The 54697-nt window shown below is 68.0% G+C and carries 65 protein-coding genes and 1 tRNA gene (1 of these 66 cut by a window edge); 39 read left to right on the top strand and 27 right to left on the bottom strand.

The annotated features are described in order from the left end of the window. The 6 genes in view from sufD to IXW21_RS05530 are tightly spaced (at most 10 nt apart) and all read left to right on the top strand, a layout consistent with a single transcriptional unit that may run on beyond the window. A protein-coding gene (gene sufD, locus IXW21_RS05555; protein WP_194763277.1) for a Fe-S cluster assembly protein SufD crosses the window boundary here: on the top strand, positions 1-932 show its 3' portion. Its footprint begins 274 nt before the window's first position; only the last 932 of its 1206 coding nucleotides appear in the window; the start codon falls outside the window, past its left edge; it ends in the stop codon at positions 930-932. Beyond that, positions 929-1255, top strand: coding sequence for a non-heme iron oxygenase ferredoxin subunit (locus IXW21_RS05550; RefSeq protein WP_194763276.1), 327 nt, complete (start codon positions 929-931; stop codon positions 1253-1255). Before sufD ends, IXW21_RS05550 begins: the two co-directional genes overlap by 4 nt. Next, complete coding sequence (gene sufC, locus IXW21_RS05545) at positions 1256-2026, top strand: Fe-S cluster assembly ATPase SufC (protein ID WP_194763275.1); 771 nt, start codon at positions 1256-1258, stop codon at positions 2024-2026. Positions 2027-2036: 10 nt separating this feature from the next. Beyond that, positions 2037-2366 (top strand): metal-sulfur cluster assembly factor, encoded by a 330-nt coding sequence (locus IXW21_RS05540; RefSeq protein ID WP_042537580.1) that lies wholly within the window; start codon positions 2037-2039, stop codon positions 2364-2366. A 2-nt stretch (positions 2367-2368) separates the two neighbouring features. Then, entirely contained in the window at positions 2369-3523 is a 1155-nt protein-coding gene (locus IXW21_RS05535) for a MalY/PatB family protein (RefSeq protein ID WP_194763274.1), read from the top strand. After that, positions 3520-4890 carry an MFS transporter gene (locus tag IXW21_RS05530; RefSeq protein ID WP_194763273.1) on the top strand — a complete coding sequence of 457 codons (1371 nt, stop codon included), beginning with the start codon at positions 3520-3522 and terminating at the stop codon, positions 4888-4890. The genes IXW21_RS05535 and IXW21_RS05530 overlap by 4 nt, the downstream gene beginning before the upstream one ends. Here IXW21_RS05530 and IXW21_RS05525 read toward each other — a convergent pair. Next, positions 4853-5452: a TetR family transcriptional regulator gene (locus IXW21_RS05525; protein ID WP_194763272.1), complete on the bottom strand. Its 600-nt coding sequence runs from the start codon at positions 5450-5452 to the stop codon at positions 4853-4855. The genes IXW21_RS05530 and IXW21_RS05525 overlap by 38 nt on opposite strands. Before the next feature lie 55 nt (positions 5453-5507). Between IXW21_RS05525 and IXW21_RS05520 the strand changes: the two genes are divergently transcribed. From IXW21_RS05520 to IXW21_RS05510, 3 genes are read left to right on the top strand one after another with little or no spacing between them, the layout of a single operon-like run. Next, positions 5508-6110: a biotin transporter BioY gene (locus IXW21_RS05520; protein ID WP_194763271.1), complete on the top strand. Its 603-nt coding sequence runs from the start codon at positions 5508-5510 to the stop codon at positions 6108-6110. Next, complete coding sequence (locus tag IXW21_RS05515) at positions 6100-6792, top strand: energy-coupling factor ABC transporter ATP-binding protein (RefSeq protein WP_194763270.1); 693 nt, start codon at positions 6100-6102, stop codon at positions 6790-6792. The genes IXW21_RS05520 and IXW21_RS05515 overlap by 11 nt, the downstream gene beginning before the upstream one ends. Next, the gene (locus IXW21_RS05510; RefSeq protein WP_194763269.1) at positions 6789-7382 is read left to right on the top strand and encodes an energy-coupling factor transporter transmembrane component T family protein; all 594 of its coding nucleotides are present in this window, start codon (positions 6789-6791) and stop codon (positions 7380-7382) included. Before IXW21_RS05515 ends, IXW21_RS05510 begins: the two co-directional genes overlap by 4 nt. On the opposite strand, the gene IXW21_RS05505 is transcribed toward IXW21_RS05510, so the two are convergent. The 4 genes from IXW21_RS05505 to IXW21_RS05490 all read right to left on the bottom strand — a co-directional run bounded on the left by IXW21_RS05505 (position 7329) and on the right by IXW21_RS05490 (position 11320). Further along, positions 7329-8645 (bottom strand): acyltransferase family protein, encoded by a 1317-nt coding sequence (locus IXW21_RS05505; protein ID WP_194763268.1) that lies wholly within the window; start codon positions 8643-8645, stop codon positions 7329-7331. The two genes, IXW21_RS05510 and IXW21_RS05505, sit on opposite strands and share 54 nt — an antisense overlap. Before the next feature lie 106 nt (positions 8646-8751). Next, entirely contained in the window at positions 8752-9423 is a 672-nt protein-coding gene (locus IXW21_RS05500) for a response regulator (protein WP_194763267.1), read from the bottom strand. Then, positions 9420-10694 carry a sensor histidine kinase gene (locus IXW21_RS05495; RefSeq protein ID WP_194763266.1) on the bottom strand — a complete coding sequence of 425 codons (1275 nt, stop codon included), beginning with the start codon at positions 10692-10694 and terminating at the stop codon, positions 9420-9422. The genes IXW21_RS05500 and IXW21_RS05495 overlap by 4 nt, the downstream gene beginning before the upstream one ends. A 5-nt stretch (positions 10695-10699) precedes the next feature. Then, positions 10700-11320 carry a DedA family protein gene (locus IXW21_RS05490; protein ID WP_194763265.1) on the bottom strand — a complete coding sequence of 207 codons (621 nt, stop codon included), beginning with the start codon at positions 11318-11320 and terminating at the stop codon, positions 10700-10702. Positions 11321-11431: 111 nt separating this feature from the next. Between IXW21_RS05490 and IXW21_RS05485 the strand changes: the two genes are divergently transcribed. The 6 genes from IXW21_RS05485 (at position 11432) to IXW21_RS05460 (ending at position 15807) form a co-directional block, all read left to right on the top strand. Further along, positions 11432-11749, top strand: a complete 318-nt coding sequence (locus tag IXW21_RS05485; protein ID WP_194763264.1) for a CHY zinc finger protein — start codon at positions 11432-11434, stop codon at positions 11747-11749. 74 nt (positions 11750-11823) lie between these two features. Continuing rightward, positions 11824-13422 carry an ABC-F family ATP-binding cassette domain-containing protein gene (locus IXW21_RS05480; RefSeq protein ID WP_194763263.1) on the top strand — a complete coding sequence of 533 codons (1599 nt, stop codon included), beginning with the start codon at positions 11824-11826 and terminating at the stop codon, positions 13420-13422. A 32-nt stretch (positions 13423-13454) separates the two neighbouring features. Next, positions 13455-14063 carry a pyridoxamine 5'-phosphate oxidase family protein gene (locus tag IXW21_RS05475; RefSeq protein ID WP_194763262.1) on the top strand — a complete coding sequence of 203 codons (609 nt, stop codon included), beginning with the start codon at positions 13455-13457 and terminating at the stop codon, positions 14061-14063. 153 nt (positions 14064-14216) lie between these two features. Beyond that, the gene (locus tag IXW21_RS05470; protein WP_416361087.1) at positions 14217-14732 is read left to right on the top strand and encodes a pyridoxamine 5'-phosphate oxidase family protein; all 516 of its coding nucleotides are present in this window, start codon (positions 14217-14219) and stop codon (positions 14730-14732) included. Next, a complete protein-coding gene (locus IXW21_RS05465; RefSeq protein WP_194763260.1) occupies positions 14729-15163 on the top strand; it encodes a cupin domain-containing protein in 435 nt (144 codons plus the stop codon). The genes IXW21_RS05470 and IXW21_RS05465 overlap by 4 nt, the downstream gene beginning before the upstream one ends. Continuing rightward, positions 15151-15807, top strand: coding sequence for an HAD family hydrolase (locus IXW21_RS05460; RefSeq protein WP_194763259.1), 657 nt, complete (start codon positions 15151-15153; stop codon positions 15805-15807). Before IXW21_RS05465 ends, IXW21_RS05460 begins: the two co-directional genes overlap by 13 nt. 22 nt (positions 15808-15829) lie before the next feature. Here the strand turns inward: IXW21_RS05460 and IXW21_RS05455 are convergent, their stop codons facing one another. The 4 genes from IXW21_RS05455 to IXW21_RS18405 are packed head-to-tail and all read right to left on the bottom strand — an operon-like array spanning position 15830 to position 17810. Beyond that, positions 15830-16642 (bottom strand): SURF1 family protein, encoded by an 813-nt coding sequence (locus IXW21_RS05455; protein ID WP_194763258.1) that lies wholly within the window; start codon positions 16640-16642, stop codon positions 15830-15832. Then, entirely contained in the window at positions 16639-16833 is a 195-nt protein-coding gene (locus IXW21_RS05450; RefSeq protein ID WP_194763257.1) for a hypothetical protein, read from the bottom strand. Before IXW21_RS05450 ends, IXW21_RS05455 begins: the two co-directional genes overlap by 4 nt. Then, positions 16830-17183 (bottom strand): DUF3099 domain-containing protein, encoded by a 354-nt coding sequence (locus IXW21_RS05445; protein ID WP_194763256.1) that lies wholly within the window; start codon positions 17181-17183, stop codon positions 16830-16832. Before IXW21_RS05445 ends, IXW21_RS05450 begins: the two co-directional genes overlap by 4 nt. A 51-nt stretch (positions 17184-17234) precedes the next feature. Next, a complete protein-coding gene (locus tag IXW21_RS18405) occupies positions 17235-17810 on the bottom strand; it encodes a DUF4190 domain-containing protein (RefSeq protein ID WP_194763255.1) in 576 nt (191 codons plus the stop codon). Positions 17811-17903: 93 nt separating this feature from the next. Here IXW21_RS18405 and IXW21_RS05435 point away from each other — a divergent pair, with 93 nt between their 5' ends. Then, on the top strand, positions 17904-18614 hold the full coding sequence (locus IXW21_RS05435; protein WP_067119158.1) for a beta-ketoacyl-ACP reductase: 711 nt from the start codon (positions 17904-17906) through the stop codon (positions 18612-18614). A gap of 34 nt (positions 18615-18648) precedes the next feature. Here the strand turns inward: IXW21_RS05435 and IXW21_RS05430 are convergent, their stop codons facing one another. The 3 genes from IXW21_RS05430 to glgC all read right to left on the bottom strand — a co-directional run bounded on the left by IXW21_RS05430 (position 18649) and on the right by glgC (position 21343). Continuing rightward, positions 18649-19353: an alpha/beta fold hydrolase gene (locus IXW21_RS05430; RefSeq protein WP_194763254.1), complete on the bottom strand. Its 705-nt coding sequence runs from the start codon at positions 19351-19353 to the stop codon at positions 18649-18651. 33 nt (positions 19354-19386) lie between these two features. Next, positions 19387-20022 (bottom strand): phosphoserine phosphatase SerB, encoded by a 636-nt coding sequence (serB, locus tag IXW21_RS05425; RefSeq protein WP_194763253.1) that lies wholly within the window; start codon positions 20020-20022, stop codon positions 19387-19389. Positions 20023-20101: 79 nt separating this feature from the next. Beyond that, complete coding sequence (gene glgC, locus IXW21_RS05420; RefSeq protein WP_194763252.1) at positions 20102-21343, bottom strand: glucose-1-phosphate adenylyltransferase; 1242 nt, start codon at positions 21341-21343, stop codon at positions 20102-20104. A 69-nt stretch (positions 21344-21412) separates the two neighbouring features. Here glgC and glgA point away from each other — a divergent pair, with 69 nt between their 5' ends. The 3 genes from glgA to IXW21_RS05405 all read left to right on the top strand — a co-directional run bounded on the left by glgA (position 21413) and on the right by IXW21_RS05405 (position 23748). Beyond that, positions 21413-22597 carry a glycogen synthase gene (gene glgA / locus IXW21_RS05415; protein WP_194763251.1) on the top strand — a complete coding sequence of 395 codons (1185 nt, stop codon included), beginning with the start codon at positions 21413-21415 and terminating at the stop codon, positions 22595-22597. A 17-nt stretch (positions 22598-22614) separates the two neighbouring features. Further along, entirely contained in the window at positions 22615-23400 is a 786-nt protein-coding gene (locus tag IXW21_RS05410) for an ABC transporter ATP-binding protein (protein ID WP_194763250.1), read from the top strand. 90 nt (positions 23401-23490) lie between these two features. After that, a complete protein-coding gene (locus IXW21_RS05405; protein WP_025103626.1) occupies positions 23491-23748 on the top strand; it encodes a type B 50S ribosomal protein L31 in 258 nt (85 codons plus the stop codon). A gap of 75 nt (positions 23749-23823) precedes the next feature. Here the strand turns inward: IXW21_RS05405 and IXW21_RS05400 are convergent, their stop codons facing one another. The 3 genes from IXW21_RS05400 to IXW21_RS05390 are packed head-to-tail and all read right to left on the bottom strand — an operon-like array spanning position 23824 to position 27412. Beyond that, entirely contained in the window at positions 23824-24105 is a 282-nt protein-coding gene (locus tag IXW21_RS05400; protein ID WP_194763249.1) for a hypothetical protein, read from the bottom strand. A 54-nt stretch (positions 24106-24159) separates the two neighbouring features. Continuing rightward, on the bottom strand, positions 24160-25407 hold the full coding sequence (locus IXW21_RS05395; protein ID WP_194763248.1) for an alpha/beta fold hydrolase: 1248 nt from the start codon (positions 25405-25407) through the stop codon (positions 24160-24162). Between the two features lies 1 nt (position 25408). Further along, positions 25409-27412 carry a DUF262 domain-containing protein gene (locus tag IXW21_RS05390; RefSeq protein WP_194763247.1) on the bottom strand — a complete coding sequence of 668 codons (2004 nt, stop codon included), beginning with the start codon at positions 27410-27412 and terminating at the stop codon, positions 25409-25411. Between the two features lie 176 nt (positions 27413-27588). Here IXW21_RS05390 and IXW21_RS05385 point away from each other — a divergent pair, with 176 nt between their 5' ends. Next, positions 27589-28362, top strand: a complete 774-nt coding sequence (locus IXW21_RS05385; protein WP_194763246.1) for a hypothetical protein — start codon at positions 27589-27591, stop codon at positions 28360-28362. 186 nt (positions 28363-28548) lie between these two features. Continuing rightward, positions 28549-29052, top strand: coding sequence for a DUF3145 domain-containing protein (locus IXW21_RS05380; RefSeq protein ID WP_194763245.1), 504 nt, complete (start codon positions 28549-28551; stop codon positions 29050-29052). A 141-nt stretch (positions 29053-29193) separates the two neighbouring features. On the opposite strand, the gene IXW21_RS05375 is transcribed toward IXW21_RS05380, so the two are convergent. Beyond that, the gene (locus IXW21_RS05375; protein ID WP_194763244.1) at positions 29194-30597 is read right to left on the bottom strand and encodes a PLP-dependent aminotransferase family protein; all 1404 of its coding nucleotides are present in this window, start codon (positions 30595-30597) and stop codon (positions 29194-29196) included. Positions 30598-30692: 95 nt separating this feature from the next. On the opposite strand from IXW21_RS05375, the gene IXW21_RS05370 reads away from it, so the two are divergent. Next, a complete protein-coding gene (locus IXW21_RS05370; protein ID WP_194763243.1) occupies positions 30693-31349 on the top strand; it encodes a YczE/YyaS/YitT family protein in 657 nt (218 codons plus the stop codon). Positions 31350-31418: 69 nt separating this feature from the next. Here the strand turns inward: IXW21_RS05370 and IXW21_RS05365 are convergent, their stop codons facing one another. The 6 genes from IXW21_RS05365 to aceE form a co-directional block, all read right to left on the bottom strand. Beyond that, positions 31419-32657, bottom strand: coding sequence for a beta-ketoacyl-[acyl-carrier-protein] synthase family protein (locus IXW21_RS05365; RefSeq protein WP_194763242.1), 1239 nt, complete (start codon positions 32655-32657; stop codon positions 31419-31421). 90 nt (positions 32658-32747) lie between these two features. Further along, positions 32748-32996: an acyl carrier protein gene (locus IXW21_RS05360; RefSeq protein ID WP_017830435.1), complete on the bottom strand. Its 249-nt coding sequence runs from the start codon at positions 32994-32996 to the stop codon at positions 32748-32750. Between the two features lie 68 nt (positions 32997-33064). Beyond that, entirely contained in the window at positions 33065-34066 is a 1002-nt protein-coding gene (locus IXW21_RS05355) for a beta-ketoacyl-ACP synthase III (RefSeq protein WP_194763241.1), read from the bottom strand. Continuing rightward, the gene (locus IXW21_RS05350; RefSeq protein ID WP_194763240.1) at positions 34063-34983 is read right to left on the bottom strand and encodes an ACP S-malonyltransferase; all 921 of its coding nucleotides are present in this window, start codon (positions 34981-34983) and stop codon (positions 34063-34065) included. Before IXW21_RS05350 ends, IXW21_RS05355 begins: the two co-directional genes overlap by 4 nt. Before the next feature lie 97 nt (positions 34984-35080). Then, positions 35081-36283: a PucR family transcriptional regulator gene (locus IXW21_RS05345; RefSeq protein WP_194763495.1), complete on the bottom strand. Its 1203-nt coding sequence runs from the start codon at positions 36281-36283 to the stop codon at positions 35081-35083. 31 nt (positions 36284-36314) lie between these two features. Beyond that, positions 36315-39041 (bottom strand): pyruvate dehydrogenase (acetyl-transferring), homodimeric type, encoded by a 2727-nt coding sequence (aceE, locus tag IXW21_RS05340; RefSeq protein ID WP_194763239.1) that lies wholly within the window; start codon positions 39039-39041, stop codon positions 36315-36317. Positions 39042-39194: 153 nt separating this feature from the next. Here aceE and IXW21_RS05335 point away from each other — a divergent pair. After that, positions 39195-39267: transfer RNA gene (locus IXW21_RS05335), tRNA-Val, on the top strand. A gap of 30 nt (positions 39268-39297) precedes the next feature. Here the strand turns inward: IXW21_RS05335 and IXW21_RS05330 are convergent. From IXW21_RS05330 to IXW21_RS05310, 5 genes are all read right to left on the bottom strand, one after another. Beyond that, positions 39298-39468, bottom strand: a complete 171-nt coding sequence (locus IXW21_RS05330) for a hypothetical protein (RefSeq protein WP_194763238.1) — start codon at positions 39466-39468, stop codon at positions 39298-39300. A 69-nt stretch (positions 39469-39537) separates the two neighbouring features. Then, positions 39538-40023: a hypothetical protein gene (locus tag IXW21_RS05325; RefSeq protein ID WP_194763237.1), complete on the bottom strand. Its 486-nt coding sequence runs from the start codon at positions 40021-40023 to the stop codon at positions 39538-39540. A 56-nt stretch (positions 40024-40079) separates the two neighbouring features. Continuing rightward, complete coding sequence (locus tag IXW21_RS05320) at positions 40080-40358, bottom strand: DUF6510 family protein (RefSeq protein ID WP_194763236.1); 279 nt, start codon at positions 40356-40358, stop codon at positions 40080-40082. Then, on the bottom strand, positions 40358-41083 hold the full coding sequence (locus tag IXW21_RS05315; protein WP_194763235.1) for a ferredoxin reductase: 726 nt from the start codon (positions 41081-41083) through the stop codon (positions 40358-40360). Before IXW21_RS05315 ends, IXW21_RS05320 begins: the two co-directional genes overlap by 1 nt. Then, positions 41080-41670, bottom strand: a complete 591-nt coding sequence (locus tag IXW21_RS05310) for a sulfite oxidase-like oxidoreductase (protein WP_194763234.1) — start codon at positions 41668-41670, stop codon at positions 41080-41082. Before IXW21_RS05310 ends, IXW21_RS05315 begins: the two co-directional genes overlap by 4 nt. Before the next feature lie 255 nt (positions 41671-41925). Between IXW21_RS05310 and IXW21_RS05305 the strand changes: the two genes are divergently transcribed. From IXW21_RS05305 to IXW21_RS05230, 16 genes are all read left to right on the top strand, one after another. Beyond that, positions 41926-42783 carry a sigma-70 family RNA polymerase sigma factor gene (locus IXW21_RS05305; protein ID WP_228528206.1) on the top strand — a complete coding sequence of 286 codons (858 nt, stop codon included), beginning with the start codon at positions 41926-41928 and terminating at the stop codon, positions 42781-42783. Positions 42784-42888: 105 nt separating this feature from the next. Further along, positions 42889-43761 (top strand): flagellin, encoded by an 873-nt coding sequence (locus IXW21_RS05300; protein ID WP_194763232.1) that lies wholly within the window; start codon positions 42889-42891, stop codon positions 43759-43761. 101 nt (positions 43762-43862) lie between these two features. Further along, the gene (gene fliD / locus IXW21_RS05295) at positions 43863-45230 is read left to right on the top strand and encodes a flagellar filament capping protein FliD (protein WP_194763231.1); all 1368 of its coding nucleotides are present in this window, start codon (positions 43863-43865) and stop codon (positions 45228-45230) included. Between the two features lie 41 nt (positions 45231-45271). Continuing rightward, a complete protein-coding gene (gene fliS / locus IXW21_RS05290) occupies positions 45272-45685 on the top strand; it encodes a flagellar export chaperone FliS (protein WP_228528205.1) in 414 nt (137 codons plus the stop codon). 6 nt (positions 45686-45691) lie between these two features. After that, the gene (locus IXW21_RS05285) at positions 45692-45973 is read left to right on the top strand and encodes a hypothetical protein (protein ID WP_194763230.1); all 282 of its coding nucleotides are present in this window, start codon (positions 45692-45694) and stop codon (positions 45971-45973) included. Between the two features lie 108 nt (positions 45974-46081). Further along, positions 46082-46429: a flagellar basal body rod protein FlgB gene (locus IXW21_RS05280; RefSeq protein WP_194763229.1), complete on the top strand. Its 348-nt coding sequence runs from the start codon at positions 46082-46084 to the stop codon at positions 46427-46429. Next, a complete protein-coding gene (flgC, locus tag IXW21_RS05275) occupies positions 46426-46818 on the top strand; it encodes a flagellar basal body rod protein FlgC (RefSeq protein WP_194763228.1) in 393 nt (130 codons plus the stop codon). Before IXW21_RS05280 ends, flgC begins: the two co-directional genes overlap by 4 nt. Continuing rightward, positions 46818-47135, top strand: a complete 318-nt coding sequence (gene fliE, locus IXW21_RS05270; protein ID WP_194763227.1) for a flagellar hook-basal body complex protein FliE — start codon at positions 46818-46820, stop codon at positions 47133-47135. Before flgC ends, fliE begins: the two co-directional genes overlap by 1 nt. A gap of 3 nt (positions 47136-47138) precedes the next feature. After that, positions 47139-48779, top strand: a complete 1641-nt coding sequence (gene fliF, locus IXW21_RS05265) for a flagellar basal-body MS-ring/collar protein FliF (protein WP_194763226.1) — start codon at positions 47139-47141, stop codon at positions 48777-48779. Then, positions 48776-49864, top strand: a complete 1089-nt coding sequence (gene fliG / locus IXW21_RS05260) for a flagellar motor switch protein FliG (protein ID WP_228528204.1) — start codon at positions 48776-48778, stop codon at positions 49862-49864. The genes fliF and fliG overlap by 4 nt, the downstream gene beginning before the upstream one ends. Positions 49865-49986: 122 nt before the next feature. Next, positions 49987-50637 carry a FliH/SctL family protein gene (locus tag IXW21_RS05255; protein WP_194763225.1) on the top strand — a complete coding sequence of 217 codons (651 nt, stop codon included), beginning with the start codon at positions 49987-49989 and terminating at the stop codon, positions 50635-50637. Next, entirely contained in the window at positions 50634-51956 is a 1323-nt protein-coding gene (locus IXW21_RS05250; protein WP_194763224.1) for a FliI/YscN family ATPase, read from the top strand. Before IXW21_RS05255 ends, IXW21_RS05250 begins: the two co-directional genes overlap by 4 nt. Next, complete coding sequence (locus IXW21_RS05245; protein WP_194763223.1) at positions 51953-52378, top strand: flagellar FliJ family protein; 426 nt, start codon at positions 51953-51955, stop codon at positions 52376-52378. Before IXW21_RS05250 ends, IXW21_RS05245 begins: the two co-directional genes overlap by 4 nt. Beyond that, positions 52375-52731: a hypothetical protein gene (locus IXW21_RS05240; protein ID WP_194763222.1), complete on the top strand. Its 357-nt coding sequence runs from the start codon at positions 52375-52377 to the stop codon at positions 52729-52731. The genes IXW21_RS05245 and IXW21_RS05240 overlap by 4 nt, the downstream gene beginning before the upstream one ends. 5 nt (positions 52732-52736) lie before the next feature. After that, on the top strand, positions 52737-54215 hold the full coding sequence (locus tag IXW21_RS05235) for a flagellar hook-length control protein FliK (RefSeq protein WP_194763221.1): 1479 nt from the start codon (positions 52737-52739) through the stop codon (positions 54213-54215). Positions 54216-54228: 13 nt separating this feature from the next. After that, a partial coding sequence (locus tag IXW21_RS05230; RefSeq protein WP_194763220.1) for a flagellar hook capping FlgD N-terminal domain-containing protein occupies positions 54229-54697 on the top strand: 469 nt, incomplete at its 3' end.

Here is a 54697-nt window from a genome sequence, read left to right as displayed (position 1 = left end):
CCCTGGCCCCCGGTGACGCACCCCGCGGTGAGGTCTTCCTCGCGGAGGACATCACCGCCGCCGTCGCATGGCAGGGGTCTGCCGAGGCACTGCACATCCGCATTCCGCGCGAAGAAGAGGTCGCCGAGCCGATCCTCGTCTCGATCGACGGTCTCGGTGCCGACCTGCGCTCCGACGCCCACATCGTGATCGAGGCGCTCGAGCACAGCTCGGCCACCGTCGTGCTGCAGCACACCGGTGCCGCGCAGTACTCGCAGAACGTCGAGATCATCGTCCGTGACGGAGCGAAGCTCACCGTCATCAGCCTGCAGCAGTGGCAGGACCAGGCCGTGCACACCTCGGCTCACCAGGCTCGGGTCGACGCGGATGCCACTCTCAAGCATTTCGTCATCAGCTTCGGCGGCGGCGTCGTGCGCGTGAACCCGAGCGTCGAACTCGCGGGCGCCGGATCCGAGGGCTACCTCTACGGTCTGTCGTACGCCGACGCCGGGCAGCACCTCGAGAGCCAGGTCTACCTGCACCACAAGGGTCCGCACACCAAGGGCGACGTGCTCTACAAGGGTGCGCTCCAGGGCGAGGGCGCGCACAGCGTCTGGATCGGCGACGTGCTGATCGGCGCCGACGCGACCGGCACCGACTCGTACGAGGCGAACCGCAACCTGGTGCTCACCGAGGGCGCGCGCGCCGACTCGATCCCGAACCTCGAGATCGAGACCGGAGACATCCTCGGTGCCGGCCACGCGAGCGCGACCGGTCGTTTCGACGACGAGCAGCTGTTCTACCTGCAGGCTCGTGGCATCTCCGAAGAGGAAGCGCGCCGACTCGTCGTGCTCGGGTTCCTCACCGACATCGTCCAGCGCCTGGGTATCCCGGCGCTGGAGCAGGAGCTTCTCGCCGCGATCGAGACCGAGCTCGCCGAGGTGGATGCATGACCGCCGAGCGCGTCTGCGGTGTCGCCGAGCTCGAGCTCGACACCCCGATCCGGGTGGAGCCGAACGGCGTGCCGATCACCGTGATCAAGGACTCCGAGGGCGTCATCCACGCCATCGGAGACACCTGCACGCACGGCGACATCTCTCTCGCCGAGGGCTTCGTCGAGGGTGACACGGTGGAGTGCTGGGCCCACGGCTCCGCGTTCTCGCTGCTCACCGGCAAGCCCCAGAATCTCCCCGCTTATGAGCCCGTTCCGGTCTACGTCGTCGAGATCGACGGCGACGACGTGCTCATCGACCCGACTGTGACGAAGGAAGTCTGAATGTCTGTTCTCGAAATCCGCGACCTGCACGTGACGGTCGAGACCGAGGCGGGGACCACCCCGATCCTCAACGGAATCACCCTCACCATGAACACCGGTGAGACCCACGCCATCATGGGCCCCAACGGCTCGGGCAAGTCGACCCTCGCGTACACGATCGCCGGTCACCCGAAGTACACGGTGACGTCCGGTTCGATCACGTTCGACGGCCAGGACGTGCTCGAGATGAGCGTCGACGAGCGCGCTCGTGCGGGTCTGTTCCTCGCGATGCAGTACCCCGTCGAGATCCCCGGCGTGACGGTGACGAACTTCCTCCGCACCGCCAAGACGGCGCTCGACGGCGAAGCCCCCGCGATCCGCGGCTGGACCAAGGACGTCAAGGCGGCCATGGCCAACCTGCGCATGGACCCGAAGTTCGCGCAGCGCAACGTCAACGAGGGCTTCTCCGGTGGTGAGAAGAAGCGTCACGAGATCCTCCAGCTCGAGGTGCTCAAGCCGCAGTTCGCCATCCTCGACGAGACCGACTCCGGCCTCGACGTCGACGCGCTGAAGATCGTCTCCGAGGGCGTCAACCGCGCCAAGGAGTCCACGGGCCTCGGTGTGCTGCTGATCACGCACTACACCCGCATCCTCCGCTACATCCGTCCCGACTTCGTGCACGTCGTCGTCGCGGGCAAGATCGTCGAAGAGGGTGGCCCCGAGCTCGCCGACCGGCTCGAGGACGAGGGATACGACCGTTTCCTCGACCCCGCAGCCCCCGTCGAGGCGTAGGCTGATTCGCATGACAGCCACCCTCACCGACGAGAAGTATGACGAGGTCACCGAGGCTCTCAAGGACGTCATGGACCCGGAGCTCGGGATCAACGTCGTCGACCTCGGCCTCATCTACGACCTCGCATGGGATGACGAGAACGATGCTCTCGTCATCCATATGACGCTCACCAGCGCAGGCTGCCCTCTGACGGACGTGCTCGAAGACCAGACCGCGCAGGCTCTGGACAGCGTCGTCGACCGGTTCCGCATCAACTGGGTGTGGATGCCGCCGTGGGGTCCCGAGAAGATCACCGACGACGGTCGCGACATGATGCGCGCGCTCGGCTTCGCGATCTGAGGATGCTCGAGGTCACGGCTCTGCCCCTGGCCGAGCTCCGCGAGCGGAGCAGCGAGAAGTGGCGGGAGTACCCCGCCGATGTGCTTCCGCTCTTCGTCGCGGAGACCGACTTCCCCCTCGCGCCCGCGATCTCGGACGCTCTGCACCGCGCTGTCGAGGCCGGGGACACCGGGTACATCGCATCGCGAACGCCGCTGCCTTCCGCGTATGCGGAGTTCGCCGAGCGGCGGTTCGGCTGGCACGTCGATCCGGCGCGCATGCGCAGCACCGCTGACGTCAGCATGGGGATCGTCGAGATCCTTCGCCGCGTGACGCAGCCGGGGGAGCGGGTCGTCGTCACGCCTCCGGTCTATCCGCCGTTCTACGACCTCGTCGCCGAGGCCGGTGCCGAGGCCGAGCGGGTGCCCCTGCGGGACACGGGATCCGCCTGGGAGCTCGATCTCGACGGCATCCGCGCAGCGTTCGTGGACGGTGCCACTGCGATGCTGCTCTGCAATCCGCACAACCCGACGGGCACGGTGCACGGTCGCGACTCGCTCGCGGCGCTGGCCGAGATCGCCGATGAGTTCGGAGCCACGGTCATCTCCGACGAGATCCACGCTCCACTGGCGCAGCCCGGGGCAGGCTTCACCCCGTTCCTCGACGCGGGCGAGGCCGCCGAACGAGTGGGCTACGCGGTGGTGAGCGCGAGCAAGGCCTTCAACCTCGCCGGGCTGAAGTGCGCGCTCATGGTCACGGCATCCGACGCCACGACGGCGGTCGTCCGAGGATTGCCGATCGAGGTCGAGTGGCGCACCGGTCAGTTCGGGCTCATCGCTTCCGTCGCCGCCTTCTCGGAAGAGAGCGACGCGTGGCTCGATGGGCTGCTGCGCACCCTCGACGCGAATCGTGTTCTGCTCGAAGACCTCCTCGCGGCGAGACTGCCGTCAGCGCGCTACCGCATCCCCGACGCGGGCTACCTGGCCTGGATCGATCTGTCCGGCCTCGGATGGGGCGACAATCCCGCGCGACGGATCCTGAAGGATGCGAAGGTCGCGCTGCACTACGGGCCGGCATTCGGTGCGGAGGGCGCCGGGTATGTGCGCCTGAACTTCGGCACGAGTCCGGAGATCATCACAGAAGCCGTCGAGCGCATCGCTTCGCTCGTGCATCGATGACCACGCCGCAGACGGTCCCATCGATCTGGGACCGGGAACGGCTCTGGGTCACCGCGGGTGCTGTCGCACTGATCTTCCTCGCGGCGATCGAGGCACTCGCCGTCACGACGGTGATGCCCATCGTGAGCGACGCGCTCGACGGACGGGCGCTCTATGCCGTCGCGTTCGCAGGCACTCTGGCGACCAGCGTGATCGGCATGGTGGCGGCCGGGGCCTGGTCTGACGCCCGTGGTCCGCGTGGGGCGCTGTACCTCGCGGTATCGCTGTTCATCGCCGGCCTGCTGCTGTCGGGTCTCGCGTTCTCGATGGATCAGTTCCTGATCGGTCGTCTCGTGCAGGGGCTCGGCGCGGGCGGGCAGACCGTCGCTCTCTACGTCGTCGTCGCCCGGCTCTACCCGCCGCACCTGCACGGACGGGTGTTCGCCGCGTTCGCAGCCGCCTGGGTCGTGCCCTCGATGATCGGACCCTTCCTCGCGGGCGCGGTGGCCGAGTATCTCGATTGGCGCTGGGCGTTCCTCGGTGTCGCCGTACTGACGGCGGTGGCCTTCCTGATGATCACCGTGCGTCTGCGCGGCGTCGATCTGGGGCATGGTGAGCCGCAGGATCGTCGTGCGCTCGTCGTCCGTCTGGTCCTCGCTGTCGTGGTCGCCGTCTTCGCCGTGCTGATCGGCTTCACCGCCGAGCTGGATGTGCGACTCGCCTGGCCGATGGCGCTCGGGGCGGTGGTGGTGATCGCGGTCGCCGTGCTGCCTCTTCTGCCCCGCCGCACGCTCCGCGCCGGTCGCGGCCTGCCCAGCGTCGTGCTGATGCGAGGGATCGCTGCCGGCGCGTTCTTCGCCTCCGAGGCGTACATCCCGTACCTGCTGATGGAGCGATTCGGCTTCACCGCGACCTGGGCGGGCATCGCGCTCATGCTGGCAGCCTTCGCCTGGGCAGGTGCCTCTCAGTTGCAGGGACGATTCGGAGAGCGTCTCGGCAACACCCGCATCACCCTCATCAGCCTGTCGCTGCTGCTGATCGCCGTGGTCTGCGTGCTCGTGGCTGCGGTGTGGGGAGTGTCACCGCTTCTCGTCGTGGTCGGATGGGCATTTGCAGGGGGTGGGATGGGACTGCTCTACCCGCGGCTCACGGTGCTCACCCTCGCGTACTCGAATGACGGGAATCAGGGCTTCAACTCGTCCGCTCTGTCGATCTCGGACTCCACCGGATCCGCCGTGGTGATCGCGCTCGCGGGGCTGGCTGTCGCGAGTCTCGGGGGCGAGGCGGATGCCTTCGGCGTGGTCTTCGCGTTCTGCCTCGGGCTGGTCCTCCTCGCGTTCGTGCCCGGCCTCAGGCTGGGTCACGCGGCGGAGTCGACGCCGCGCTGACCGCGTCGTCGATCGGAGCCCCTGCGAGCGCCGAAACGCCGAGATCGAAGACACGGTCGAGCCCGGCGGTGATGTCGTGTGCTCCGTCGGCGCGGGCTGCACCATAGCTGTCGGCGTGCATGCGCTGCTGCACGAGTGTCGCGTGACCGAGAACGAAGTGCAGGAGTGCGACCGCGCGCTCTTCGACGTCTGTGGCGCCCTGGCGACGCAGCGCTGACTCGAGCGCGGACTGAGCGTGCGACGAGCCGAGGCGGAGAGCATAGGTGCTCAGAACCAGCTCGGCCCCATCCCGGTAGGTGAACAGCGCATCGCGGATGCCGCGCGCGGTGGTCAGGAGATCGGCGTCATCGCGGGGGATCGTCGCGGTGACGCGGTCGGCGAGTTCTGCGAGCAGCTCCTGCTTGCTGGCGAAGTGCCAATAGAGAGCGCTCGGCTGTACCGCGAGCTTCCCGGCGATCCGCCGCATCGACAGGTCGGCGAGGCCCACTTCGTCGAGGAGCAGCAGCGCCACGCGAGCGACGCCGTCGCGGTCGTGTCTCGTCGAGTTGGGATCCGGAACCATGTTCTCAGTATAGTGAACACCGTTCACGAGAACACTGTTCAGGAAGGAAGTCCGGATGGCTCTGCAGGACACCAGGAGGCAGCGGGGGGACCTCGGCCGAGACCTCGCGAGAGTCGCGCTCTTCGCGGCACTCATCACCGTGCTCGGCACGGTCACCGTCCCGATTCCGGGCGGTGTGCCGATCACGGCGCAGACGCTCGGCGTGATGCTCGCTGGGGTGATTCTCGGTCCGCGGCTCGCACCGCTGTCGGTGCTGCTCGTGCTTGCACTCGCTGCGGTCGGATTGCCCGTGCTCGCAGGTGGGCGGGGAGGCCTCGGGGTGTTCGTGGGGCCGACAGCCGGTTACCTCGTCGGGTGGATCGCCGGCGTCGTGGTCGTCGGACTGATCGTCCGCACCGGTCGCCTGACCTGGTGGCGGATCCTGCTCGCCACGGTGGCCGGAGGCATCCTCGTGGTGTACCTCTTCGGGATCCCGGTGCAGTCTCTCGTGCTGGGAGTCGACCTGCTGCCGACAGCTCTGTCGAGTCTCGTCTTCCTGCCGGGGGACCTGCTCAAGGCGGCCGCGGCGACCGCGCTGGCCCTCGCGCTGAATCGCGCCTACCCGCGTGCGTTCGGAGATCGGATCACCGCCGCCGCCGCCTCGGCACGTGCGGCCTGAGACGCAGACCCGCGACGTCGCGCTCGACCGAGTGTCGGTGGAGCGGGACGGCCGCGTGATCCTCCGCGACGTCAGTGTCGATCTCACGGCGTCGAGGATCGCGGTGATCGGGGCAAACGGATCAGGAAAGTCGACGTTCGCGCGTCTCCTCAACGGACTCGTCCTTCCGACCGCAGGACAGGTGCGCGTACACGGACTCGACACGCGGCGGGAGACCTCCGCTCTGCGCCGTCGTGTCGGCTTCGTGTTCACCGACCCGCAGTCGCAGATTCTCATGCCGACGCCCGCCGAGGACCTTGCTCTCTCGCTGCGCGGGTCGCCTCGCGCCGACCTGGAGCGGCGAGTGGCGGCAGTGCTGGCCGAGCACGGCCTCGCCGAGCATGCGGATGTTCCGGCATCCGACCTCTCGGGCGGACAGAAGCAGATGCTGGCTCTGGCCTCGGTGCTCATCACGGAGCCGATGCTGATCGTCGCCGACGAGCCGACGACTCTGCTCGATCTGCGCAACGCGCGTCGCATCGCCGATCTGCTTCTCGCGGCACCCGCGCAGGTGATCCTCGTGACGCACGACCTCGATCTCGCCGCGCGATGCGATCACGCCCTGCTGTTCGAGGGTGGTGCGTTGGCGGCATCCGGTCGTCCGCAGGACGTCATCGCGCGATACCTGGCTCTGTGCGCATGATCCAGCAGTACCGAGGCGGCACGAGCATCGTGCATCGGATGGGGGCAGGCGTGAAGCTCGCGCTGCTCGCCGCACTGGCGATCGTGCTGTCGGTCTATCCGCATGACGCGGGGAGCATCGCCGTGGCCCTGCTCGGCGTCGGTGGTCTGTATCTGCTCGCGCGCATTCCGGTGCGCGCCTTCAGCGCCGAGGTGTGGCGGTTGCGTTGGCTCGTGCTGATCCTCGGTGTCGCGCTGTGGTTCTTCGCGTCACCGCTCATCGCCTGGATCAGCGTCGCACGCATCGTCGCCCTCGTGCTGCTCGCCTCGCTGCTAACGATGACGACGCGCATGGGAGACCTCCTCGCGGTGCTGTATCGGGGGCTCGGTCCGCTGAGCCGCGTGGGCGTCGATGTCGATGCCGTGGCGATGACGCTCTCGCTCGCACTGACGATGATCCCCGTCGTCGCGTCCTTCGCCGGCGCGGTGCGAGACGCCGAGCGGGCGCGGGGTGTTCGTCTCGGGGTGCGCGGCGTCGTGCCGCTCATGGTGCGGACGTTACGCCACGCGGACGACGTCGGCGACGCCCTCGCGGCCCGCGGACTGGTGTGAGCCACGGGCGAGGCGTCGTGCGCAGAGGAGTCCGAGCATAGCGACACCGGCGGTCAGCACGCTCGTACCGGCGACGAGCAGAAGCACGACCGCGAGCAGGCCGATCGTGACGGCCGCGGCGATGCGGCGAGTCGATCGCGAGAGCGCGGGCGCCGGGTGCGTCTCGATCGATGTGGGTGCGATCACGACTACGGCCGTGAGTGCGAGCGCGGCCACGAGCCACAGCGGGCGGCTCAGCCACCACTCGAGGCTGCTCGGTTCGGGCAGAGGAAGCCCCGCGATCATCGCGGTGGCGGCTGAGACGCCCGCCATCGCCAGCAGCACGGGCATGTGCCACAGGTAGACGGTCATCGTGCGCCGGTTCACGAACCTGCTGAAAGCCGCTGCCGCCGGGCTTCGGCTGACGTCCGAGAGTCGGTCGCGCAGCAGCGACACAGCGCACAGGTGCACGATGCCGACGAGGATCAGCGCGCACGTCGGCGGGTTGATGTTCGCGATGAGGTCAGGGGAGTAGACCCCGCTGAGGAATGTGGCGACGAGCGCCGTCAGGGAGGCGCCCCCCACGATGCCGCGGACCCTGCGGCTGAGCCGATCGACGGCGCCGTCGGCGAGGAAGAATCCGATCTGCTGGAGTGCGAGCCAGACGAACGCGAGGTTCATGAAACCCAGGCCCTCGATGCCCGTCAGTGCGCGGAGCGCGTCGATCCCCAGCGCGGCCAGCACGAGTGCGGCCAGCACGGTCTTTGGAATGTGGCTGTGCGCGTGGGCGAGCGTCGGAAGCAGGGCCTGGCAGAGCAGGAACACTCCCAGGAACCAGAGGAGCTGGCCATAGCGGAAGCCCGCCGTCGCGACGATGTCGGCAGGGAGACCGGCGAGGCTGAGGGCCGCCAGCGCTGCTCCCATGATGCCGATCACGACGGTCGCGGGGCGCAGCAGACGGTGCACGCGGGAGGCGACGAAGGCGGATGCCGTGCCGCCACGCTCGGACTGGCGCCGGTACGAGATCAGCCCGGCGAAGCCGCCGATGATGAAGAAGAGCGGCATGACCTGCAGCATCCAGCTCACCGGAATGATCCACCGGGTGCCCTCGCTCGCGTTCGCGAACACCGGGCTGCCGTCGACGACTGTGACGCCCACCATGATCGCGTGCAGGAGCACGACACCGACCACGCAGAGGGCGCGGAGCAGGTCGATCCCGGTGTCACGGTCGCTCGACATCGAGGGTCGGTGAGCGGCAAGCGGGGGCACGTCGACGACGGTCATTGGAGTCCTCCTCGGAAGTGGTGTCCAAGGAGCGTATGAACGCGGTGGCCCGCGAGGGATCACCCTGCGGGCTGGTTCGACCCCCTACCCAGGTGTGATCCCCGGGTCAGGAGGCGGGTTCGACCAGGCCGGCGTCGTACGCGAGGATCACGGCGTGCACGCGGTCGCGTACCCCGAGCTTGGCGAGCACCTTGCCCACGTGCGTCTTGACCGTCTGCTCGGCGATGAAGAGGTCGCCGGCGATCTCGCTGTTCGACCTGCCCCTGCCGATGAGCACCAGTACCTCGCGCTCGCGATCCGTCAGCTCGGCCAGCGCGGTCGCTGAGCGCGGCGCGCGTGGGCGGCGCCCGGCGAACTGCTCGATCATCCGTCTCGTCACGCTGGGGGCGAGCAGCGCGTCGCCGCCCGCGACGACGCGCACGGCGTGCACCAGTTCTTCGGGAAGCGCATCCTTCAGCAGGAATCCGCTCGCGCCCGCCTCGAGCGCGTCGTAGACATAGTCGTCGATGTCGAAGGTGGTGAGCATGAGGATGCGAGGGACGTGCGAGGCACGGTAGTTCGGGCCGAGGATGCGTCGCGTGGCTTCGATGCCGTCGACCCCGGGCATCCTGACGTCCATCAGGATCACATCGGGATCGAGTCGAGCGGCGAGAGTCACCGCTTCGGCGCCGTCCGCCGCCTGCCCGGCGACGCGGATGCCTTCGTGCGCGTTCAGCAGGGCCGCGAAGCCGGCGCGGACCATCGCCTGATCGTCGGCGATGAGTACGGTGATCGTCACGGGGTCTCCTCGATGGGGTGGGGATTCGCGGCGGAGTCGGTGGCAGCCGGTCGGCTAGTCGCGTCGATGAGCGGAAGGACGGCTACGACCTCCCACCCGCCGTCTGAGGTCGGTCCGGCAGTGAAGGTTCCGCCGAGCAGTTCGACGCGCTCGCGCATGCCGCGGAGCCCGTAGCCTCCACCGCCCGCCACGGGAGGGGCGGCGGCGCGTTCGTTGCGGATCCGGAGGTCGATCGCATCGGCATCCGCTCGCACCCGCAGGGTGACCGCGGCACCTGAGGCGTGTCTCACGGAATTGCTCAGCGCTTCCTGCGCGATGCGGAATGCCGCGATCTGCGCGGTCTGCGGCGCATCCGTCACGGAGCCCGTGATCTCGAGGCCCACCGTGACGCCCGCCCGCCTGATGCTGTCGACGAGCGCGGGGATGTCGGAGAGCCCCTGCTGAGGAGCGAGCTCGGCCGTCTGATCCTCTGTGCGCAGGACGCCGAGCATCCGGCGCATCTCGGTGAGCGAGGAGCGTGCGGTGGCCGCGATGCTCTCGAACTCGGATGCCTCCGCCTCCCCGATGTCGGGTAGCCGGTACCGCGCCGTCGAGGCCTGCACCTGGATCACCGACATGCTGTGGGCGATCACGTCATGAAGCTCGCGGGCGATGCGCGTGCGCTCCTCGACGAGAGCGCGGCGCGACTCCTCGAGTGCCGAATGCTCGCGCTCGCGGGTGAGCTCAGCCGAGACACGCACCCGTCCGGCGACGAGGATCGCCACAAGATAGATGGCGGTGGCGACGGAACTCGTCACGATGAGGTCGGCTGTGGCGCTGCCGGCTGTCGGAACGGTCGCCACGGTCTCAGGTCGCAGCAGCGGCGCCGTGAGTGAGAGAAGAACGCCGATGACGAGGAGGAAGGCGCCCAGTCGCGCGCCGTGCACGAAGGTCGTCACCCCGACGACGAGCACGAAGGTGAGGAGCGCGGGCACTGACCAGGGCCAGGGGGCCGTGGTCGCGAGCGTCGGAGTCGCCAGCAGGGGGAGGGAGAACGCGGCGACGCAGAACATGGCGATGGCCCACCGCGGACGCGAGATCGCCAGCAATGGTGCCGCGCACAATGTCGCTCCGAGGATGAACGCGAGAGGCAGCGGCGTGCCGTACAGGACGGCCTGGAGCGGCACCAGGATGGAGAAGACTATGAGGCTGACAGCGCCGAGCGCCGCGAGCGCGAGAGTTCGGCGGCTGAAGCGGAGAGCGCGCTCGGGGCGCGGCCGACGACGTGCCATGACAGTCATCCTGCCAGTTGTGGAACGGGCACGCGTCGACGGCGAAGCGCGGTGACCCGGTCGATGACGAGGCCGATGACGAGCGCGACCGCGATGCCGATCGCCGCGCTGACGAGCGGCTGGTCTCGGACCCACGAGCCGGCCAGGAGGCCGATCGCGAGGCTGAGCGCGCTCCAGCTGATCCCGGCCACGATGCTGAGGGGCACGAACCTGCGCCAGGGGAATCGCAGTGCGCCGGCAGACATGTTGACGGCCACGCGGCCGACCGGGATGTAGCGGGCGCCCAGGATGAGGGCTGCGCTGCGATGTGCGAGTGCGCGCTCTGCCTGAGCGAAGGCCCGCGCGATCCCTGGCCGACGCATCCACGCCCAGCGGGTGGTGCCCAGTCTGCGCCCGAGGGCGAACGCGAGGTTGTCTCCGATCGTCGCGCCGAGGGCAGCGACGAGCCCCAGGGGCAGCAGCGCCCAGACGTCGCCGGTCGACGCCAGCACCGCGGCGGCGGCGACCAGCACCGTCTCGCTCGGAACCGGCGGGAAGAACCCATCGACGATCGTCACCGCCAGCAGCACGACGAACAGCCAAGGAGACGCGACGGTCTGCAGAATGAGCTCGTTGATAACATCCACCCGAGAAGGCTAGGAAGCAGGTGGCGGGTGGAGCATCACTCTGAGGTATCGACCGCATCCCTCTGGAGAGGGAGATCCGCCGGCGCGACATCTGCGGGCGGTGGTGTCATTGTGAGTGGAACGGTCGTTCACGGACTGCTCGTCGACGGCGAGACGCGCTGCGAGCACTACGGCGGGCCGCTCGATGTCATCGCCCTGCGATTCGCCTGCTGTCGTGAGTGGTATCCGTGTCACCTGTGTCACCAGGCGGTCGCCGACCATGATGCGCGCCAGTGGTCGACGGATGCGCGCTCGACCGAAGCAGTGCTCTGCGGTGTGTGCGGTGCGCTGCTGACCATAGCCGACTATCTCGAGGTGTCCGCGTGCCCGAGCTGCACCGCGGGCTTCAACCCCGGGTGTCGGCTGCACCACCGCCTCTACTTCGACTGAACACTCAGCCGAGCGATCTATACTGGGAGTTTGGCCGCTCGGCCGATTCCCCCTGAACGAACGGACATCCCGCTGTGCTTGCCGTGCACGAACTCGAGATCCGCGTGGGCGCACGCCTCCTGATGGAGAACGTGTCGTTCCGCGTGAGCGACGGAGACAAGATCGGTCTCGTCGGCCGCAACGGTGCAGGCAAGACCACGCTCACCAAGGTGCTCGCCGGCGATGTCCTCCCGTCGGGTGGCAGTGTGACGCGTTCCGGTGAACTCGGTTATCTGCCGCAGGACCCCCGTTCGGGCAATCCCGAGGACCTGGCGCGCACGCGCATCCTCGACGCGCGCGGGCTCGGCCAGCTCAACCTCGGTATGTCCGAGGCGGCCCTGGCGATGGGGTCCGACGATCCCGCGGTCGCCGACAAGGCGATGAAGCGCTACGCGCGCCTCACCGAGCAGTTCGAGGCGCAGGGCGGCTACGCGGCCGAGGCCGAGGCCGCATCCATCGCCAACAACCTCTCGCTGCCTGACCGCATCCTCGACCAGCCACTGTCGACCCTGTCGGGTGGTCAGCGTCGTCGCATCGAGCTCGCGCGCATCCTCTTCTCCGACGCTGAGACGATGATTCTCGACGAGCCGACCAACCACCTCGACGCGGACAGCGTCGTGTGGCTGCGTGAGTTCCTCAAGAACTACAAGGGCGGGCTGATCGTGATCAGCCACGACGTCGAGCTCGTCGGCGAGACCGTGAACCGCGTGTTCTACCTCGACGCGAACCGCCAGATCATCGACACGTACAACATGAACTGGAAGAACTACCTGCGCCAGCGGGTGGCCGACGAGGAGCGCCGCAAGAAGGAGCGCGCCAACGCCGAGAAGAAGGCCACCACGCTGCAGCTGCAGGCGGCCCGCTTCGGTGCGAAGGCATCGAAGGCCGCGGCCGCTCACCAGATGATCGCTCGGGCCGAGAAGCTGCTCGCCGGACTCGATGACGTCCGCCAGGAAGACCGGGTCGCGAAGCTGCGCTTCCCGAAGCCCGCCCCGTGCGGCAAGACCCCGATGATGGCGACCGGACTCTCGAAGTCGTACGGTTCTCTCGAGATCTTCACCGATGTCGATCTCGCCATCGACCGCGGATCCAAGGTCGTCGTGCTCGGACTCAACGGTGCGGGAAAGACGACCCTGCTGCGGATGCTCGCTGGGGTCGACAAGCCGGACACCGGCCAGCTGGAGCCCGGCCACGGACTCAAGGTCGGGTACTACGCGCAGGAGCACGAGAACCTCGACGTCAATCGCTCGGTGCTCGAGAACATGGTGTCGGCCGCACCGCACATCACCGAGATGGAAGCACGCAAGGTGCTGGGGTCGTTCCTGTTCACGGGCGATGACGTGCTGAAGCCCGCCGGTGTGCTCTCGGGAGGCGAGAAGACACGTCTGTCGCTCGCGACTCTGGTGGTGTCGTCCGCGAACCTGCTGCTGCTCGACGAGCCGACCAACAACCTCGATCCTGCCTCGCGCGAAGAGATCCTGGGCGCGCTCGCGCACTACGAGGGCGCCGTCGTGCTCGTCTCGCACGACCCCGGCGCGGTGCAGTCACTCAACCCCGAGCGCGTGCTGATCCTGCCCGACGGTGTCGAGGACATCTGGAGCCAGGAGTATCAGGACCTCATCGAACTCGCCTGATCGGGGCCGACTGTCGTGGCATAGTCGATCACGTGACGCACGACGACCAGGACCACGACTCCGTCCCCCTCAACGACTGGCTGAGGGGGCGGCATGCTCTCACCGGCAGTGCCCCGGAGTGGAACCTCAACGAGTTGCCCCGTGACCCGAACGAGCTCTTCGCGTCGTGGCTGCGAGCTGCAGACGCGGCCGGCGTGCCGGAGCCGCATACCGTGACCCTCGCGACGGTCGATGCGGATGGAGTGCCTGACGCTCGCACGCTCATCCTGAAGCGGATCGACGAACGCGGATGGGCGTTCGCCAGCACACGGTCGTCCCGCAAGGGCGCACAGCTCGCCGCCGCGCCGGCGGCGGCACTGAACTTCTGGTGGCAGCCGCAGGTACGCGCGGTGCGGGTGCGTGGACGTGTGCAGGAGGCGACCGCCGAGGAGAGTGCCGCGGATCTCGCTGCGCGCTCCGCTGCCGCGCGGGCGGACATCGCTGATGGGGATTGGGTGCTGTGGCGCATCGTGCCCACGCGGATCGAGTTCTGGCAGGGATCGAGGGATCGGCATCACACGCGAGTGGTCTACGAGGCGGTCGAGGCGGGCTGGAGCGTGTCATCGGTCATGGAGGGCAGCGTGGGCCGAGAGACGCGCTGAGCGGCATACTGGCTGTTCCTGCTGTCCCCGCGCTCGCAATGGCATAGTCGTGGGGTGAGATCCTCTCTTCCTTCTGACCACGGTTCGACCGCCGCTTGGCTGCGCGCCCAGCCTTCGCTCACAGGTGATGCACCACCTCTCGACGCGAGAGCGTTGCCGGATGATCCGGACGAGCTCTTCCTGTCGTGGCTCTCGGAGGCGATCGCGCTCGAGGTTGTCGAGCCTCTGGCGGCCACCCTCGCGACGGTCGATGCCGCTGGTGTTCCCGACGCGAGCACTTTGATACTCAAAGACGTCGATGAGCGCGGGTGGGCGTTCGCCGGACCGCGCTCGTCGCGCAAGGCCGCGCAACTGGCAGCGCATCCGGTCGCGGCGATGAACTTCTGGTGGCAGCCAATCGTCCGTGCGGTTCGAGTGCGCGGGCGCGTCGTCGAGGCATCCGCCGATGAGAGCGCCGCAGACCTCGCCGCGAGATCGGCGGCGGCACGCGAAGGAATCGCCTCGGGCGAGTGGGTGCTCTGGCGGATCATCCCCTCGCGTGTCGAGTTCTGGCAGGGTGAGACCGATCGACGCCACTCGCGCATCGTCTACGAGCCCGGTCCGACGGGGTGGACCCGCACGGTCAGCGGTCGAGCAGCCGATGAACTCACCGAGAGCGGCCGACTGTGAGCGATTACGAGGTGGTCGTAATCGGCGCGCTGGACGAGTGGCGCTCGCATCACGGCGGCTTCGACGAGGCACGATCGCGAGACGGTCGCCGAGTCGTCGATCACGAGCTCACGATGCAGTACATGGGCCTCACGGCGAACGCGCTCGCGCCGGGAGAGCAAGCGGGGTACTGGCACGTGCATTCGCGAATCGAGGAGCTCTACGTCTTCCTCGAGGGGCGCGGGCAGATGGCGCTCGATGACGACATCGTCGACGTCGGTGCCGGAACGGTGGTCCGGGTGGGTCAGGGGGTTGCTCGCACGTGGCGGGCTGTGCCGGACAGCACCGGGGAGCTGCGCTGGTTGTGCATCCGAGCCGGGGGAGAACACCTGCCTCACCTGCCGGACGACAGCGTGAGACTGCCAGAGCGGCCCATGCCGTGGACTCTCTGAGCGATATCCGGGCCGTCTGCTGGGACTGGAACGGCACATTGCTCGACGACGTCGAGATCTGCCTCCAGGTGATGAACGACCTGCTGATCGAGCACGAGGAGTCGCCTCTCGTCGATGCACACGACTATCGGTCCCTCTTCCGGTTCCCGCTGAAGGACTTCTATCGAGACGTCGGAATCGGCGATGAGCATTTCGAGGCGGCCGTCACGCAGTACCTGAGTCGACTGGCGGTCCATGCAGGCGAGTCACGTCTTCATCCGTATGCTCGACAGACGCTTGGTGACATCGCGGGCATGGGGATCCGCCAGGTGCTCGCCTCGGCGACCCTGCCGGATCTGCTCGAACTCCAGATGGCTCCCCACGGTGTGAGCGGAGCCTTCGAGAGGATCCTTGCGATCGACGATCCGTACCGCGCGTCGAAAAGGGACGTGATCGAGGACTGGCTGGCGGGGTCCGGGCTGCCGGCGGCGTGCGTGCTCCTGATCGGCGATACCAATCATGATCGTGAGATCGCGGATGAGCTCGGCGCGCACTTCGTCCATTTCGCTGCCGGTCATCAGGCACACGGAGGACGCGGACTGAGCATCTCGGCGCTCGATGAGCTGCCCCGTCTGCTTCGCACAGCCGGCGGCGTCGCGCAGTGAACAGTCCCGCGCATCGAGGGGCTCAGCGTGCGTCGAGCAGCTCGTCCTCGACGTCGGCATCGCGGTCGCGGCGCCGGGACTTCTTGACCGGGGCGGTTGCGCCCTCGAGCTCTTCACGGTGCTTGATGATCTCGGTGCGGATGATGTAACCGATGAAGATGAAACCCATCAACGCGAACAGGATCCACTGGATCGCATACGACAAGTGGGGCCCCGGGTCGTCGGTGGGGGAGTCGAATCCGCCGAGCGCGACCTCGGGGGAAGGGCTCTCGCTGACGATCTGACCGTACGCGCTCGTCACGACGTCTCCATCCACGAGCGCTGCGATCGAGGGGAGATTGATGGTGGGCACCTGGCCTTCGGGCGCACCGCGCCCCGACGCGGGCAGCTGCTCGCCGGGTCGCAGACGGACGGTGACCTCGACCTCGCCCTCGGGTGGGGCGGGCACGGCATCCGGCGACTCGCCGTCTCCGGGCGGGACCCAGCCGCGGTCGACGATGATGACGCGGCCGTCGGCATCGCGGAACGGCACCAGCACTTCGAACGCACTGGTCCCCCCGTGCGGGCGGTTGCGCACGAGCAGCTGCTGGTCGCTCAGATACTCGCCGGTGAGCACGACGGGATGCCACACATCCCCGGCGTCGAGCTCGCCGTCGGAGCCGATCAGGTCAGCCAGCGGCACGGGTTCCGCATCGTAGTTCTTCTCGACCAGTTCGATCTGCTCGGCCCGCGACGCGTTGCGATCGAACTGCCACTGCGAGAGGAAGACGCAGCCGATCGCGAAGCCGATCGCGATCAGAACATAGACGGTCCAGCGGGTCAGGCGGGAACTCACGAAGGAACACCGTCTCTCACGGTCACGGGGAAGTCCCGGGCGGCCAGGTAGTCGCGAAGGAAGTCGACGTGCTCGGCACAGGCGAGCCACACCTTCTCGCGATCAACGGAGTGGATGCGCGGATTCCTCCACACGACCTGGGCCGTCGCCGCGTTCCGGCAGCCGGCACGCGAGCACTCCAGCTCGCTCACGCGTCGTCCCGGCCGCTCTCCCGGATCCTGAAGACCTGAGGGTCTGACAGCGACGACGGCTCCTCAGCGACCACAGCGGGTGCTTCGAGCTCCTGCAACGGCGACTCCGCGGTCGTCTCCGTGCTGTCGCTCCCCGCGTTCGCGAACACGACGGCGATGTACGGCAGTACTGCAGCGGCGGCGGCGAAGACCCAGGTGTACCAGCCGTAGGGCTGCACGATCATCATGAGGGCGAAGCAGACGATGCGGATGGTCATCGTCAGTGCATAGCGACGCACGCGGTGGTCTGCCTCGGCCTGCGGCGACTGCGGCAGGGAGGTCACAGCAGGGACCAGGTGCTTGCTCTTCACGATGAGTCAAGCCTACGCCGCCTCAGCTCGAACGGCGCGCCGTTCGAGCGTTCAGCTGGCGAAGATGAACGGCAGAGTGAACGCGCCGAAGAACACGATGCTGATCAGCGTGATCGCCAGGCTGAGTACCAGGAATGCCGTCATGACGTACCCCATGATCACGCCGGCGATGGCCATACCTCGACCGGCGAGGGAAGGATCCGCCTTGATCTGGCGAAGCGCCATGTGTCCGGTGACCACTGCGACGATCGACGCGAGCATGGGCAGGAACAGCCAGAACAGCACCACACCGGCGATGCCGCAGATGAGAGAGGTGACCGCGAGGCCGCTCGTCGGACGCGGGGCCGGCACGTACTGGCCCCCGTAGATCGGGTGGCCGGGCTGCTGCTGCGAGGCCGTACCGTGCGGCGGCTGAGCAGGAGCATATCCAGACGCGGGGGCAGCGGGCGGAGGGCTGTACGACGGAGCCGCACCCGGGTAGGCCTGCGTCGGCCCGGCGTCCACGCGAGGCGCGGGCGGAGCCGGAGGGACGGCCGAAGGCGGCGTCTCGCGCCAGGGAAGGGGATTGCCGGTGTCGCTCACGATCATGCCTTTCGTCGCCCTCAGGGTTCCAGTGGCGGGCGGCATCTGTCAAACCTCGGAAGGAAGACGCATCCGCATCATCGGTAGGATCGTTGACGACCCGGCCGCCGATCCCCGCGGGCCAGATCAGGAGTGGAAATGAGTTCTCAGCGCGTCGTCCTCGTCACCGGTGGAAACCGCGGCATCGGCCGTGCCATCGCCGAGCGTTTCGTGCGCGACGGCTACCGCGTCGCGGTGACCGCGCGCAGCGGCGAGGGCCCCGAGGGCACCTTGACGGTCCGTGCCGACGTCACGGACGCCGCTGCACTCGACGCCGCCTTCACCGAGGTCGAGCAGCAGCTCGGCCCCGTGGAGATCGTGGTCGCCAACGCCGGCATCACCAAGGACACACTGCTGCTGCGCATGAGCGAAGACGACTTCGACAGCGTCGTCGCCACGAACCTCGGTGGCACGTTCCGTGTGGTCAAGCGTGCATCGAAGGGCATGCTTCGCGCGCGCTTCGGTCGCGTCATCCTCATCTCGAGCGTTGTCGGTCTCTACGGCTCCGCGGGCCAGGTGAACTACTCGGCGTCGAAGAGTGCGCTCGTGGGCTTCGCCCGCTCCCTCACGCGCGAGCTCGGTGGGCGTGGGATCACCGCCAACGTCGTCGCCCCAGGATTCATCGAGACCGACATGACTGCTGAACTGCCCGAAGAGACGCAGAAGCAGTACAAGGCCAACATTCCGGCGGGCCGGTTCGCGACTCCCGATGAGGTGGCCGGTGTGGTCACCTGGTTGGCGAGCGATGAGTCGGGCTACATCTCGGGCGCCGTGATTCCCGTCGACGGTGGCCTCGGCATGGGGCACTGAGAGTCGACAGACACACGGACGGAACCCTGCGGGGTTATGACTCGCTGCGTGTCACGGCCGCGTCGATGAGCTCGGCCAGCCGATGAGGTACGGAGAATTGCGGCCAGTGGCCTGAGCCGACGCGCACCACCTCCACCTCGGCGATGGCGCGGAACTCGTCCGCATAGGGTCCCCATCGATCAAGCTCGGACTCGAGCGTCTCGCGGTCGAGTCCGCCCATCAGCATCGTCACCGGCACGCGATGACGTGCGTCGTCGTGCAGATCGATCTCGTCAGTGGGGACACGAGCCGGAACACTCTGCGTGAGCCGCGTCGTGCGTGCCCTCGTCTCGTCGTCGAGATCGTCGATGTCTTCGTCGGGGAAGAAGTCCCAGCCCGGAAACGGGATGACACCCTCGATGACCTCGAACTCACTGATGCCGAATCCGGGAGGTGGCGGAACGGTGTCGACGAACACGACGCGTGACACATCGTCGGGTCTCGCATCGGCCACACCCCACGCGACGTTGCCGCCGCCGCTGTGGCCGACGACCGCGACCGGCTTCGTGGCGGTGTCGACCGCGGCCACCGCTGCGGCGACCCAGTCGGCGATGCCGATCTCGGACGATTCTGCAGCCGAGGCACCCACGCCGGGCAGGGTCAGTGGATTCACGGTGTGACCGGCATGTTCGAGGTCGGCGGTGACGTCGCTCCAGCTGGATGCCTCGAGCCAGAGTCCGGGGATGAGGATGATGTCCATGCGCCCGACCATAGTCCGGGGCTCCGACATCCGTCAGGGGAGCAGTGCGATGACCTCGGAAAGATCCTGGGGGCCGACCACCAGGCTCGCGGCCGCCCGCACCGCCGGCTTCGCGTTGAAGGCGAGACCGAGACCCGCTGCCGCCATCATCTGCAGGTCGTTCGCGCCGTCGCCGATCGCGATCGTGGCGTACCGGGGTACACCGAGCTCATCAGCCCACTCGCAGAGCGAGGTCGCTTTGGCAGCTGCATCGACGATCTCGCCGTCGACGCGGCCGGAGAGCGCGCCGTCGACGACATCGAGTCGGTTCGCGCGCCAGCGGTCGACGCCCAGATTCGGAGCGACGTCGTCGAGGATCTCGTGGAATCCGCCCGACACGACGCCCACGATGCCGCCGCGCTCATGCACGGCCGCGGTGAGTTCGTGGACGCCGGGGGTCGGGTCGATGCGCGCGAGCACGCGCTCGAAGGCGGTCACCGGGACGCCTTCGAGCGCGGCGACCCGTGACTTCAGACTGGTCGCGAAATCGATCTCTCCGCGCATCGCAGCCTCAGTCGCAGCCTGCACTTCGTCGCGGCGTCCGGCCTCGTCGGCGATCAACTCGATCACCTCGTTGCGAATGAGGGTGGAGTCAGCATCGAGGACGACGAGGAAGCGCGCGGAGGTCACGCTCAGAGCCTACCGATCACCGCGAGCTGCGCCGTACGCGCGGACACGCCGAGGCGGCACGCAGCGCGCCGTCGAGACGTCATCGCTCGATGAACAGTCCCTTGCCCACCACTGTGATGCCCGACTCCGTCACGGTGAATCCGCGTGCGAGATCGCGTTCACGATCGACGCCCACGGTCGCGCCGTCCGCGAGGACGACGTTCTTGTCGAGGATCGCGCGATGCACGCGGGAGCCTGCGCCGACCCGCACGCCGTCGAACACCACCGAGTCGGTGATCGTCGACCCGCCACCCGCGAGCGTCCACGGACCGACCACGCTGCGCTCGAGATGGGTGCCCGAGAGCACCGAGCCGAGCGAGACGATCGAATCGATCGCGTTGCCGATGCGCCCGACCGAATCGCGGACGAACTTCGCGGGTGGTGAGTTGACCGCCTGCGAGTGGATCGGCCACTCCATGTTGTAGAGGTTGAAGATCGGCAGCGTCGAGATCAGATCCATGTGGGCGTCGAAGAAGGAATCGATCGTACCCACGTCACGCCAGTAGGACCGGTCGCGAGGCGAGGAGCCTGGCACATCGTTCTGCTTCATGTCGTAGTACCCGGCCTCGCCGCGGTCGACGAAGTAGGGCACGATGTCGCCGCCCATGTCGTGGCCGGACGTCGGGGACTCTCCATCGGCCTCGACGGCGGCGATCAGTGCGTCGGCGTCGAAGATGTAGTTGCCCATCGAGGCGAGCACCTCGTGGGGGGAGTCCTCGAGCCCGGCGGCATCCGTGGGCTTCTCGAGGAACTGCTTGATGCGTCCCGACTCGGTGTCGGCATCGATCACACCGAACTGCGACGCCATGGCGAGGGGCTGGCGGATGCCGGCCACGGTGGCCTTCGCGCCCGATGCGATGTGCGCGTCGAGCATCTGACGGAAGTCCATCCGGTAGACGTGATCCGCGCCGATCACGACGACGATGTCGGGCTTCTCGTCGTTGATCAGGTTCATGCTCTGCAGGATCGCGTCGGCCGAGCCCGAGAACCACCGCTTTCCGAGGCGCTGCTGCGCTGGCACCGAGGTGACGTACGAGTCGAGCAGTGCCGACATGCGCCAGGTCTGCGAGATGTGCCGGTCGAGGCTGTGCGACTTGTACTGGGTCAGGACCACGATCTGCCGAAGACCCGAGTTGATCAGGTTCGAGATCGCGAAATCGATCAATCGGTACTGTCCGCCGAAGGGTACCGCCGGTTTGGCGCGGTCGGCTGTGAGAGGCATGAGTCGCTTGCCCTCGCCGCCTGCGAGGATGATGCCGAAGATCTTCTTTGGTGCGGACATGCACCAACCATAGAGGCGAATCGGCCCGGCGAACTAGCATCTGGACAAGTGAGTCACTACCGTCTAGACATGCGCGTCGAGATGATCACGAAGGAATACCCGCCGGAGATCTACGGAGGTGCCGGAGTGCACGTCGCAGAGCTTGTCACGGCGTTGCGGCAGAACATCGATGTGCAGGTCAGGGCCTTCGGCTCACCTCGCGATGAGGCGGGCACTTTCGCGTATCGCACACCCTCCGAACTCGCCTCCGCGAACGCCGCTCTGCAGACTCTCGGGACCGACCTCGAGATCGTCGCGGCCATTTCCGACGCCGACGTCGTGCACAGCCACACCTGGTACGCCAACTTCGCGGGGCACCTCGCCTCGCAGCTGCACGGCATCCCCCACGTGCTCACGGCGCACAGCCTCGAGCCGCTGCGTCCCTGGAAGGCCGAGCAGCTCGGTGGCGGATACGCCGTCTCGAGCGGCATCGAGAAGCTCGCCTACGAGAACGCCGCCGCGGTCATCGCGGTGAGTGCGGGGATGCGTGCCGACATCCTTCGCAGCTACCCGTCGGTCGACCCGGCGAAGGTGCGGGTGATCCACAACGGGATCGACGTCGAGCGCTGGCGCCCGGTGCAGAATCCTGCCTTCCTCGAGTCGGTGGGCATCGATCCCGCTCGGCCGTCGGTCGTCTTCGTCGGTCGCATCACCCGGCAGAAGGGGCTGCCGTACCTGCTGCAGGCGGCTCGTCTGCTGCCGCCCGAGGTGCAGCTCGTCCTGTGCGCCGGTGCGCCGGACACCCCCGAGATCATGGCGGAGGTGCAGGAGGGCGTGAAGATGCTCCAGCAGACGCGCGACGGCGTCGTCTGGATCGAGCGGATGCTGCCGCGCGACGAGCTCTCGGCGATCCTCACCGCCGCCACCACTTTCGTGTGCCCCTCCGTCTACGAGCCGCTCGGCATCGTGAACCTCGAGGCGATGGCCTGCGGCGCCGCGGTGGTCGGAACGGCGACCGGCGGCATCCCCGAGGTCGTCGCCGACGGCGTGACCGGACGACTCGTACCCATCGAGCAGCTGCAGGACGGCACGGGCACGCCGGTCGACCCTGAGCGCTACATCGCCGACCTCGCCGCCGTGCTGACCGAGGTGACCTCCGATCCGGACCGCGCGCGGGCCTACGGCGAAGCGGGGCGGGAGCGCGCGAGGGACGAGTTCAGCTGGGGTGCGATCGCCGACACCACGCGCGCGCTGTACGCGGAGCTGACCGGCTGAGCCGATAGGCTGGACGCATGTCGAGCGCTCTGGAATTCACCGACGTCGTCGTGCGCCGTGAGGGCCGCAACATCATCGATCACGTGACCTGGCAGGTCGACGATGATCAGCGATGGGTGATCCTGGGGCCTAACGGCGCGGGAAAGACCACGCTGCTGCAGCTGGCCGACACACTCATGCACCCGACCTCCGGAACCGTGACGGTGCTGGGGGAGACCCTGGGGCGTACCGACGTGTTCGAGGTGCGTCCGCGCATCGGCTTCGCGTCGTCGGCGATGGCGAAGCGCGTGCCCCGCGACGAGACGGTCCTCAACACCGTCCTCACTGCCGCCTACTCGGTGCTGGGTCGATGGAACGAGAACTACGAGGACATCGATGAGCGTCGCGCGCTGCGCGTTCTCGGCGACTGGCGGCTCGACCACCTCGCGGATCGTACGTTCGGCACGCTGAGCGACGGTGAGCAGAAGCGTGTCCAGATCGCGCGAGCCGTGATGACCGACCCGGAACTGCTCCTCCTCGACGAGCCGACGGCTTCTCTCGACCTCGGGTCGCGGGAAGAGCTGCTGGCCCTTCTCAGCGGGTACGCATCGTCGCCCACGACGCCGGCCATGCTCATGGTCACGCATCATGTCGAGGAGATCCCCGTCGGATTCACTCACGTGCTGCTGATGCGCGAGGGCCGGATCGTGGCCGCGGGACCCGTCGCCGAGACCCTGACTGCCGAAACTCTGAGCGAGACGTTCGGCATGCCGATCACGCTGACCAGCGAGGACGGGCGCTACGCCGCGCGCGCAGCATCCTGACGACGATCTGATAGAATCGATCCTTGGTGCGTCTGCACCACAGACTTCCCTCGTCCCTGGCACAATCCAGGGCAGCAACTAAGGAATCCCATGAAGACTGACATTCACCCCGAGTACAAGGCCGTCGTGTTCCGCGACCTCGGTTCGGGAGAGACGTTCCTCACCCGTTCGACGGTCACGAGCGACAAGACGATCGAGCTCGACGGCGTCGAGTACCCCGTCATCGACGTCGAGATCTCCTCGGCCTCGCACCCGTTCTACACGGGCAAGCAGCGCATCATGGACTCGGCCGGTCGCGTCGAGAAGTTCAACCAGCGCTTCAAGGGCTTCGGCGGCTCGTCCAAGTAACGACCTCCGCACGACGAAGGCCCCGGCTCCTCGGAACCGGGGCCTTCGTCGTGCGCGGGTGAGGTCGCGAGATCGTCAGATGTCGAGGACGATACGATCACCGTCGATCGTGCTGGGCGGGTCGCCCGGAGCAGGTGCGGGAGCTGTGCGCTTCGTCTGGCGGTCGCGCTCCATGCCTGCGTCATGCGCCGACGGCATCCAGACGGCCTCGAAGGATCCGCCCAGTCCGCCGCCGGCGCTCTCGTACTTCTTCTCGAGGGGCACCCTCGCGTAGACGGTGACGATCGTGATGACGATCGCGATCGCGGCGACGATGAGGAGCGTGATCATGAGCAGCATCCCGAGTGTGTCGGTCATGAGATCAGGCTAAAGGGATGCGGCAGAGTCCGACATCCACCTCGGGGATGATCCTCAGCGGATGCGTCGATCGTGGGCGATGTCGATCAGGCGCGTCAGCACGGGGCCGGACCGCAGCCCGTTGTGTTCGTGTTCGCTGGTGACCCAGAGCTTCAGGTCAGGGAGCAGCCGGGCGGTCTCGAGCGAGAACTCCATGGGCACGTACACATCGTTGACATAGACCGCTGCGGCGCCGCGCGCGCCGGATGCCGAGATCGCGACCTCGTCATAGATCTGTGGCCACTCGAACTCGGCCAGCTCGAGTGCGACGTCGCGCCACGGCTGGAAGGCCGGCACCGTCTCGGTCCAGTCGCGACGGATGTGCTCACCCGTGAAGAGCGTCACATCCGCGCGGAAGTCATCTGGCTCGACGCGCTCTGCCGACCACCGCGTCGCGTGTCCGTTGGCATAGCTGGACTCGTGGAACGCGAAGTAGAGCGGGTTGCGGCCGCCGTAGGGCATCGCGTGCATGAGGTCGTGGCGGAAGGCGTTCGACGTGTGGTCTCGTTCGAGAAGCGACCACAGGGTCTGCCAGCCGTCGTTCGTGCCGAGGGCCGAGCCGACCGAGCGCAGTCGCGACGGTGAGACGACTTCACCGTCCGGCAGGACGATGTCGCCCGCCGCGGCGCGATCTACGAGCCGTCGCATCACGTCGCGGTGCTCGGGGAACCGACGGTAGTACCGCTCGGACGCCGAGCGCATCTTGTCGTAGCAGAGCGCGTAGACCTCGTCGGGGTGGCGGTTCACGGTGCTGAGCCCGCCGGTGATGAAGACATCGGCCAGCGAGTCCGCATCCGACGAGAGGTAGGCCAGAGCCGTGAAGCCGCCGAACGACTGGCCCAGCACGCTCCACGTCTCTGCGCCGAGGTGCTCGCGCATCGCCTCGCAGTCGCGGACGATCGAGTCGGCGCGCAGGTGTGTGAGGTACTCGGCGACCTCGGTCGATCCGCGCTCGAGGTCGGCATCGCCGACGGGCGTGGAGAGTCCGGTGCCTCGCTGGTCGAGCATCACGACGCGGTAGTGCGCGAGCGCCTCGTCGAGCCACACCGGCGATGTCGGCGAGTGGAAGGGTCGCGGTGCCTCGTGGCCGGGGCCACCCTGCAGGAAGACCAGGTAGGGGAGATGCTCGCCCCCCTCGCGCGTGACCACACGGGCGAAGACGTCGATGGTCCGGGTGTCGGCCGCATCTGCCCAGACGAGTGGAACGGTGAGCGCGTGCTCCTCGACGGTGAGGTCGAGCATCCGGCGGATGGTGGTGGTCATGTCACATCACATTCCCGATATAGGAGTACTTGACGAACACCTCGGAGGCGATGCCCGCCTCTTGGAGCACGCCCTGCACCGCGTTCATCATGTAGTTCGAGTCCCACCCCATGTAGAGGTGGTGCGACTCGTCGAGCTGGTCCCATTGGCCCTTCCACGCCATCTCGTCGTAGATGGGGCCGCCGTGGGTGGCGCAGTAGGTCACAGCCGCATCGCGTGTGTCGGTCCAGGCACGGCGGAAGACCCGATTGAACAGGTATCGGACGTCGAAGACCTCCCAGCGCTCGCCCCGGTACTCGACGTACTCGAACTCGCGCTCCCACCCGGCGGGCCAGCCGCGACGACGCACCGCGTCGAGGATGGGGGTCAGGCCGTCGTCATCGATCTCGGGCAGAGCGGGCCTCGCCCAGATGCGCAGCAGCTCTGCGGTGAGGCGGATGGTGCGTTCCGAGATGGCGGCGGTGCCCCACGTGTCGATCGCTTCGAGCGCCTTCGTCTCGGCGACGGAACTCCTCGCGTAGGCGGAGTCGCGCTTCACGGCGAAGGACTCGCCGAACACGCGCTCTGCGAGGTGCTGCTCGAGCAGCGTGAGGTTGCCGAGTGTGGGGGCGAGCGCACGGTGCGCGTTGCGTTCGTCATCGGAGTACTCGATCCAGGGGCGGATGCCGTCGCCGGACCAACTGTCGCTGGGAACCGTGGGCACGATGTGCTCGACGTCGAAGTCGGCCGTGTCTGCGACGCCTTCCAGCCGACCGAGGACGTATGCGGGATGCGGCAGTTCGCTGTACTTCACCACGGCACTCACTCGCTCATCCGACGGGGTGATGCGGGCGAAGGCGCGTGCGAGCGCCTCCCGACCGTTCGAGCGTGCCCGGCACAGGCGCGCCACGAGACGCTCGTTCGGAACGTTGACCAGAGTGCGACGCAGATACATCGTCTGGATCCACTCGAGCGTCTCGAGAAGCTCGTCGCGCGCGATGAGCCCGCGCGAGTGATCGCTGTAGACGCTCAGCACCAGGGGATACGACGCGCGGCCGAACGTGTTCACGAACCGCAACTGCTGCGCGATCTCGGGATCCTTCTCGAGAGAGGGATCGAGCAGGGTCCCGTAGATCTCGGCGTAGTGACGCCAGACCTCCGCGTCGGCCTGCAGGTGCTCGAGGTCGACGCGGGGGAAGGAGTGCCGGAACGCGCTGTACACGCCGTGCTCGCCGTTGGCGGCGACCTCGCGGCCCGTCGTCATGACGAGGTAGTGCCGCCAGAACGCGCCGATCGTCTCGCCGGTGTGGCGTTCGATCGGCAACCAGAACCGTTCCTCGACATCGAGCTGCTCGGGGTGCGTGAGGCCCATCAGGATGTAGTTGTGGATGAGCTCGTGATCACGCAGCGGCTCGCCCGTGGAGTTGAGGCTCTCGAAGATCTGCTGTGCGTTCGCCTCGGCGCCGAGAGTGATCGACACATGCTCGAGCCGTTGCAGCCCTCGCCAGATCAACGGCGCTTCGTCAGCGTGCACCTGGCTGCGGAAGAAGGCGTAGTTGTCATCGAAGCGCGACTCGCGGTCGGTGCGGTCGCCGCGTTCGAGCACCACCGACTCGTACAGCTCGGCCCACGCATCATGCGGGCGGAGCTTGGTGCGGCTCGCGTCGTCGGGGCGCACGAGCACACGGTCGAGCTCTGCAGCGAGCTCGGGGGAGGAGTCCTGCACCGCGTGCCGCAGCGCCGCGACGAGAAGCATGAGGGTCGTGATGCGCTGCTGGCCGTCGATGAGCACGAGCTCGGTGTCGGCGTCGGAGTCGTCGGAGGCCGACAGGATCGAACCGATGAAATGGCGATGCGATGCGTCTTCGCGGGCGACGGATCGGATGTCCGAGAGAAGCTGCTCGCATCCGCCGATGTCCCAGCGGTACTGGCGCTGATACACCGGCACGACGATGGTCGTGGAGTCTTGTGCGAGCCACTCGATCGTGTTGACAGCTGTCGCCTCGACGTTGGTCGCAGTGCTCATGCTGGTGTCTCGTCCTCCCGTAACGCCCGGCGCCGAGGAGTCGCCAGGCGCCCGGATCAGTCTATTCGGTTATTCACGGCGGCCCCCGGCGGCGTTCCAGAGGTGCCCTGTTAGGCTTGCCTTATCAGGGCCTGTTAAAACGTGCTGGCCCCCGATGAAAGGATCTGGTTCAGATCATGGGATACATCAAGTCCGCCGCGCTCGAAGACAAGGGATTCGTCGTTCTCGACAGCTACAACCAGGAGCTCGACCCCAAGGAGTGGCTCGACATCGAGTACAACGACTGGAAGTCGTCTGGCGACACCCGCTTCGCGCCGCTCGCGAGCGCCAAGGGCGAGATCGAGTGCAACGGCTTCTGGAACCACAAGCCGCCGCGCACCGACAAGGACGGCGTCTGGATCGACGAGCAGACGGCCAAGGCCCCGAACTTGACGCGCCGCGCGCAGGAGCCCGGTGCGAACGTCGGTCGCTGCCGAGTGATCGAGCTGCAGCCGACCCCGTACGGCGAATGCCTCTACAACCTCCACCAGGACGACAACAACCGTCTGAACCCCGACGGCACCGGCTGGGTCGTGCGTGGATTCTTCAACCTCAGCGACGACAAGGACAGCTTCTTCGTCCTGCGTGAGAACCGCACCGACCCGAGCATCGAGTACCGCATCGCGCTGCCGGCGGGAGCACAGCTCATCGTCGACACGCAGCGTCTGTGGCACGCCGCGACCCACGTCGGCACTGAGCCGCGGTACTGCCTCATCACGTCGTGGACGTCGGGCCCCGAGCTCGACGCCTACATCGAGAAGTACAACGGCACGCAGGATGTGCCGAACGTCGAGGTCCCGCAGGACGTGCTCGAGGCCGGCTATGCCGAGCAGGCTCGCCGCGATGCCGCACGCGCCGCGTACTACGCAGCCAAGGGACAGCAGGTCAAGCAGGCCATGAGCGAGGCCTGACCCTCGCCGTTCCCCGACCAGTGATGGTCCGAAGGCCCCGGTCCCTGTGATCGGGGCCTTCGTCGTGGGATCACACGCTTGTGATTTGCCCTGGTCTGGGTGAGAATGGGCGCATAACCGCATATTCTCGCCAGTTCTCGTGGTTCAGGTCGTTGGGGAAGACGCACCTGATGAAACGGAGAGATCATGGCGACGGCTTACGCACGCGGAGTGGTGTTCATCCACTCCGCACCTCGCGCGCTCTGCCCGCACCTCGAATGGGCGGTGGGACGCGCTATCGGTCGTGCCGTGAATTTCGACTGGAATGATCAGCCGGTACTCGACGGCGCGCGACGGGCGGAGTTCTACTGGGATGGCCCGGTGGGAACCGGTGCTGCGCTCGCGACGGCGATCCGCGGCTGGGAGCACCTGCGGTTCGAGGTCACCGAGGATCCGACTCCCCGCAGCGACGGCGGACGCTGGCTGCACACGCCCGATCTCGGCATCCATTACGCCCAGACGGATGCCGCAGGGAACATCGTCATCGGCGAGGACCGCATCCGCTACGCCATGGAGATCGCGGCAGGCAGCGCCACCGAGCTGCAGCGTGAACTCGACATCGCCCTCGGCTCCTCCTGGGACGAGGAGCTCGAGCCGTTCCGTCACGCGAGTGACGACGCCAGGGTCGTCTGGCTGCACAAGGTGGGATAGTCGACGGCACCGCCCAGACCTGGAGCGGGAAGGCGCGAGTATCGGATGCCGGTGAGTGATCCCGGGCGCTGAGAATGCGAATCCCCGCTCCATATGACGAAGACCCCGTCCCTGTTCTCCAGGGGCGGGGTCTTCGTCGTGTCAGATGACGGCCGAGCGCGGCATCTCGCGACGCAGGGAGGATCCGCCCGCCATGACGTCGTTCCAGGCGAGATGCAGCCGTGCCATCGCGTCGGCCGTCCGTTCGGGCGGAAGCGTGATGGGGATGCGCAGGCGGCGCTCCAGCACCCCTCCGGTCGAGAATCGGGGGCCCGGCGGCAGGATGAGCTGATGGTCGCGCGCGGCGAGCGAGAGCGCTGTCGAGATCGGCGCACCCAGGTCGAGCCAGGCGGAGAGGCCACCGCTCGTCGACGGCATGGACAGTCCGCCGATGGATGCGACTCCGGTGGCGACCGCCTCGCGGCCCGCTTTCAGACGGGACGTGACGTGAGCGGTGAGTGCCGGCATGTCCTGCAGGAGCTCGACCGCGATGCACTGCTCCAGGAGCGCGGTTCCCAACTCGAAGGAGGGCCGGGTGGCGAGCAGACGGCTGATGAGCGCGCGGTCGGCGCGGATCCAGCCGATCCGCAGCCCACCCCACGCGATCTTGGACATCGAGCCGACGGTGATGATCTGCGGGCTGAAGGCGGCCATCGGAAGTGGCGACCAGCCGCGGTCGATGTCGAGCTCAGCCGTGGTCTCGTCGACGACCACGTGTGTGCCCGAGTTCCGGGCGGTCGTGGCGATGCGTGATCGCTCGACGTCGCTCAGCGTCGATCCGGTCGGGTTGTGGAAGTCCGGGATCAGGTACGCGAGGTGCGGGCGGCTGCGCAGCAGCGTGTCGGAGAGATGGCGTTCGTCCCAGCCGATGACGTCGACCGGGGTGGGGAGCAAACGGTACCCGTGCCGGTGGAGTGCCTCGAGAGCGTGCGGGAATGTCGGCTGCTCGACGAGGGCGCGCTCACCGCGTCGACCTATCGTGGCGAGGACGAGGTGGAATGCGTTGAGCGCGCCCGACGTGATGATGATCTCATCGGCATCCGTCTCGACGCCCCGTTCGGTGAAGCGGTGCGCGACCGCCTCGCGCAGCTCCGGGAGCCCGCGGAGCGAGTAGCCGCTCGTCCCTCGGAGCGCGGCGAGTCGCGGGAGGGATCTGACCGTGGCGTCGTACAGCCCCGGAGTGGAGTCCATCGAGGCGATGGAGAGGTCGATGGCCTGCGCGTCCTCCGTGTCTGTCGTAGGAGCAGTGGCGTGAGGGAGTGCCACTCGAGTGCTGCCGCCGTGCAGCCGTGACACATAGCCGTCGCCCTCAAGGAGCCCGTACACGCGCGTGGTGGTCGAGCGTGAGCGGCGCAGCTCGAGGGCCAGTGCCCGCTCACTGGGGAGCCGCTCTCCGACGGTCAGCCGACCGTCGAGTATCAGGGCGCGGATCTGCTCGGCCAGCGAAGCCGCTGTGGCGCCGGCGACGCTCTGGGCACCGAGTTGCTCGACGAGTCGGGAGGTCATCTCTCCAGCATGCCGCAAAGTGGACCGTTATCAGCAGGCCACTTTTCTCCGACTGGCCTCCGCGTCATGGAGATGCGCAGCGCCACGATGGAACAATGCACCTCCGTTCCGTCTTCCTGCCGATCGCCGCCGTCAGCCGGCGTGACATCGTCGAGCGCATCGTCCAGTTGCTCGTGGGTCTCTTCCTCTACGGTGTCGCGCTCGGTCTGATGGTGCGTGGGGGCATCGGTGTCGCGCCGTGGGACGTGCTCGCGCTGGGGATCTCCGGGCAGGCGGGAATCGGCTACGGCGTCGTGACTGTGCTCGTCTCCGTGATCGTCCTGCTCCTGTGGATCCCGCTCCGCCAGCGCGTCGGTCTGGGCACGCTGCTGAATGCGCTGCTGGTGGGGCCGAGTGCCGACGTGGCCCTCTTCGTGATCCCCGCACCGCCGTCGATCTGGGTGGGCGCCCCCATGTTCGTGGCGGGCCTGCTGCTCCTCGCGTTCGCGACCGGTCTGTACATCGCCGCGGACTTCGGCCCCGGACCGCGGGACGGCCTCATGACCGGACTCGTGGCGCGCACGGGCCGTCCCGTCTGGCTGGTGCGCACCCTCATCGAGGGCAGCGTGCTTCTGATCGGCTTCCTGCTCGGCGGTCCGGTCGGCGTGGGCACGGTGCTCTTCGCGTTCGGGGTCGGCCCTCTCGTCGGCTGGTTCCTGCCCTGGACCACCCGTCTGCGCGCCGCTCGCTCGCAGCAGCTCTCTCGCGCATAGGCGCGTCTGCGTCGGAAGACGAGAACGGCCCCCGGGATCACCCGGGGGCCGTTCTCTCGTGTCTGCGTATCAGTCGGCACTCGCGAAGACCGCGACGGCGTTGTGCCCGCCGAAGCCGAACGAGTTGCTGATCGCGTACAGCTGCCCGTCGCCGAGAGGCTGCGCCTCGCCCGAGAGCTTGAACGGCACGGCGGGGTCGGGTTCGGTCATGTTGATGGTCGGCGGAGCGACGCGGTCGCGAAGCGCGAGAAGCGAGAAGATCGCTTCGAGAGCGCCCGTGCCGCCGAGCAGGTGTCCGGTCGATGCCTTCGTGGCCGACACGGGGATCTCGTCGATCCGGTCGCCGAACACCTTCTTCAGGGCGACGTACTCGTTGGGATCGCCGACCGGGGTCGACGTCGCGTGCGCGTTGATGTGGGCAACCTGGTCGGCGGTGATGCCGGCCTCTTCGAGCGCCTGCGTCACAGCGCGTGCTGCGCCGTTGCCCTCGGGGTCGTTGCCGGTGATGTGATACGCGTCAGCGGTCACTCCACCGCCGAGCACGTAGCCGTAGATCTTGGCGCCACGAGCCCTGGCGTGCTCCTCGGTCTCGAGGATGAGTGCAGCAGCACCCTCGCCCATCACGAAGCCGTCGCGGTCGATCGCGCCGGGACGCGAGGCGGTGGCAGGGTCGTCGTTGCGGCGCGACAGCGCCTGCGCGGAGGCGAAGGACGCCATCGTGATCGGGTGGATGGCCGACTCGGTGCCACCGGCGATGACGACGTCGGCGAGACCGTCCTGCAGGTGGTGGAAGGCGTGGATGATCGATTCGGTGCTCGAGGCGCACGCGCTGACGACGGTCTGCGCGTAGGCGCGGGCCTGGAACTGCAGCGAGAGATTGCCTGCTGCCGCGTTCGGCATCAGCATCGGCACGGTGAGGGGCATCACGCGGCGCGGCCCCTTCTCTCGCAGCGTGTCCCACGCGTCGAGGAGGGTCCAGAGGCCGCCGATACCGGTGGCGAAGTCGACGCCGAGGCGCTCAGGGGCGACCTCGGGGGAGCCTGCATCCGCCCATGCCTCGCGAGCCGCGATGAGCGCGAACTGCGAGGAGGGATCGAGCCGCTTCGCCTCGTGACGGGGCAGGACCTCTTCGGGGCGGACGATCGCCTCTGCGGCGAAGGTGACGGGCAGCTCGTACTGCTGAACCCAGTCGTGTTCGAGGGGGCGGGTTCCGGACTGTCCTGCGAGCAGGTTGGTCCAGTTCTCGGGGGCTGTCCCGCCGATGGCGGACGTGGCGCCGATGCCGGTGACGACGATGCGCTTGGTCATGTGTGGTTCCTTGTCAGGCGGGTCGAGCAGAAGGCGGGCAAGGCGGAGGATGCCACGCCCCGCGAGGGCGGGGGTGGCATCCTGCGTGGACTACTCCTGGCCTGCGACGATGAAGGAGACGGCGTCGCCGACGGTCTTGAGGTTCTTGACCTCGTCGTCGGGGATGGTGACGCCGAACTTCTCCTCGGCGTTGACGACGATCGTCATCATCGAGATCGAGTCGATGTCGAGGTCGTCGGTGAACGACTTCTCGAGAGCGACCTCGGAGGCGTTGATGCCGGTCTCGTCGGTGATCAGCTCTGCGAGGCCAGCGAGGACCTCATCGTTGGTGAAAGCCATGTGGTCTTCCTCTTTCTTACGGGTTGTATTCGGAACCGTGGAACAGTCTAGGGAAAGTCGGCGCGTTCTCAGGGAAGGACGACGACCTGGGCGGCGAACACGAGGCCCGCGCCGAAGCCGATCTGCAGTGCGAGGCCGCCCGAGAGCTCGGGGTGCTCCGCCATCAGGCGGTGGCTGGCGAGGGGGATCGACGCCGCCGAGGTGTTGCCCGTGGTCTCGATGTCACGCGCGATGACCGTGGTCTCGGGCAGCTTGAGCTGCTTCGCGAACTCGTCGATGATGCGCATGTTCGCCTGGTGGGGGATGAACGCGGCGATGTCCTCGGGCTGGACACCCGCACGGTCGAGCGCTTCGCGAGCGACCTTCGCCATCTCCCAGACGGCCCAGCGGAAGACGGTCTGGCCCTCCTGGCGCAGGGTGGGCCACGGCACATCGCCGTCACGGAACTCCGTCAGCGTGCCGTTCATACCGACTGCGTCGGCCTTCGACCCGTCGGATCCCCAGACCGCGGGAGCGATCCCCGGCGTGTCGCTCGGACCGATGAGAGCCGCACCGGCTCCGTCGCCGAGCAGGAAGGAGATGCTGCGGTCGGTCGGGTCGACGATGTCGGACAGCTTCTCGGCGCCGATCACCAGCGCGTATCGCGCTGCGCCCGCCCTGATGAGGGCATCGGCCTGGGTCACAGCGTAGGCGTACCCCGCGCACGCGGCATTGATGTCGTAGGCGGCTGCCGGGTTCGCGCCGACCCGGTCGGCGACGATCGCAGACACCGAGGGGCTCTGCTTGGGGTTGCTGATCGTGGCGACGATGACCAGGTCGATCTGGTCGGCGGGGATGCCGGCCTTCTCGATCGCCTCGGCACCGGCGAGGGCGGCGAGGTCGATGGCGTCCGTGCCCTTGTCGGCGCGCACGCGGGTGATGATCCCTGTGCGCTGACGGATCCACTCGTCGCTCGAGTCGATCGGCCCGATGAGATCGTCGTTGGGGACGGCGTTCTCGCCGCGCGCGGCGCCGTACGAGAGGATACGGGTGTACGCGGGGCCGGAGACCTGAGTGAGGGTGGCGGTCATGCTGCTTCTCCGTTCAGCAGCGCGACCGCTGCGTCGAGGTCTTCGGGGGTCTTGACGGCGACGGTCGGGACACCGCGCAGCCCGCGCTTCGCGAGGCCGGTCAGGGCGCCGGCAGGAGCGAGCTCGATCATGCCGGTGATGCCCTGATCGGCGAAGGAGGCCATGCAGAGGTCCCAGCGCACAGGGGAGGACACCTGGTCGACGAGGTAGCTCAGCGCCTGCGCACCGTCGGAGACCACGGAGCCGTCGCGGTTGGTCCACAATGTGATCTCGGGGTCCGCGGGCGTGACGGTCGAGACGGCGTCACGCAAGGCGGCCACGGCCGATTCCATGTACGAGGTGTGGAACGCGCCGGCCACCTGCAGCGGGATCACGCGGGTGCCCTTCACCGGCTCGCTGGACAGGGCGTCGAGTCCGGCGAGTTCGCCGGCGACGACGAGCTGGCCGCCGCCGTTGTAGTTGGCGGGCGAGAGTCCGAGCTCGGTCAGACGCGTGAGGATCGTCTCCTCATCGCCGCCGAGGACCGCGCTCATACCGGTGGGGGTCTGCGCCGCGGCATCCGCCATCGCACGACCACGGATGCCGACCAGGCGCATGCCGGTCTCGGCATCGATCACTCCACTGCTCACGAGCGCGGCGATCTCACCGACCGAGTGACCAGCGACGCCGTCGGCGCGGCGTCCGCCGCGTGTCGTGAGCGCGTTCGCGGCGATGAGCGACGCGGCGACGATCAGCGGCTGGGCGATGCGCGTGTCACGGATCGTGTCGGCGTCCGACACCGTTCCATGCTGTGCGAGATCGACCCCGGCGGACTCCGAGTAGGCGGCGATGCTGTCGGCGACGCCCTCCAACTCGAGCCAAGGAGAGAGGAAACCGGGGGTTTGCGAGCCCTGTCCCGGGCATACGACGACAATCACACCCCCAGTCTGCCAACGATCCGTGCAGAGTGGTGGATGATCCATCACAAGATTCCGAAGATCGCTTGTGTGTGGCGTACAGATCCCACGAATTCGGTCAGCGCGGGGTGCGTCTGAGCGGCGGTCGCCGACGAACCTGATCCGCGGCACCGATGGATCCGAGGATGAGTGCCGTCTGAAGGATCAGGGCCTCGCGAGGACCGGTGGCATCCCAGCCGATCACCTCGCTGACGCGCTTGAGGCGATAGCGCACCGTGTTCGGATGCACGAACAGCTCGCGTGCCGTCGCCTCGAGGGAGCGGCCGTTGTCGAGATAGCTCCACAGCGTGGTCACGAGATCTGTGGAGTGCGCCTGGAGGGGGCGGTAGATGCGCTCGATGAGCGTCTGCTTGGCGAGCGGGTCGCCCGCGAGAGCGCGCTCGGGCAGCAGGTCGTCGGCCTCGACGGGGCGGGGCGCGCTGCGCCAGGCGCGAGCGACGGCGAATCCCGCGAGAGCGGCGCGTGCGCTCTGGCTCGCGTCGACGAGCGCTGCGACAGCAGGGCCCAGCACCACATAGCCGGGGCCGAACGAGGGCTCGAGCCGCGCGGCGATCTCGGTGAAGCCGAGCTCGTCATCGTCTTCTTCGTCTTCCTGGCCCTCGGCACGTGCGCGGCCGATCACCAGGACGAGTCGGGATCCCTGCACACCGATCAGCACGTCGACGGACAGCTTGCGCGCCGTGCGGCGCACCAGGTCGACATCGAACTGCGGGGGAGTCGTACCCACCAGTACCGCCACCTCGCCGTGGCCGTGCCAGCCGAGTGCTGCGATGCGACTAGGGAGTTCTTCGTCTGCTTCGCCGGTGAGGATGGAGTCGACCACGAGGGCTTCGAGACGTGCATCCCACAGGCCGCGAGCCTCCGCCGCGCGGGCGTACACGTCGGCGGCGGCGAAGGCGACGTCGCGCGAGTAGAGCAGGATCGCCTCGCGGAGATCCTCGCCACGACCGGCCACGCGCTCTTCCGTCACCTCGACCGTGACACGGATGAGTTGGAGGGTCTGCTGCAGGCTGACGCTGCGCAGGAGCTCGCGCGGAGCCGCAGCGAAGATGTCTGCGGCGATCCAGGGCGTCGAGGTCGGATCCTCGTACCACTGGATGAACGAGGTGATGCCGGCCTGAGCCACCAGCCCGACCGCAGAGCGGCGGGCTGGTGGCATGTCGGCGTACCACGGGAGGGTGTCCTCGAGGCGCTTGATCGTCACCGAGGCGATGTCACCGGAGATCCGGCGCAGCCAGGTGAGCGTGGCGGACTTGTCCATGCCGCGCGAAGAGGACTCTGTCACCGATGGCTCAGCTTTCGCCGCCCGCGTTGCCGCTGGTGCCGGCGTTCACGTCGTGCAGGCTGTACTTCTGGATGGCCTGCGCGGCGAGGGAACGGTCGACGACCCCGTCCTCGGCGAGCGACTGCAGCGTGCGGACGACGATCGACGGTCCGTCGATCTTGAAGAAGCGGCGGGCAGCCGCACGCGTGTCGGAGAATCCGAAGCCGTCGGCACCCAGCGTCGCGAAACGCTGCGGGACCCAGGGACGGATCTGGTCCTGCACCGCGTGCATGAAGTCGCTGACCGCGACGACCGGGCCCTCGGCGCCCTGCAGCTTCTGCGTGAGGTACGCGGTGCGGGGCTCTTCCTCCGGGTGCAGGAAGTTGTGCTCGTCGGCGGCGAGCCCGTCGCGGCGCAGCTCGGTCCAGGACGTGACCGACCAGACGTCGGCGATCACGCCCCAGTCGTTCTTCAGCAGCTGCTGCGCCTCGAGGGCCCAGGGGAGTCCGACACCCGAGGCGAACAGCTGGGCACGGGGACCATCGCCCTCGCCGACCGAGACGCGGTGGATGCCGCGCACGATGCCGTCGACGTCGACGTTCTCCGGCTCGGCCGGCATCACCATCGGCTCGTTGTAGAGCGTGATGTAGTACATGACGTTCGGGTCTTCGTGGTTTCCGCCGTACATGCGCTCGAGACCGGAGCGCATGATGTGAGCGATCTCGTAGCCGTATGCCGGGTCGTACGAGATCGTCGCGGGGTTCGTCGCGGCGAGCAGGTGCGAGTGGCCGTCTGCGTGCTGCAGGCCCTCACCCGTCAGGGTGGTGCGACCCGCCGTCGCGCCCATGATGAACCCTCGGGCCATCTGGTCACCGGCGGCCCACTGGGCGTCGCCGGTGCGCTGGAACCCGAACATCGAGTAGAAGAGGTAGATCGGGATCAGCGGCTCGCCGTGCGTGGCGTAGGACGTACCCGCCGCGGTGAACGCCGCGAGGGCGCCCGCCTCGTTGATGCCGACGTGCACGATCTGACCCTGCGGGCTCTCCTTGTAGGCGAGGAGGAGCTCACGGTCGACCGACGTGTAGTGCTGGCCGTTGGGGTTGTAGATCTTCGCCGACGGGAAGTACGCGTCCATTCCGAACGTCCGAGCCTCGTCGGGGATGATCGGGACGATGCGGTGCCCGAAGTCCTTCGAACGCAGCAGGTCCTTCAGCAGACGGACGAACGCCATGGTCGTGGCGATCTCCTGCGTGCCGGAGCCCTTCTTGGGCAGCGCGTACGCGGTGTCATCGGGAAGCGAGAGTCCGACGTGCGTGGAACGGCGCTCCGGCAGGTAGCCGCCGAGAGCCTGGCGGCGCTCGAGCATGTACTGGATCGTCTCGTCCTGGGGACCCGGGTTGTAGTACGGGGGCAGGTACGGGTTCTCCTCGAGCTGCGCATCCGTGATCGGGATGTGCATGGCGTCGCGGAACGTCTTGAGGTTGTCCAGCGTCATCTTCTTCATCTGGTGGGTCGCGTTGCGGCCCTCGAAGTGCGGACCGAGGCCGTAGCCCTTGACGGTCTTCGCGAGGATGACGGTGGGCTTGCCCTTGTGCTCGGTCGCGGCCTTGAACGCGGCGTAGACCTTGCGGTAGTCGTGGCCACCGCGCTTGAGGTTCCAGATGTCGTCGTCGGAATAGTCCTTGACGAGGGCTGCGGTGCGCTCGTCGCGGCCGAAGAAGTGCTCACGGACATACGCGCCGGACTCGGCCTTGTACGTCTGGTAGTCGCCGTCGGGCGTGACATTCATGAGGTTGAGCAGCGCGCCCTCGGTGTCGCGGGCGAGCAGGTCGTCCCACTCGCGACCCCAGACGACCTTGATGACGTTCCAGCCCGCACCGCGGAAGAACGACTCGAGCTCCTGGACGATCTTGCCGTTGCCACGCACCGGGCCGTCGAGGCGCTGCAGGTTGCAGTTGACGATGAACGTGAGGTTGTCGAGGCCCTCGTTGGCTGCGACCTGCAGCTGACCGCGGCTCTCGACCTCGTCCATCTCGCCGTCGCCGAGGAACGCCCAGACGTGCGACTGGGACGTGTCCTTGATGCCGCGGTTCTCGAGGTACTTGTTCGACATCGCCTGGTAGATGGCGTTGATCGGGCCGAGACCCATCGAGACCGTCGGGAACTGCCAGTACTCCGGCATCAGACGGGGGTGCGGGTACGACGGGATGCCGTGCGGCGCGTGCGACTTCTCCTGACGGAAGCCGTCGAGCTGGTCTTCGCTCAGGCGCCCTTCGAGGAAGGAGCGCGCATAGGTTCCGGGGGAGGCGTGACCCTGGATGAAGATCTGGTCTGCTCCGCCGGGGTTGTCGGCACCCTTGAAGAAGTGGTTGAAGCCGACCTCGTACAGAGCTGCCGACGACGCGTAGGTCGAGATGTGTCCGCCGACGCCGATGCCGGGGCGCTGCGCGCGGTGCACCGTGATGGCCGCGTTCCAGCGGATCCAGGCGCGGTAGCGGCGCTCGATCTCTTCGTCGCCGGGGAACTCGGGCTCGTTCTCGGCGGCGATCGTGTTGATGTAGTCGGTGGTCGGGACCATCGGCACGCCCAGGTGCAGCTCCTTCGAGCGCTTGAGCAGGCTGAGCATGATCTCGCGGCCACGACCGTGGCCCTTCGCCTCGACGAGCTCGTCGAGCGACTGCTGCCACTCGCCCGTCTCATCCGGATCGCTGTCGAGCGGGCCCTGGGAATACGGATCCTGGTCGTGCACAGTCACGGGGGAGCCTTTCGTCAAGCTGGCAGGTCATGCCAATGAAACGGGAAGCGACGCGGGCAGCCTTGTCGGCTGTGCACAGCGCGTGCCGCCCTCAGCCTATCCCCCTTCCACGACATGCTCGCGCACTGCGACACCGATACACTGGGTGAACCAGGGCCTTTAGCTCAGCTGGTAGAGCGCCACGTTTACACCGTGGATGTCGTCGGTTCGATCCCGGCAGGGCCCACTTCACGAAGACCTCGCCCTGTCTCGAGGGTCACGTCTGCGGCCGGATGAGCTCCTCGAGGATCTCGATGACATGGCGGTATGGCTTGCCGGTCGCCCGCGTCATGCCGATCTCGCCGTCATCGCCGCTTAGCGTGAAGAGCTGCTCGAGGCACTCGGCGCCGGCGACGCCGAGCTCGCCGCCGCCGTTCTGGCGGACCACCTGGCATCGGGGGGCAGCGGCTCGTCGACGCGATCACACCCGGGGACCGAGAGTAATCACAGCGGAGGATCAGCCCACGCGGAGCACGGTGAACCCTGCGGCATCGAGGGAGCCGAGGACGAGGCGCTGTCGCAGAGAGCGATCGCGGGTGCCGGCCGAGAGCGGCGATACCGCCACGGAGATCTGGAAGAGGATCTCGGAGGCAAGGAGTCGTTGCAGCTTCGCGGGGGCGATCCGAGCTCGACCACTGCGGATGACGGCGATCCGCAGAGCATCCGCGGCCACCGCCCCGGAAGCCGATCGGAGCAGCGTGTTGATCTTCAGCAGCGACGAACGGCCGTCGCCCTCGATCGCGAGGATGACGACCCGAGCGGGCTCCGTCGCGGTCGCGAAGGTCTGCAGCAGCACGCCGTCGTCACGTGCGCTCTCCCGCAGATCGTGCACGAGATCGTGGGCATCGCCGTCGATCACGACGGGGGTCGAATCGAGCCTGTCGACGATCTGAGCGTCGCGGGCCGCCTGTCGTCGCCAGGTGCCTCGAGGTCGCGTGCCCATGTCCCGATCATCGCAGACCACGGGTCAGGAGTGACGGTCAGTCGCGTCGCATGGATCTACAGCCCCCACCGCAGGCGATGGAGCCCGCCGATGACGAGTGTCTGAACGCCGTCGGAGCGCACGGCGGTCAGCAGCGTGCGACCGCACCCCCGGCAGAGGAGGATCATGCCAGCGTCGTCCACCTCGGCGACGGCGTTCGCCAGCGGGCCCTCGTGCTCGCAGTGCGCACACGCCGCTCGTGCGCCCGTCATGTCGCGACCGAAGATGTCGAGCAGGATCCCTCCTGCGGCGTTTCCGTCGACGCGTTCGTGATGGCCGGGGTGATGTGCGCGCATCAGGCACCTCCGAAGCGCTCGGTACGGATTCGATCGGGGGAGTGACCAGCCGTGACGAGCAGGTCGGCGACCGCTTCGACGAAGCCTGTCGGTCCGCACACGTAGACCGACGGGTTCTCTGAGGCCGGGATCGTGGATGCCGCGATCGTCGCGGCGTCGACCCTGCCGGCGGGGCGGGCGGAGCCGGCAGGAGACGAGCGCGTGTACGCCCAGTCGAGAGCGAAGGTCCCGCCGGAGAGTGCGTTCAGCTCGTCGGCGTAGAACGCGTCGTCCGGGGTGCGCACGGAATACAGCATCCGCATCGGCGCTCCGCTTGCGGCGAGAGCGTGCACGCGTGCCATCGCGAGCAGCGGTACCACGCCGGACCCGCCGGCGATGAGCTGAACGGACTCCTGCCGTTCGGGGGTCCACACGAAATACGCGCCGATGGGTCCGCGGACCTCGAGCTCGTCGCCCGGACGCACATCTTCGACGAGGTAGGGGGAGACCTCGCCGTCCGGCACCTCGTCGACGGCGAGCTCGAGCAGGGGTGCGTCGCCGGATGAGGCCAGCGAATACGAGCGCACGGCCTGATAGCCGTCTTCAGCCGTGAGGCGCACGTCGACGTGCTGTCCCGCGAGGTTCCCGGGCCACCCGTCGACGGCGAGACGAAGCACTCGACCGTGAGGCGTGGACTGTCGCACCTCAGCGACACGGGCGACCAGCCACGGTGACGCGGTCGTCACCAGTACCGCTCCTCTTTCCAGGGGTCGCCGTACATGTTGTAGCCGTTCTGCTCCCAGAACCCCGGTTCGTCGTTCTCGAGGAGATCGAGGCCATGGACCCATTTGGCCGACTTCCAGAAGTACAGATGCGGAACGAGAAGACGCGCGGGCCCGCCGTGCTCGGCTCCGAGTGGTTCGCCCTCGAACTCGAAAGCGATCCATGCCCTGCCGTTCGTCAGATCGGCGCGCGGGACGTTGGTCGTGTATCCGCCGTATGAGAAGACGCGGGTGAAGTCGCCGTCACCGGCATCCGCGAGCAGATGGTCCAGCGAGACGCCGCGCCACTGTGTGCCGAGCTTGGACCAGCGAGTCACGCAGTGGATGTCGGTGGTGATCGTGTCGACCGGGAGCGCATGCAGCTCCTCCCACGACCACGTCCGCCGGATCCCGTCGAGCCCGACCACCGCGAACTCCCAGGTATCGGTCGTGACCCGAGGTGTGGGGCCGGCGGAGAGGACGGGGAAGTCCTCGGTGAGGTACTGGCCCGGCGGAAGCCGGTCGTCGGACTCTCTGCGGCGTGCGCCGAACCCGCGGGAGATCACTGCCATCGTCGTCCTCTTTCGTCGGTCCGCACTGCTCATTCCGCCGACCGAGGATCCCGTCGATGATCGTCCTGTGCAGTGACGCGTCGAGTCTAGTGAGCAGAGGATGCCGCGCACGAGAGGCGAATCTGACGATGGTCGTCTGCCGCTGCAGTCCTGTGGTGCGCCATCGACGCGACAAACAGTCTCAATTTTCTACTTGTATATGCGTAAATCCTGCTATGTTCCTGATAAACCAGTTGAACAAGCCACGGAGTCACATTGCCGCGTCATTCTGATGTTTTCGCTGATTCCAACTCGGGTCAGGCTGTCGCTCCGACAGCGGAACAACTCGCACGCGAGAACATGCCGCTCGCCACCTTCCTGGCGGTCGAGAAGGCGCGCTCGGCGACGCACGTCGATCTCGACGATCTGCTCTCGGCGGCACGGATGGGACTCGCCCGAGCCGCGATGTCGTACGACGCCTCTCGCGGCATTCCCTTCGGTGCGTTCGCGAGCAGCCAGATCAACTGGGCGATGCTCTCGGAGATGCGTCGTGCAGACCCCGCGGGAGAACGCAGCCGAGACAAGATCGAGCGCCTCCGTGTCGCAGCCGAGGCCGTACTCGCGCGGACCGGCCGCATCGCGACGACCGCAGAGCTGGCGCGGGAGTCCGGACTCGACATCGACGCGGTCGTGGAGATGCAGAAGCTCGACGAGATGGTGCGCACGGCGACCAGCTTCGAGGAGTATTTCGACGTGGAGACCGGGCGTCAGGCGGCAGACCTCACCGACAGTGTGATCCTGCCCGAGCACGCTGTCGAACAGTCGGAACTGCGCACGATGCTCGCACGGGTCATCGACGCGCTTCCCGAGGCTATGCGCCAGGTGGTGCGCGGCATCTACCTCGACGATCGCATGGTGAAGGACATCGCGGAGGAGCTCGCGGTCAGCCATGCCTACGTCTCAAAGCTGCGCTCGAAGGGACTCACGCTGATGCGCGAGGCCATGCAGGCGTGGGAGGACGGCACGACCGGAGACCGCTCGACGAAGGCCCGGTCCGACTTCTTCGAGACGCTGTTCGGCGCCGCCGCCCCGGCGGAGCAAGCCCCGGTTGCGCGCGTGCTCGCCGCCGTCTGAGAATTCTCCCCGCCCGCGGTTACGGGCGATCCGCGCGTCGCGAATGTGGAGAGTGCAGGCCCACGGATGGGCCGGCATTCGGTCCCATCACCACGGAGGATAAACATGGGTCTTCAGATCGCAACCAACGTCGGCGCGCTCAACGCGTACCGCAACCTGTCCGTCAACCAGAACGACGTCTCGAAGTCGCTCGAGAAGCTCTCGAGCGGTCTGCGCATCAACCGCGCTGCCGATGACGCCGCCGGCCTCGCCATCTCCGAGGGCCTGCGCTCGCAGGTCAACGGCCTGAACGTCGCAGCCCGCAACGCTCAGGACGGCATCTCGGTCATCCAGACCGCAGAAGGCGCGCTCACCGAGGTGCACTCGATCCTGCAGCGTGTGCGTGACCTGGCGGTGCAGGCCGGTAACGACTCGAACAACGCCGATTCGCGCGCCGCGATCACGACCGAGGTCACCCAGCTGACCGACGAACTGGTCCGCATCGCCGACTCGACGAACTTCAACGGCATCGACCTGCTCAAGGGAGGCGCCGCTCTGAGCTTCCAGGTCGGAGCCAACGGAGACGCGTCGTCGCAGATCGCGGTCGACCGCGGTGACCTGAAGGCCGCTCTGGCCTCGATCACCGACATCACCTACGGTGCTGCCGGAGCCGCGTCCACGCATGCCGTCACTGCGGCCTTCTCGTTCGACTCGGCCACGGAGGCGGCCGCGGCCGTCACCGCGATCGACACCGCGATCACCGCGATCTCGTCGCAGCGTGCGGACCTCGGTGCGGCGCAGAACCGCTTCGAGTCGACGATCAACTCGCTGCAGGTCTCGGCGGAGAACCTGGGTGCGGCCAAGAGCCGCATCGCCGACACCGACATGGCGGCCGAGATGGTCAAGTACACCGCCTCGAACATCCTGGCTCAGGCCGGTACCGCCATGCTCGCGCAGGCGAACCAGTCGGGTCAGGGCGTCCTGCAGCTGCTCCGTTGAGTCGCTGCGCCTGAGGCGCACCAGGCGCCCGGGCGGACTCACCTCCGCCCGGGCGCCTTCCTGTAGGACACCTTGACCGCATCGCACGGAAGACGACCGGGATGAAACTCGACGGACTCGTATCAGGGCTCAAGACGGAAGAGCTCATCAAGGCGCTGATGGACGTGTCGGCGATCCCGAAGACGCTGATCACCAACAAGATCGCCGACCGCAACACGATCATCAACAACCTGCAGTCACTCAACACGACGCTGCAGGACCTCGTCACCAAGGCCAAGACCGCGGCGGCACCGACCTCACCCGCCTCGTTCACCGCGTCGTCCTCGTCGGAGAGCGTGACGGTGACGGCAGGATCCACGGCCAGCGCGTTCTCGACCGGCATCGTCGTCGACGCCGTCGCCACCGCGCACTCCGTCGTGACCGCCGCAGCCGGATCGTCGGCCTGGGGCGGCACCTTCACCGTGGTGGGAACCGATGGCGAGCCCGTCGAGATCACGCCGACCGGGACCGGGCCTCGGGATCTCGCGAAGGCGATCAACAATGCCAAGGCCGGTGTCATGGCGACGGTGGTCCCCGCCGGGACGGATGCCGACGGCAAGCCCCTCTCGCGCATCCAGCTGACCTCCATCGAGACGGGCGAGGCCGGCGAGTTCACCATCCACCGAGGATCCGCGGCTGACGTCACCGCAGGCACGTCCGTCGACATGGGGTCCGAGTCCGGCGCCGCCCTCCTCACCCAGGGTGCTGACGCTCGAGTGCGCCTCTTCGCGGGCACCGCGGCAGAGCAGGCGCTGACGAGTGCGAGCAACACCATCAGCGTGGGCGAAGGCATCGACGTCACGGTGTCGAAGCCGAGCGCAGACCCCGTCATGGTGACGGTCACCCGCGACGAGAAGAAGCAGACGTCCACCGCCGAGGCCTTCATCAAGGAGATCGCGTCGCTGCTGACCCGGATCGACAACGGCTCGAAGGCGACGGTCGGCGATGTGGGAGAGTCGACCACCCTCGGTGTCTTCACCGGCGACAGCACCGTCCGCAACCTCCGCACAGCGCTCGCGAACGCCGTGCAGCATCCGGTGAACGGAATCTCGCCGTCGACGATCGGGATCACGATCAGCGACAAGGGGGTGCTCTCGTTCGACGCCGAGAAGTTCGCGGCGGCCGTGGCCGCTGACCCCGAGGCGACCCAGGAGCTCTTCTCGGGAGTGGCGAGCAGACTCGAAGGCGTCGCCACGCAGTACTCCGACAAGTACGACGGGCTGCTGACCGCCCGGATCACCGGGCAGGAGTCCGAGGTCAAGACCCTCAAGACGCAGGTCGAGCGGTGGGACATCCGGCTCGAGCAGCGCCAGGCGACGCTCGAGCGCACGTACGCGCAGCTCGAGGTGCAGCTCTCGAAGCTGCAGTCGCAGTCCACCTGGCTCACGGGCCAGCTCGCCGCGATGACCCCCAGCTCGTCGTCGTCCTGACCGGACGCGCCGATCTCGCATCCGCATTGGAGTCGAAAATCATGCCCATCACCTCGCTCGACCGTGCCAAGCAGCAGTATCTCGAGCAGCAGGTCGCATCCGCCTCGCCCGAGCGTCTGCTGATCCTCCTGTACGACCGCCTGCTGGTCGACGTCGACCGCGCGCGCGTCGCGCAGGACGCGGGCGACTGGATCGCCGCCGGCACCCACCTCACGCACGCGCAGTGGATCGTCGCCGAGCTGAACGGCTCGCTCACCGATGTCTGGGACGGATCTGATGACCTGCGCGGTGTCTACACGTACCTGACCGGTCGCCTCATCACCGCCAACATCGATCGTGACGCGGCGATCACCGCGGAATGCCGCGACATCATCGCACCGCTCCGAGACGCCTGGCACGAAGCCGCCGCCTCGATGACCGGCTCTGCGCACGGCATCGCCACGGCATCGGCCTGACCGCTCGTGCCCGACAACCTCACGGCATGGCTGGCAGTGCTCGACCAGTTCGAGCGTGCCCTCGACGCCGCCGACGAGCAGCTGGAGCCGACGGAGTTCGACAGGCCGGCAGGCCCCATCCCCGAGCACCTTCGTGAACGAGCCGAGGCCGTGCTCGCGCGCCAGCAGCTCATGATCGGCGGCCTCGTCGCGTCGCGTGCCCACGTCGCGCGCGAGATCGCCGCGCTGCGTCGCGTTCCGACCGCGAGCCCCGGCGACACTCCCGCCTACCTCGACGTCGAAGGGTGAGCCGACGGGGTTACGCCGCGCACGCTCTGTCGCGATAGTCCCACCTGAGCACGGATAGCTCGACGATTGGCCAGGGATCGGCTTCTCCACCAACCTCCGGAGTGCCCCGTGCTCGAATCGGTCACCTCTTCCGCGCTGATCAGCGCGCTCGACGGCTTGGCGCTGCGCCAGCGCTCGATCGCCGAGAACATCGCCAACGTCAACACCCCCGGTTACCAGGCCAAGCGGGTGCAGTTCGAAGACGAGCTCCGCTCCGCCGTCTCCTCGGGGTCGGGATCTGTGACCCCCACGGTCGAACGGTCGCTCGAGCCGACGCGGATCAACGGAAACAACGTGAACCTCGACACCGAGACGCTGTCGAACATCGATACGGTGCTGCGGTTCCAGTTCGCGAGCCAGGCGATCGGCGGTCAGTCCGCGTCGATCACCAAAGCGATCGGCCAGGCCTCCGCATGACCTTCGACGCCATCGGCATCGCCGGCTCCGGTCTCACCGCGCACCGGAAGTGGCTCGATGCGCTCAGCGACAACATCGCCAATGTGAACACGGCCACACCTGCGGGCGAAGAGGCGTTCCGCGAGAAGCTCGTCACCGTGCAGGCCGGCACCGATAGCCCGGGTGTGTTCGTCGCCGGCGTCGTCGAATCCGAGGCGGAGGCGAAGCGCGTCCACGACCCCGAACACCCCTACGCCGATGCCGAGGGGTACGTGCAATACCCGAACATCGAACTCGGCGACCAGATGAGCATGCTCATCGTCGCGCAGCGCGGCTATGAGGCGAACGCCGCCGTCGTCGACCGTGCCAAGACGACCTACGAGGCAGCGCTGCAGATCGGACGCAACTGATGAGCACTCCCATCGAGGGGATCTCGGCCGCAGGCGTCAGCCCGCTCTCCGCATTGAGCTTCGAGGGTGATGTCGACGCGCCGGCCACGACCGGTGGCGGCGCTTTCGCCACCTCGATGACCGGAGCCGTCGAGAATCTCCAGCAGCTGCAGGCGTCGTCGAACGAACTCGCCGTGCAGGCGGTCACCGGCGATCTGCAGGACATCCACCAGGCGATGATCGCGTCCTCGCGCGCCTCCGTGACACTCGACCTGGTCGTCGCCGTGCGCGACCGCAGCGTGTCCGCCTTCAACGAGATCATGAGGATGCAGGCCTAAGCCATGCCGAAAATGCTCACGGGGTACTTCGACCGCGCCAAGCAGGTCGTCTCAGGCTTCTCCCTCGCCCAGCGGACGATCGCGATCATCGGGGTGGCACTGCTCGTCATGGGCGCCATCGCACTCGGATCGTGGCTCGCGCGACCGCAGATGAGTCCGCTCTTCACCGGGCTCAGCGCCGGAGACGCCTCCGCCGTGGTCGACCAGCTGAAGACCGCCGGCGTCTCGTACGAGCTCGCCGAGGGCGGCGCGACGATCCTGGTCCCGGACGATCAGGTCTACGCCCAGCGACTCGCCGCGGCATCCGCCGGTCTCCCCGGCGACTCGAGCGAGGGATACACGCTGCTCGACAAGATGGGCGTGACCGCGAGCGAGTTCCAGCAGTCCGTGACCTACAAGCGCGCCATCGAAGGGGAGCTCGCGAGCACGATCGGTTCGATGGACGGCATCACCGCGGCATCCGTGCAGCTCGCCATTCCCGAGGAGAGCGTCTTCGTGTCGGAGCGGCAGAGCCCGACGGCATCCGTCTTCGTCAAGACCCGCAACGGCTCGACGCTCGGCGACGAGAAGATCGCGGCGATCGTGCATCTCACGAGCGCGGCGGTGCCGGGAATGACCCCGGAGGACGTCGCCGTCACGGATCAGAACGGCGCTGTGCTCTCCGCCGTGGGCGCGGGGCTCACCGGCACTTCGTCGAAGCAGGCGACCGAGCACGAGGCGAAGGTCGCGGCATCCGTGAGTTCCATGCTCGAGACGATCGTCGGTCCCGGCAACGCGACCGTGACGGTCTCGGCCGACGTCGCGAACTCGACGTCCGAGCGCATGGATGAGACCTACTCGGCTCCCGAGGGCGCCCTCAGCGCGTCGGAGCAGACCAAGACGGAGACCTACACCGGCGGTCAGGCCGGGGGCACCGGCGTGCTCGGCCCCGACAACATCGCCGTGCCCAACGGCGCCGCGGGTGACGGCGCCTACGAGTTCGAGGAGACCTCGCGCGACAACGCCGTGAACAAGTCGACCGAGAAGACCGTCACGCCGGCGGGAGAGGTCACCCGGCAGACCGTGAGCATCGCGCTCAACCGCGGAGCGGTCACCGGTGTCACCGCCGCCCAGGTCGAGACTCTCGTCGCGTCGGCCGCCGGGATCGACCTGGAACGGGGCGACGCGATCGCCGTCGAGTTCGTCGAGTTCAGCGAGACGGGTGCGACGGCGGCTCAGACCGCCTTGCAGGCCGCCGAGGCCGAGCAGGCGGCTCAGATGCAGCAGGAGCTGCTGCGGTCGGCGATCATCGGCGGATCGATCCTTCTCGCGGTGATCATCCTCGTGGTGTTCCTCGCGGTGCGCCGGAAGCTGAAGCGACGGGTGATGTACACCGACGAGGGCCCGATCGAGTACTTCGCGACGGTGACCGAGAGCGAAGAGCAGAAGCTGAAGTCGCTGAGGGGGCTGAAGGACGGGGATGCGATCCCGCTGCCTGCTCCGACACGCCCGCTGTCGTCGGCAGACGTCGACCTCGATGAGGAGCGCGAGCCCGACCAGATGCTCGTCGAGCGCCGTCGCCGCGAGATCGACGACCTGGCGAAGCGCGAGCCCGAAGCGATCGCCGGCGCTCTCGCGAGCCTGATGGATGAGGCGAGGGTATGAGCGCGCTGACCGAGCTGCTCGACGCGCAGGCCGACACGATCGAGGTGTCCACGGCCTCGACCGCATCGTCGGCCGAGGCACCCGCGCAGGAGATGAGCGGTCTGCGCAAGGCCGCCATCGTGCTGATGAACATGGACCGTGCTGCAGGAGCCGAGGTGCTGCGTCATCTCGGTGAGGAGCGCTCCGAGATGCTGGCCGCCGAGCTCACGCAGCTCGGTGGTGTCGACGTGGCATCCACCGCCCGTGCGCTCGGAGAGTTCCGTCGCATCGCGACCGGTGGCTCGGTGCCGTCGCGCGGCGGGCAGGAACTCGCGACCGGCCTTCTCGAGACCGCCTTCGGGCGTGAGAAGGCGGTCGGAATGGTCGGCCGGGTGATGTCGCAGGGCTCGGTGTCGTTCGACTTCCTCAACGCCGCGGATCCCGCGCAGCTGGCCACGATCCTCGAGGGCGAGCTGCCGACGACCGTCGCCGTCGTGCTGGCGAACCTGCGCGCAGACCGCGCCGCCGCGGTGCTCGCCGCGCTGCAGGATCCGCTGCGCACCGACGTCGCCCAGGCCATCGCGACGATGGGCACCGCGACGCAGGAAGCGATCTCGATCGTCGCCGACTCGCTGCGCTCGCGCACCGGGGTGTTCGCGATGCGCGACAACCACGAGTCGATCGGGGGAGTGCAGCCGCTCGTCGAGATCATCAATCGCTCGGACACCGCACTCGAGAAGTCGCTGCTGGCCTCTCTCGAGGGGCGCGACCTGGCACTGGCGGAAGACATCCGGAGCCGCATGGTGACGTTCGCCGACTTCGCGCGTCTCGAAGATCGCGATGCGCAGCGCGTTCTGCGCGGCATCGATCTGCGGATGCTCGCGCTCGCCATGAAAGGCGCCGATGAGCAGATCGTCGAGAAGGTGCGCACCAACATGACCGAGCGCAACCAGGAGAACCTGACGGAGGAGACCAGGGTCCTCGGCCCGGTTCGCATGCGTCAGGTCGACGAGGCGCGCTCGGAGATCGTGCGGATCATCCGCGAGCTCGAGGCGTCCGAGGAGATCACGATCTCCCGCGAGGACGAGGACGAGCTCATCGAGTGATCCCTGTGCCGCGGCGGGACGCGGGGATGGTTACGCCATCGCCGCAGTGTCGCGATAGTGCCGGGGGAGCACGGATCGCTCGCCCTTCGGGCCACGGACAGGCCAGACCTTCGACTCCCGGGGTGCCTACCGTGCTCGATTCCGCCTTCACGCCGCTGGTGGTGCCGCGTGTGGGCGAGCCTCCCGTGGACCTCCGTGGGGAGACCGATCAGGCGCGAGCGCGCGGCTATGCCGACGGTTATGCGGAGGGCCTCCGGCGGGCACGTGTCGAGGCGGTGCGGCAGGCCGACATCGCGGAGCATCGTCAGCGTGAACTCGCCGAGACCTACCTGCATCAGCGGGGGTCGGCGCTGCAGGCCCTCGACACAGCGCGTGCGGCGCTCGACACCCGCGCCGATATTCTGCGAGCGCTCGATGCTGAGGGGCTCGAGCGGCTCGCCCTCGAGCTCGCGACGATGGTCCTCGGCACGGAGCTGTCGGATCCGGCGCGTGCCGCCGCGCACGCCGTGCGCAGGGCCGTCGCCGAGATTCCCGTGGAGCGATGGACGCGGGTGGTCCTGAGCGAGCAGGATGCCCGGACGGTTCACGACGACGACGACCTCAGCGAGGTCGTCTCCGGCGTCGAGGTGATCGGATCATCGTCGGTGGATGCCGGCGGGGCACTCGTCGAGATCGAAGACGGCGCGGTCGACACCCGCATCCGCGAGGCATTGCGGCGCGTGCACGCGGCCCTCGAGGGTGAGACCGATCAGGGCGAGGAGATCGTCCGGTGACGACGAGCACCTGGTCGAGCGCCCTCAGAGCCGCGCGGCCCGAGCACACCGGCGTCGTGCAGGCGGTCCGTGGACTCGGCGTCGAGGTACGCGGAGTCACGGGCGCGGTCGGCGACCGCGTGCGCATCGACACGACGAGCGGACGCGCCGTCGATGCCGAGATCGTCGCCATCGACGGGGCATCCGCACGCTGCATGCCGCTCAGCCGGCTCGACGGCATCACGGCGCGCGCGCGGGTTCGGCACGCGGGAGCGCCGCTGCAGGTGCCGACCGGCCGCGGGCTGCTCGGACGGGTGCTCGACGGTCTGGGGCGACCGATCGACGGTCTGGGTCCGCTGCCGCGCACCGCACCTCTCGTGCCCCTCGATCATGATGCGCCGAGCGTCATCACTCGGCGACGGATCGATCGTCAGCTCGGACTCGGCGTGCGCGTTCTCGACACCATGACGCCCGTCGGCTCCGGTCAGCGCCTCGGCCTCTTCGCCGGCTCGGGCGTCGGCAAGTCGTCGCTCATGTCGATGATCGCGCGGGGGTCATCGGCCGATGTCACGGTGATAGCCCTCGTGGGCGAGCGTGGCCGCGAGGTGCGAGAGTTCCTCGAAGACGACCTCGGGCCTGAGGGCCTCGCGCGCTCGGTCGTCGTGGTCGCGACCTCCGACCAGCCCGCCATGGCGCGCCTGCGCTCGGCCTTCGTCGCGACCCGCATCGCGGAGCAGTTCCGCGACGACGGTCTCGACGTCGTGCTGATGATGGACTCGCTCACCCGCGTCGCCATGGCGCAGCGCGAGATCGGGCTCAGCGCCGGCGAGCCGCCGGCGACCCGCGGCTATCCGCCGTCGACGTTCTCGGTTCTGGCGCGACTTCTCGAGCGCGCCGGCACCGGCGAGACCGGTTCGATCACGGGTCTGTACACGGTGCTCGTCGACGGCGACGACCACAATGAGCCGATCGCCGATGCGGCGCGCGGCATCCTCGACGGCCACGTGGTGCTCGATCGGGCACTCGCGATCCGGGGACACTTCCCCGCGGTCGATGTCCTCGGATCCGTATCGCGTGTGGTCTCGAAGATCACGACACCGGACCAACGGCAGCAGGCGGTGACGCTGCGCAGTGTGCTGGCGGCGCGTCGCAGCGCGAACGATCTCATCGACATCGGCGCCTACCGACAGGGCGCCAACCCACTCGTCGATGCCGCGCTCGAGCACGAACCCGAGATCGCGCGCTTCCTCACCCAGCCGATGGACGATCTGAGCACCGTGGGCGATTCGTGGCAGCGGCTCACTGCCCTCACCAGCGAGTTCGGAGGACTCACCTCATGACCTTCCCCCTGGCAGGGCTGCTGCGCGTGCGCGGAGCCCAGGAACGTGTCGCCGCCGAGCGCCTCTCCCGCGCGACCGCTGAGCGCGCTCGAACCGAGGCCGCCGCGCAGGATGTCCGGACCAGCCTCGCCGATCTCGGCGCGCAGGCGGGTGATGCGCAGACGCTGCTAGCGATGGCGGCCGCGAGGGCCGCGGGGCGCAGCGCGCTGAGCGATCTGCAGGCGCTCACCGAGCTGCATCGCACCGCGGAGGATGAGGCGAAGGACGCGCATGTCGAGGCGCGGCGGGAGTTGAAGGGACTGGAGAGGCTCGAGAACACCCACCGCGTCGAGGAGGTGCGGGCAGACCTGGCTGCAGAGCAGACCGCGCTCGATGAGATCGCCGTCGCACGCGCGGTGCGCGGCGCGGGGAGCGCGGCATGACCGGGCTCGACGGGGTGATCGCACGCGTCGGCGAGATCGAGAGCCGCATCGTGGCACTCGATCCTGCCGCTCGTGCCACCACCGCCGCAACGGCGGAGGCCACTGAGTCGAGTGCGGAGACGGCGTCGACCGCGACGACGTTCGCGGGGCTGCTGGAGGCGGCGAAGACGGCGGTCTCCGGGCAGTCGGATACGGCCTCTTCCGGCGCTACGGAGCAGTCCGCTGCGTCGCCGGCGCAGACTCCCGCGAACGATACGGAGCTGGTCAGCGCCCTGCAGACCCTGTTCGCAGCGAGCAGCGGATCGACCACCGGAGCCTCGTCTCTTCAGCAGTACGCCGGGCTGATCGGATGAGGGCCGTGAGCATGCTGAGTCCGCTGCCGGGAGCGTCTTCCGCTGCGGGTGAGCGCAACGGTCGCACGGCGGGGGACGGGGAGATGTCGTCCTTCGAGGCGGCGATGGGTGAGGCGCGCGGGGTCACGCTCGGCGACGGCTCGGGTTCTTCTGCGGAAACGGATGCGGATGCGAAGGCGCACAACGATCCTGTGCCGGCCTGCAGTCCCGTGGAATCGACGACGCCGGAGTCGGCCGAGATCGCAGCCGTCGCCGCGTTGCTCGGTGGCGGTGGCGGAGTCGCATCGGCCGATGGCGAGCGGGCGGCGCAGACGGCAGCGGCACGATCGATCGCCCTGGCCGAACCCGCACGAGCACCGGAGGCGATGCCGGCGGCGGCGCCTGGTGGAGCGGCTGATGCGGGGGAAGGGGCGAACGCACCGGTACCGCCCGGACCCTCGGCGTCCGTGTCCGCGACCGCGTCGACCCACGCCGACGCGCTCGCACGATCGGCTGCGGCCGTCGAGGCGCCGCCGTCTCTGCCCTCACCACGGAGCGCGCCGTCCGGTCTGGACCGCATCTCTGCGCCGGCCGATCTCGACGGCATCTCTCCTCCTGTGGGTGTGGAACGCATCTCCGCGCGAGTGGACGCGACGGCCTCGATCGCGTCGGTGCAGGGCGTCGATCACGCCGCGGCCGATCCGGCTGTCGCCGAACCGGTGCAGGGGCGCGAGCCGGCAACGACGAGTGCGAGTGCGGGGGCAGCGTCGCTGACGACGGCCTCCCTTCCACGGGCGGACGCCGCGAACCCTGATCGGCCCGACATCGGCGCGGTCGGACCTACTGCCGACACGATGGACGGGGGAGCGGCCGTGCCGGTCGACGGCGACACGGCGGACAGCCGCGTCCCGGTCACGCCGGTGCAGGCGTCCGGACCCGGATCGGCGACACCGACCTCGATTCCCGGTCAGGCGACGGCTCCCGTCGCACCGGCGGTCGCGCCGGTGAGTGCTCCTCCCGTCACCCCGGATGCGCCCCGAACCGTCGCCGCCCAGGTCGCCCCCGCAGTGCTCAGCATCGCGCAGCGGCCGACAGGCACACATCAGCTCACGATGACGGTGAATCCCGACTCCCTCGGTCCCGTCACCGTCCGCGCGCAGATCGGGCAGGCCGGCGATGTGCAGGTGGAGCTGATCGGCGGCACGGATGCCGGACGCGACGCTCTGCGATCGATCGTCGCCGATCTGCGACGTGACCTCGCCGCGGTGGCCCCGCACGCCACTCTCTCGGTGAGCACCGCGTCCACCGCGGACGCGAGCGCCGGGCGTGGAAGTCAGCCGGGTGCCGATGGTGCGTCGAGCGACCAGGGATCCTCCCGCGATGGCACCCCCGAGCAGAGCGGACGGCGATCCACCGCCGACCGCGGCGACGACCTCGCCCACATCATCCGCATCTCCACCAGCACCCGCGCCGGCGTCGGCGAGGGCCTCGACATCTTCGCCTGAGAGGACCCCTTCCATGACCGTCGACGCCGTGAGCGCACCCACGTCGATCCACACCACCGGATCGACTGACCCCGCTGCCCGCAAGCAGACCCTCGACGGGGAGGTGTTCCTGAAACTCCTCGTCACGCAGCTCACCCACCAGGATCCGTCGAATCCGATGGACACCAACGAGATGATCTCGCAGACCACCCAGCTCGCCATGATGGAGCAGCTCACCACCCTCACCGAGAACGGCACCGAGGCGTTCGCGCTGAACATGCGCCAGGCCGCGACGGCCCTCATCGGCCAGGAGGCGAGCTACAAGGACGCGGACGGCAAGACCGTGACCGGCATCGTGACCAAGGTGTCGTTCGACGGGCCCGTGCCGCAGGTGACGATCGGCGACACGAGCGTGTCCCTCGACGCGATCACCGGCATCGCCACGCAGAGCACTGCACCGCAGACCCCCGCGGCTCCGCAGACCCCCGAAGACTCCCCGACCC

Source organism: Microbacterium sp. UFMG61 (assembly GCF_015354505.1).
Lineage (GTDB): Bacteria > Actinomycetota > Actinomycetes > Actinomycetales > Microbacteriaceae > Microbacterium.
The sequence above is the reverse complement of the archived record's forward strand: the minus strand, read 5'-3'. Positions and strand labels throughout refer to the sequence as shown.

Bases quoted from the DNA above. Each gene is read 5' to 3' on its own strand.
- IXW21_RS05550 (WP_194763276.1), top strand. From the start codon at position 929: ATGACCGCCGAGCGCGTCTGCGGTGTCGCCGAGCTCGAGCTCGACACC.
- sufC (WP_194763275.1), top strand. From the start codon at position 1,256: ATGTCTGTTCTCGAAATCCGCGACCTGCACGTGACGGTCGAGACCGAG.
- IXW21_RS05540 (WP_042537580.1), top strand. From the start codon at position 2,037: ATGACAGCCACCCTCACCGACGAGAAGTATGACGAGGTCACCGAGGCT.
- IXW21_RS05535 (WP_194763274.1), top strand. From the start codon at position 2,369: ATGCTCGAGGTCACGGCTCTGCCCCTGGCCGAGCTCCGCGAGCGGAGC.
- IXW21_RS05530 (WP_194763273.1), top strand. From the start codon at position 3,520: ATGACCACGCCGCAGACGGTCCCATCGATCTGGGACCGGGAACGGCTC.
- IXW21_RS05525 (WP_194763272.1), bottom strand. From the start codon at position 5,452: ATGGTTCCGGATCCCAACTCGACGAGACACGACCGCGACGGCGTCGCT.
- IXW21_RS05520 (WP_194763271.1), top strand. From the start codon at position 5,508: ATGGCTCTGCAGGACACCAGGAGGCAGCGGGGGGACCTCGGCCGAGAC.
- IXW21_RS05510 (WP_194763269.1), top strand. From the start codon at position 6,789: ATGATCCAGCAGTACCGAGGCGGCACGAGCATCGTGCATCGGATGGGG.
- IXW21_RS05505 (WP_194763268.1), bottom strand. From the start codon at position 8,645: ATGACCGTCGTCGACGTGCCCCCGCTTGCCGCTCACCGACCCTCGATG.
- IXW21_RS05495 (WP_194763266.1), bottom strand. From the start codon at position 10,694: ATGGCACGTCGTCGGCCGCGCCCCGAGCGCGCTCTCCGCTTCAGCCGC.
- IXW21_RS18405 (WP_194763255.1), bottom strand. From the start codon at position 17,810: ATGCCGCCCGCCACTGGAACCCTGAGGGCGACGAAAGGCATGATCGTG.
- IXW21_RS05435 (WP_067119158.1), top strand. From the start codon at position 17,904: ATGAGTTCTCAGCGCGTCGTCCTCGTCACCGGTGGAAACCGCGGCATC.
- IXW21_RS05430 (WP_194763254.1), bottom strand. From the start codon at position 19,353: ATGGACATCATCCTCATCCCCGGACTCTGGCTCGAGGCATCCAGCTGG.
- glgC (WP_194763252.1), bottom strand. From the start codon at position 21,343: ATGTCCGCACCAAAGAAGATCTTCGGCATCATCCTCGCAGGCGGCGAG.
- glgA (WP_194763251.1), top strand. From the start codon at position 21,413: ATGCGCGTCGAGATGATCACGAAGGAATACCCGCCGGAGATCTACGGA.
- IXW21_RS05410 (WP_194763250.1), top strand. From the start codon at position 22,615: ATGTCGAGCGCTCTGGAATTCACCGACGTCGTCGTGCGCCGTGAGGGC.
- IXW21_RS05405 (WP_025103626.1), top strand. From the start codon at position 23,491: ATGAAGACTGACATTCACCCCGAGTACAAGGCCGTCGTGTTCCGCGAC.
- IXW21_RS05400 (WP_194763249.1), bottom strand. From the start codon at position 24,105: ATGACCGACACACTCGGGATGCTGCTCATGATCACGCTCCTCATCGTC.
- IXW21_RS05395 (WP_194763248.1), bottom strand. From the start codon at position 25,407: ATGACCACCACCATCCGCCGGATGCTCGACCTCACCGTCGAGGAGCAC.
- IXW21_RS05390 (WP_194763247.1), bottom strand. From the start codon at position 27,412: ATGAGCACTGCGACCAACGTCGAGGCGACAGCTGTCAACACGATCGAG.
- IXW21_RS05385 (WP_194763246.1), top strand. From the start codon at position 27,589: ATGGGATACATCAAGTCCGCCGCGCTCGAAGACAAGGGATTCGTCGTT.
- IXW21_RS05380 (WP_194763245.1), top strand. From the start codon at position 28,549: ATGGCGACGGCTTACGCACGCGGAGTGGTGTTCATCCACTCCGCACCT.
- IXW21_RS05375 (WP_194763244.1), bottom strand. From the start codon at position 30,597: ATGACCTCCCGACTCGTCGAGCAACTCGGTGCCCAGAGCGTCGCCGGC.
- IXW21_RS05370 (WP_194763243.1), top strand. From the start codon at position 30,693: ATGCACCTCCGTTCCGTCTTCCTGCCGATCGCCGCCGTCAGCCGGCGT.
- IXW21_RS05365 (WP_194763242.1), bottom strand. From the start codon at position 32,657: ATGACCAAGCGCATCGTCGTCACCGGCATCGGCGCCACGTCCGCCATC.
- IXW21_RS05360 (WP_017830435.1), bottom strand. From the start codon at position 32,996: ATGGCTTTCACCAACGATGAGGTCCTCGCTGGCCTCGCAGAGCTGATC.
- IXW21_RS05355 (WP_194763241.1), bottom strand. From the start codon at position 34,066: ATGACCGCCACCCTCACTCAGGTCTCCGGCCCCGCGTACACCCGTATC.
- IXW21_RS05345 (WP_194763495.1), bottom strand. From the start codon at position 36,283: ATGGACAAGTCCGCCACGCTCACCTGGCTGCGCCGGATCTCCGGTGAC.
- IXW21_RS05325 (WP_194763237.1), bottom strand. From the start codon at position 40,023: ATGGGCACGCGACCTCGAGGCACCTGGCGACGACAGGCGGCCCGCGAC.
- IXW21_RS05320 (WP_194763236.1), bottom strand. From the start codon at position 40,358: ATGCGCGCACATCACCCCGGCCATCACGAACGCGTCGACGGAAACGCC.
- IXW21_RS05310 (WP_194763234.1), bottom strand. From the start codon at position 41,670: ATGGCAGTGATCTCCCGCGGGTTCGGCGCACGCCGCAGAGAGTCCGAC.
- IXW21_RS05300 (WP_194763232.1), top strand. From the start codon at position 42,889: ATGGGTCTTCAGATCGCAACCAACGTCGGCGCGCTCAACGCGTACCGC.
- fliD (WP_194763231.1), top strand. From the start codon at position 43,863: ATGAAACTCGACGGACTCGTATCAGGGCTCAAGACGGAAGAGCTCATC.
- fliS (WP_228528205.1), top strand. From the start codon at position 45,272: ATGCCCATCACCTCGCTCGACCGTGCCAAGCAGCAGTATCTCGAGCAG.
- flgC (WP_194763228.1), top strand. From the start codon at position 46,426: ATGACCTTCGACGCCATCGGCATCGCCGGCTCCGGTCTCACCGCGCAC.
- fliE (WP_194763227.1), top strand. From the start codon at position 46,818: ATGAGCACTCCCATCGAGGGGATCTCGGCCGCAGGCGTCAGCCCGCTC.
- fliF (WP_194763226.1), top strand. From the start codon at position 47,139: ATGCCGAAAATGCTCACGGGGTACTTCGACCGCGCCAAGCAGGTCGTC.
- fliG (WP_228528204.1), top strand. From the start codon at position 48,776: ATGAGCGCGCTGACCGAGCTGCTCGACGCGCAGGCCGACACGATCGAG.
- IXW21_RS05245 (WP_194763223.1), top strand. From the start codon at position 51,953: ATGACCTTCCCCCTGGCAGGGCTGCTGCGCGTGCGCGGAGCCCAGGAA.
- IXW21_RS05240 (WP_194763222.1), top strand. From the start codon at position 52,375: ATGACCGGGCTCGACGGGGTGATCGCACGCGTCGGCGAGATCGAGAGC.